38 protein-coding genes and 2 pseudogenes are annotated in these 45,727 nt (G+C 62.9%); 12 read left to right on the forward strand and 28 right to left on the reverse strand.

Translation table 11 applies throughout. From position 1 onward, the window contains the following. Positions 1–435: 435 nt before the first annotated feature. From Mschef_RS15160 to Mschef_RS15175, 5 genes and pseudogenes are all read right to left on the reverse strand, one after another. A pseudogene (locus Mschef_RS15160) lies at positions 436–1,972 on the reverse strand (class I SAM-dependent DNA methyltransferase). 109 nt (positions 1,973–2,081) lie between these two features. Continuing rightward, a complete protein-coding gene (locus tag Mschef_RS15165) occupies positions 2,082–2,873 on the reverse strand; it encodes a hypothetical protein (RefSeq protein ID WP_081130079.1) in 792 nt (263 codons plus the stop codon). A gap of 16 nt (positions 2,874–2,889) precedes the next feature. Then, the gene (locus tag Mschef_RS15170) at positions 2,890–3,522 is read right to left on the reverse strand and encodes a TniQ family protein (protein WP_206780161.1); all 633 of its coding nucleotides are present in this window, start codon (positions 3,520–3,522) and stop codon (positions 2,890–2,892) included. 22 nt (positions 3,523–3,544) lie between these two features. Then, positions 3,545–3,745, reverse strand: a complete 201-nt coding sequence (locus tag Mschef_RS17325) for a hypothetical protein (RefSeq protein WP_136256577.1) — start codon at positions 3,743–3,745, stop codon at positions 3,545–3,547. Positions 3,746–3,901: 156 nt separating this feature from the next. Further along, on the reverse strand, positions 3,902–4,903 hold the full coding sequence (locus Mschef_RS15175; protein ID WP_139789405.1) for a hypothetical protein: 1,002 nt from the start codon (positions 4,901–4,903) through the stop codon (positions 3,902–3,904). A gap of 535 nt (positions 4,904–5,438) precedes the next feature. Here Mschef_RS15175 and Mschef_RS15185 point away from each other — a divergent pair. The 4 genes from Mschef_RS15185 to Mschef_RS15200 all read left to right on the forward strand — a co-directional run bounded on the left by Mschef_RS15185 (position 5,439) and on the right by Mschef_RS15200 (position 11,214). Next, positions 5,439–7,910: a hypothetical protein gene (locus tag Mschef_RS15185; protein ID WP_136256578.1), complete on the forward strand. Its 2,472-nt coding sequence runs from the start codon at positions 5,439–5,441 to the stop codon at positions 7,908–7,910. Next, a complete protein-coding gene (locus tag Mschef_RS15190; RefSeq protein ID WP_081126293.1) occupies positions 7,910–8,911 on the forward strand; it encodes an ATP-binding protein in 1,002 nt (333 codons plus the stop codon). Before Mschef_RS15185 ends, Mschef_RS15190 begins: the two co-directional genes overlap by 1 nt. Further along, a complete protein-coding gene (locus tag Mschef_RS15195; RefSeq protein WP_081126294.1) occupies positions 8,908–10,167 on the forward strand; it encodes a TniQ family protein in 1,260 nt (419 codons plus the stop codon). The genes Mschef_RS15190 and Mschef_RS15195 overlap by 4 nt, the downstream gene beginning before the upstream one ends. 306 nt (positions 10,168–10,473) lie before the next feature. Continuing rightward, on the forward strand, positions 10,474–11,214 hold the full coding sequence (locus Mschef_RS15200; RefSeq protein ID WP_081126295.1) for an SseB family protein: 741 nt from the start codon (positions 10,474–10,476) through the stop codon (positions 11,212–11,214). Positions 11,215–11,567: 353 nt separating this feature from the next. On the opposite strand, the gene Mschef_RS15205 is transcribed toward Mschef_RS15200, so the two are convergent. Beyond that, positions 11,568–12,101, reverse strand: a complete 534-nt coding sequence (locus Mschef_RS15205; RefSeq protein ID WP_081130082.1) for an NADPH-dependent FMN reductase — start codon at positions 12,099–12,101, stop codon at positions 11,568–11,570. Positions 12,102–12,465: 364 nt separating this feature from the next. Between Mschef_RS15205 and Mschef_RS15210 the strand changes: the two genes are divergently transcribed. Next, positions 12,466–14,193, forward strand: a complete 1,728-nt coding sequence (locus tag Mschef_RS15210; RefSeq protein ID WP_081130083.1) for a type I restriction enzyme HsdR N-terminal domain-containing protein — start codon at positions 12,466–12,468, stop codon at positions 14,191–14,193. A 219-nt stretch (positions 14,194–14,412) separates the two neighbouring features. Here Mschef_RS15210 and Mschef_RS17330 read toward each other — a convergent pair whose 3' ends face one another. The 3 genes from Mschef_RS17330 to Mschef_RS15220 all read right to left on the reverse strand — a co-directional run bounded on the left by Mschef_RS17330 (position 14,413) and on the right by Mschef_RS15220 (position 15,635). Then, positions 14,413–14,739, reverse strand: a complete 327-nt coding sequence (locus Mschef_RS17330) for a hypothetical protein (RefSeq protein WP_136256596.1) — start codon at positions 14,737–14,739, stop codon at positions 14,413–14,415. A 247-nt stretch (positions 14,740–14,986) separates the two neighbouring features. Next, on the reverse strand, positions 14,987–15,400 hold the full coding sequence (locus Mschef_RS15215) for a DUF2442 domain-containing protein (protein WP_081130084.1): 414 nt from the start codon (positions 15,398–15,400) through the stop codon (positions 14,987–14,989). Further along, positions 15,387–15,635: a DUF4160 domain-containing protein gene (locus Mschef_RS15220; RefSeq protein WP_081130085.1), complete on the reverse strand. Its 249-nt coding sequence runs from the start codon at positions 15,633–15,635 to the stop codon at positions 15,387–15,389. Before Mschef_RS15220 ends, Mschef_RS15215 begins: the two co-directional genes overlap by 14 nt. A gap of 92 nt (positions 15,636–15,727) precedes the next feature. On the opposite strand from Mschef_RS15220, the gene Mschef_RS18305 reads away from it, so the two are divergent. The 5 genes from Mschef_RS18305 (at position 15,728) to Mschef_RS15240 (ending at position 20,138) form a co-directional block, all read left to right on the forward strand. Beyond that, positions 15,728–15,862 (forward strand): hypothetical protein, encoded by a 135-nt coding sequence (locus tag Mschef_RS18305; protein WP_277921491.1) that lies wholly within the window; start codon positions 15,728–15,730, stop codon positions 15,860–15,862. Positions 15,863–16,003: 141 nt separating this feature from the next. Next, a complete protein-coding gene (locus tag Mschef_RS15225; protein ID WP_081130086.1) occupies positions 16,004–18,421 on the forward strand; it encodes a TOTE conflict system archaeo-eukaryotic primase domain-containing protein in 2,418 nt (805 codons plus the stop codon). 261 nt (positions 18,422–18,682) lie between these two features. Beyond that, positions 18,683–18,985: a hypothetical protein gene (locus Mschef_RS15230; protein ID WP_081130087.1), complete on the forward strand. Its 303-nt coding sequence runs from the start codon at positions 18,683–18,685 to the stop codon at positions 18,983–18,985. An 86-nt stretch (positions 18,986–19,071) separates the two neighbouring features. Then, positions 19,072–19,401, forward strand: coding sequence for a hypothetical protein (locus Mschef_RS15235; RefSeq protein WP_081130088.1), 330 nt, complete (start codon positions 19,072–19,074; stop codon positions 19,399–19,401). A gap of 101 nt (positions 19,402–19,502) precedes the next feature. Beyond that, a complete protein-coding gene (locus tag Mschef_RS15240; RefSeq protein WP_176212473.1) occupies positions 19,503–20,138 on the forward strand; it encodes an HD-GYP domain-containing protein in 636 nt (211 codons plus the stop codon). Between the two features lie 198 nt (positions 20,139–20,336). Here the strand turns inward: Mschef_RS15240 and Mschef_RS15245 are convergent, their stop codons facing one another. From Mschef_RS15245 to Mschef_RS15270, 7 genes are all read right to left on the reverse strand, one after another. Continuing rightward, the gene (locus tag Mschef_RS15245) at positions 20,337–20,738 is read right to left on the reverse strand and encodes a cupin domain-containing protein (RefSeq protein WP_081130090.1); all 402 of its coding nucleotides are present in this window, start codon (positions 20,736–20,738) and stop codon (positions 20,337–20,339) included. 43 nt (positions 20,739–20,781) lie between these two features. Next, positions 20,782–21,480, reverse strand: coding sequence for an aspartate/glutamate racemase family protein (locus Mschef_RS15250; protein WP_081130091.1), 699 nt, complete (start codon positions 21,478–21,480; stop codon positions 20,782–20,784). Between the two features lie 1,103 nt (positions 21,481–22,583). Continuing rightward, positions 22,584–23,078, reverse strand: coding sequence for a hypothetical protein (locus Mschef_RS17335; RefSeq protein WP_139789406.1), 495 nt, complete (start codon positions 23,076–23,078; stop codon positions 22,584–22,586). A gap of 15 nt (positions 23,079–23,093) precedes the next feature. Beyond that, positions 23,094–25,238, reverse strand: a complete 2,145-nt coding sequence (locus tag Mschef_RS15255; RefSeq protein WP_081130092.1) for a nuclease-related domain-containing protein — start codon at positions 25,236–25,238, stop codon at positions 23,094–23,096. 489 nt (positions 25,239–25,727) lie between these two features. After that, on the reverse strand, positions 25,728–26,009 hold the full coding sequence (locus tag Mschef_RS15260; RefSeq protein WP_136256536.1) for a DUF4156 domain-containing protein: 282 nt from the start codon (positions 26,007–26,009) through the stop codon (positions 25,728–25,730). Between the two features lie 100 nt (positions 26,010–26,109). Further along, positions 26,110–26,883 carry a hypothetical protein gene (locus Mschef_RS15265; protein ID WP_136256535.1) on the reverse strand — a complete coding sequence of 258 codons (774 nt, stop codon included), beginning with the start codon at positions 26,881–26,883 and terminating at the stop codon, positions 26,110–26,112. A 26-nt stretch (positions 26,884–26,909) separates the two neighbouring features. Next, positions 26,910–27,326, reverse strand: a complete 417-nt coding sequence (locus Mschef_RS15270) for a VOC family protein (protein ID WP_081130106.1) — start codon at positions 27,324–27,326, stop codon at positions 26,910–26,912. Positions 27,327–27,529: 203 nt separating this feature from the next. Here Mschef_RS15270 and Mschef_RS15275 point away from each other — a divergent pair, with 203 nt between their 5' ends. Beyond that, positions 27,530–31,681, forward strand: a complete 4,152-nt coding sequence (locus tag Mschef_RS15275; RefSeq protein WP_168708953.1) for an EAL domain-containing protein — start codon at positions 27,530–27,532, stop codon at positions 31,679–31,681. A gap of 36 nt (positions 31,682–31,717) precedes the next feature. Here Mschef_RS15275 and Mschef_RS17340 read toward each other — a convergent pair. The 3 genes and pseudogenes from Mschef_RS17340 to Mschef_RS15295 all read right to left on the reverse strand — a co-directional run. After that, positions 31,718–31,927: pseudogene (locus tag Mschef_RS17340) on the reverse strand (phage integrase N-terminal SAM-like domain-containing protein); the annotation flags it as partial. A gap of 251 nt (positions 31,928–32,178) precedes the next feature. Next, positions 32,179–32,913, reverse strand: coding sequence for an SseB family protein (locus tag Mschef_RS15290; RefSeq protein WP_081130098.1), 735 nt, complete (start codon positions 32,911–32,913; stop codon positions 32,179–32,181). A 23-nt stretch (positions 32,914–32,936) separates the two neighbouring features. Next, positions 32,937–33,161, reverse strand: a complete 225-nt coding sequence (locus Mschef_RS15295) for a helix-turn-helix domain-containing protein (RefSeq protein WP_081130099.1) — start codon at positions 33,159–33,161, stop codon at positions 32,937–32,939. 84 nt (positions 33,162–33,245) lie between these two features. On the opposite strand from Mschef_RS15295, the gene Mschef_RS15300 reads away from it, so the two are divergent. Then, the gene (locus Mschef_RS15300) at positions 33,246–34,343 is read left to right on the forward strand and encodes an IS110 family RNA-guided transposase (protein ID WP_081126072.1); all 1,098 of its coding nucleotides are present in this window, start codon (positions 33,246–33,248) and stop codon (positions 34,341–34,343) included. 409 nt (positions 34,344–34,752) lie between these two features. On the opposite strand, the gene Mschef_RS18310 is transcribed toward Mschef_RS15300, so the two are convergent. The 9 genes from Mschef_RS18310 to Mschef_RS18195 all read right to left on the reverse strand — a co-directional run bounded on the left by Mschef_RS18310 (position 34,753) and on the right by Mschef_RS18195 (position 45,542). Beyond that, on the reverse strand, positions 34,753–35,343 hold the full coding sequence (locus Mschef_RS18310; RefSeq protein ID WP_277921492.1) for a helix-turn-helix domain-containing protein: 591 nt from the start codon (positions 35,341–35,343) through the stop codon (positions 34,753–34,755). Positions 35,344–35,679: 336 nt separating this feature from the next. After that, positions 35,680–36,489: a hypothetical protein gene (locus Mschef_RS15310; RefSeq protein ID WP_081130101.1), complete on the reverse strand. Its 810-nt coding sequence runs from the start codon at positions 36,487–36,489 to the stop codon at positions 35,680–35,682. A 104-nt stretch (positions 36,490–36,593) separates the two neighbouring features. Beyond that, on the reverse strand, positions 36,594–36,827 hold the full coding sequence (locus Mschef_RS15315) for a hypothetical protein (RefSeq protein WP_081130102.1): 234 nt from the start codon (positions 36,825–36,827) through the stop codon (positions 36,594–36,596). Positions 36,828–37,027: 200 nt separating this feature from the next. Beyond that, positions 37,028–40,444 (reverse strand): DEAD/DEAH box helicase family protein, encoded by a 3,417-nt coding sequence (locus tag Mschef_RS15320; protein ID WP_081130103.1) that lies wholly within the window; start codon positions 40,442–40,444, stop codon positions 37,028–37,030. Beyond that, on the reverse strand, positions 40,441–41,625 hold the full coding sequence (locus tag Mschef_RS15325) for a Fic family protein (protein WP_136256579.1): 1,185 nt from the start codon (positions 41,623–41,625) through the stop codon (positions 40,441–40,443). The genes Mschef_RS15320 and Mschef_RS15325 overlap by 4 nt, the downstream gene beginning before the upstream one ends. A 280-nt stretch (positions 41,626–41,905) precedes the next feature. Beyond that, a complete protein-coding gene (locus Mschef_RS15330) occupies positions 41,906–43,546 on the reverse strand; it encodes an ATP-binding protein (RefSeq protein WP_081126285.1) in 1,641 nt (546 codons plus the stop codon). A 9-nt stretch (positions 43,547–43,555) separates the two neighbouring features. Next, a complete protein-coding gene (locus Mschef_RS15335; protein WP_081126286.1) occupies positions 43,556–44,386 on the reverse strand; it encodes a hypothetical protein in 831 nt (276 codons plus the stop codon). Positions 44,387–44,388: 2 nt separating this feature from the next. Continuing rightward, a complete protein-coding gene (locus Mschef_RS15340) occupies positions 44,389–44,979 on the reverse strand; it encodes a restriction endonuclease subunit S domain-containing protein (protein WP_176212472.1) in 591 nt (196 codons plus the stop codon). Next, positions 44,868–45,542 carry a restriction endonuclease subunit S gene (locus Mschef_RS18195; RefSeq protein WP_081130105.1) on the reverse strand — a complete coding sequence of 225 codons (675 nt, stop codon included), beginning with the start codon at positions 45,540–45,542 and terminating at the stop codon, positions 44,868–44,870. Before Mschef_RS18195 ends, Mschef_RS15340 begins: the two co-directional genes overlap by 112 nt. Positions 45,543–45,727: the final 185 nt, after the last annotated feature.

Genomic DNA, 45,727 nt, shown 5'->3' on the forward strand with positions numbered 1-45,727 from the left:
CAGTTTCGAGTCAAAGACGATTCGATCACTGACAGCGGATAGCTCGCCCCGGTCGCCAACCTGGCCATATCGCTAACAAAGCGTGGCGAGCGAACCCAGTGGAATAGGTATCCACCATCCAACCTCTCGGGACGCGGCCGTACCACGCAGAATCCAGTGGACGCGGTCGCGCCATCGAGCTTCTGAGGCACACGCGCAACCGCATTTAAGTTGGGTCGAACCGTCGACACGAGAACATCGTCAGTGCGAATGAGCTGCCGCGCCCTGCTTGGGGCGTCTACACAGGCGAGCTGTCGCGCACCTGTAATCGCCTTGGCATCCTGGTCGACTGCGCTTAGGTCGATGTATGTAAAGGCACTATCAGGGTCATCGCGCTCAGGCACCCAGGATGTCACCGCTCCACAAGTTCCCCGATCGTGGCATGCGGCACAGCGCTCATCCGAGCATCCCCTCCAGCTCCTTCATCCCCTGCTGGATCTCCTCCTCCAGCGTCGCCAGCTCGGCGAGGATCTCTTTCGGCGCGCGGTGTTCGATCGCCTCGTGCACCACTTCCTTGTAGCGGTTGAGCGAGAGGTCGTAGCCCTGAGCGGCGATGTCGGCCTTGGCCACGCAGAAGCTCTGCGCGGTGCGCGGGCGTTCGCGCTCGGCGCCGTCGCGTTCGGCCCAGCGTGCCAGCACGTCGGGCAGGTTGTTCTTGGCGTGCTCCTCCGCGCTGAGCGCCAAGCGCGGTGTTGGGCCGAGCTTGTCCTCGGCCAGCAACGGCGCGCGCTTGTCGTCGAGGCTCCAGCCGTCGGCCTCGACCTCGTAGAACCAGACGTGATCGGTGCCACCGGAGTTGGTCTTGGTGAACAGCAGATCGCGGTGGAGACGCCCGCGTAGGGCCGGAAGACACCGCCGGGCAGCTTGACCACGGCATCGAGCTTCTGGTCCTCGACCAGCATCCGGCGCAGCGCCCTGTGCGCGGTGCTGGAGCCGAACAGCACGCCATCGGCACGATCACAGCGGCACGGCCACCGGGCTTGAGCAGGCGCAGGAAGAGCGCGAGGAACAGCAGCTCGGTCTTCTTGGTCTTGACGATCTGCAGCAGATCCTTGGCCGTGTTCTCGTAGTCCAGGCTGCCGGCGAAGGGTGGATTGGCCAGCACCAGCGTGTACTTCTCTTCCTCGCCGGCGTGGTCCTGGGCGAGGGAGTCGCGGTAGCGGATGTCGGGGTTCTCCACGCCGTGCAGCAGCATGTTCATGCTGCCGATGCGCAACATGGTGTTGTCGAAGTCGAAGCCGTGGAACATGCGGTGATGGAAGTGCTCGCGCAGCCTGGCGTCGTGCAGGATGTCCGGGTAGCGCTCGCGCAGGACTTCGCCCGCCTCGACCAGGAATCCCGCCGTGCCGCAGGCCGGATCGCAGATGACATCGGTGGGCTGCGGCGCGGTCAGCTCCACCATCAGCCGGATGATGTGGCGCGGGGTACGGAACTGGCCGTTCTGCCCGGCGCTGGCGATCTTGCCGAGCATGTATTTCGTAGAGGTCGCCCTTGGTGTCGCGATCCTCCATCGGCCACGGCGTCGAGCAGGTCCACCACCTTGGACAGCAGCGCCGGCGTGGGGATGGTGAAGCGCGCGTCCTTCATGTGGTGCGCGTAGGTGGACTCGTCACCGCCCAGCGTGCGCAAAACGGGAAGACATGGTCGCCAACGACGACGTACATGTCGCCCGGGGCAAGTGCTTGAAGCGCGACCAGCGCAGATCCTCGTAGGGGCGGCCCCTGGGATCGATGCCTTCGGGAACACCCGCTGTGCCATCGGCCTGTTTGAGCCGCGCGGACTTGTTCTCCTCCAGCGTCTGCAGGTCGTCCAGCCGTCGCAGGAAGAGCAGGTAGGTGATCTGCTCGATGACTTCCAGCGGATTGGAGATGCCGCCGGACCAGAAGGCGTTCCAGACTTGGTCGATTTGGTTCTTGATGGTGCCGGTGATCATGCGGGCAGGGTTCCGGTTATCAGCGTGGTGCGCGACCGTCTCTCAGCACGCGTCCGGAGAGGCGATCAATGATGATCTAAAGCGTAATACGTTGGGCGCGCGATGCGATTTACGCTGCTTCAGCCGGAATCCTCACTGCAACCAGACCGTGTCCCGGGCGGTGTCTGGCAGAACGGCCAGCGATGCGTCGTGGGCGCGCTTCGCGCGGCGCAGGATCAATGCCAGTTTCGGCGATGCGCCGCGCATCGGTCTTGTCGAGCCTGCTTGCCGTAACAATCTCCGGAACGATCTTGTACAGCATGACACGCTTGATCTGGATGAGGCCAAGCGCATCGAGCGCAGGCTGGATCGCCTGCTCAAACAGCTTGGACTTGTGCTTGCCGTGCTGCACCCTGCGCGCCTGTCGATAGGCAGCAAGCACCTGATTCTGGACGTGCAGGATCTCGGGTTGCTTGCAGCCTGCATGATCCGCAACGAGAGCCAGCGAGGGCAGATAGCAGACCGCCGCGCGCCGCAGCAGATTACGCAGCGCAACTTGAAGGCGGACGGAGCCGCGAAGACGGCTGCGCGGTGTCAGCGGGAGATAGTCGAAGCCTTGCCAGAATCCGAAGAACGGCTCGCGCTGCGCGGTCCTGACCGGATCGAGCAGGATGTCCAGCACGGAGCAGCCATGCATCCCGGCCAGGTTCACGAGCATCTTGAGCGAAATTTTCGTGGCGGGTGCATAGGACCACAGCGATACGACCGAGCGCAGCGCGGACGGCAAATCCGCTCGATCACCGTGCATAACGCTGAAGGCTTCCAGAAATTGGTGGAAGCGATCTGCGGGCAATTTTTCTTGCGCGGGATCCGAGCAGAGCTCGATCACCTGGTCGACTTGCGATTCGACCCAGCGATCCAATGGGGTCAGGTGTGCGCTAACCGGCTCTGCGTCCCATCCGAGAGGTGTTCGGCAAAATCGACAGGCTCGCCGCGCCCCGGTAATGTGTACGGACCGGCTGCGCTTTGCCGCAGGATCGGCAGCGGTCCACGAGTTCACTGCCATGCAGCGAGCAGAGCTTCTTGATCTCGATCGACCAGGTGAGCGGCTCTGCAGATCTGTCCACATCCCACTGCAAGTAACACACAGGGCACCAGCGTCTGGCGCGCGCCGCACTGGAGAAGGCGTGCACGCCCATCACCGCGGAGCAGGCCCATGGCGTGCCATGGCGAAGGAGATCGTTCTGGCCGGTCAGCCGCTCGATGGCCGCGATACGCGCTTCAAGCTCCGTTTCATTGCACAGGAACGGAGACGACGTGCCATGCGGCGGAAAGAGGATCTGTCCTGCCGCAGCGTTGCAGATCTCGAGCATCCTGTCATGCGTGATGCCCACGAGATCCACGAGACGTATCAGGTAGTGATCGAGGCTCTCGACCTGTGCAGTCCCGGTGCCGCGCAGCTGCAGCGGCGGCAGCGCCGTCCACATCCTGGCCTGGGGTGGCGACAATGGCTTGAAGGATTGTTCGGGCGCCATCGTGCTTGACATCGACATTGCAGTTATTTCGTGCATCAATGAGAAGTCGCCATGCTGGTCAAGCGTGAACGCCGCCGGTCATGGCGGGCCGGGCAGTAGAAGCCGCCTGGCCAGTGTGCCGTGGTGAGGCATGGTAGGTCTTGGCTTCGGTGCAGTACCGCTGCATATGCTCGACCAGCGCAGGCCCTGTCGATGCGCTTTTCAACTGCCGCAGGCTGGCCAACAGCACGACATTGATCCGACATGTCTCGGTGCCCATGGAGGAGAGGCCGTTATCGTGACCCGCAGGCGTCGCAATTCATGAGACGGAGGGCTGTAGTTCCGGGCGAGCAACGATTTGCCCGTCTTGACGCATGGTCAACCATAACCCTGCAAGCCGATCCATTGTCGATGCGCGCCAACAGGCACGTCTATCTTAGGTCGTCGGGGGTGACGGTCGATGTGACTTCTTAAGAGTCGCCCTGCGCTGCTCGCGGCGCCGTTGCTGGTCGCGCCAGACTGTGCCGGGGATCCAGTGCGCAGGCAGCACGGGATCCTCGATCTCGACGAATCGATGTGTCAACGGATCGCGCGGCCGATATTCGCGGATCGGCTCGTGGTTCGGATCAGACGCCTGGCGCTTGATGATGTCGAGATCGACATCGAACATGATGAACGTCGAGATCTCCCGATACCTCACCGTTTCGAGCAACTTGAAGAGTTGATCGACGTGTGGAGCCAGCCATGACTCCTTGAGCGCCGCCGGCGCGGCCCGGTAAACATCCATACACGCCGTAAAGTGGTAGTCCAGCTCACCTTGAGCTTCACACATGCGTGCGACCCAGACCGCGGCGATGAATCCCCAGATGTCGCCACGCCTCACGAGACTCGACGTGTCCTTCTCGTGCAGGGTTGGCACCCAGTGACGACGCTCGCGGAGTTCCTCGTCGTTCGGGAATCTCCAAACGATCAGCGGAACACGCGTTTCGCGGTAGGGCGCGAAGAGCTTCCGTAACTCTTGAACGGTGAACGGGCGATCTTCAAGTAGCGGGAACAGTGGAGAATCGAAAACGGCCAGTGTGCCTGACAATAGGCGCTCGATTCGTTGTGCGGACAGGCGCGTCGGCAGGGCTTTTCCCGTTCGCCACTTGTCAGCAAGGCTCGATCTGGCTCGGCCGCGGTACACGCACTCCCTGACGAAATCCCGCCACGCAAGCCCTGATCGTCGTACTGCATACTCAAGCCAGATCTTGGTGTGGAATTCACGAACTGGCTGGGCACCCTTACTTTTGCTGCCGTCCATGTGACGAAGGGTGTCAACGAAACTGGTACGCACGTGAGTCAAATTCTCGCTGGTGCACTCGATCGCAATTGACGCATCGAGCGCTGTTGATACTGAGCAATACTCCGCGAGCGACAGACCCGCCGGAGTGGCCACCGCATGGCAACCAAAAGACTAGCGCAGACCAGCGGCGACCGTGTGCAGCGAGTTGAGGACGGCTTGGTTCTCAGGTACGGCCCCTTGCTGACCATGGCCGATGTTTCAGAGGTTCTGCGCTACCCAAGCGTCCAAGCGGTGCAGAAGGCTCGGCTGCGGGGCAGTCTGCCGATCAAGATGGTTCGAATCCCGCCTCGGCGAGGCTGGTTCGTCAGCAGTCGCAGCCTCGCAGAGTTTCTTGCAACCGTGGAATTGCAGTCGGCAGGCGAGGGCTGCTCGAAAGAGTAAGGCCTCACCGCCATGAGCTGATGGTTGGGAGTGGGTTAGGCACCAGCACAAGTCTCAGGAGCATCCGGTGGACACGAGCTAACTGCAAATCGCTTCAACGAAAGAGCCCACGGGTGGCAACCCATGGGCTCTTGGAGGTGCAGACATTAGACCCGTCAGCACCTCCAGTGTACGCGGCACGAGCCGCGAGTCAAGTGCGCCCTGCGGTTCGGGTAGGGGCGCTTTTCCTCAACACTTGGAGGCAGGTATGAATGATCAAGTATTGACGCCAGCAGGCGGGATTGGCACAGCGCACGAGCGCAGTTGGCGTGGGGAGCGGGAGGCGGTTTACCAGACGCTTGCCCTGACTGCCGCCCAGCAGCGCTCCATAGAGGAATTGGTTCGCTTGAGCCCTGCCCGCGCGGTGGGCAAGGGCGCTTTACGCAACATTCGCGGGAGTCTGCCATCGAAAAAGTGTGAGGCGCTGCGGCTCTTCGAGTCGCACACGGTGGAGCGGATGTTCCTGTATGAACTCGAGTTGGACCCGCAGGTCGTCGGGTATGTCACGCAGGTCCCGCTGACCCGTGTTGAGCGGCGTTTGCCCAACGGGCGCCGGCACATCGCGGCAGCGACCCTGGATGTCCTGGTCTTCTCGCGCAACGCCATCACCCTCGTGGAGTGCAAAGACCTGAGCTGGTTGCGCGCGCATGAGGATCGCAAGGGCTGGTCCTGCAACGACGGAACCTGGAGCTGTGAACCCTATGCACGCTGGGCGGTGGCGCATGGGCTTGCCTTCCGCGTCTGGCATCCGCCTTTTCCCTTTGCCATCTATCTCCGAAACCTGGAGCTTCTCTTCACGCGCTTGGGCGAACCGCTCGACAAGGCAGCCGAGCCTGCAGCAGCCAAGATCCCGAGGCTGCTGAGAAACCACACCTTCACTTGGGCCGATTTACGTGCGCAACTGCCTGGCATCGATGGACGCTCGTTGACAATTCTGTTGGCCCAGCGGCAGCTCTTTGGCACGATCCAGAGTGATCCGATCGGCGCAGATGCATTCCGCATCTTCGGGGACGAAGCACAGGCGCTGGAAGTCGATCAGGCCCTGCTTCACGCGCGCGCGCGGATGCTGGGGACCCCAGGTGAGGAAGTACCGGCCGCCACGCCATCGACGGCAGTAGCGCATTGCGCCATGCGCCGACTGCAGCGTTTGCAGGCCATCGAGAAGGGCGAGGCCAGGCCGACGCGGCGCATGCGCAAACTCGCCAAGCAGGTTGCCGAGGCCGTGCAGAAGGGCGTCACGCCCTATGACGCTTGTCTGCCCTCCTATGCCGTGAGCGGGAATCGCCTGGCGCGCCTGGATGAGACCCAACAATCTTTGTTGCGCAGGGCAGTCAAGGATTTCCAAGGTCGAACGCCACCAATAGCGATCACCAGTGCGTGGACTCTGCTGGAAACGGAATGCAGTGCGGCCGAAGCCGATGCGCCGTCGATCACGACCTTCCGGCGTGCCCTGCGTGCTGAGGATCCAGCACTTAGGGCTTTGAAAACGGGCGGCATGCGTGCCTACCAGGCCACAGCGGCGCGGAGTGATCCGCGCCTGCGTTCCGGCGCGGCGAGCGGTTTCCTGCACACGGTCCACATCGACAGTTCGAAGCGCGATGTGCGCGCCTCGTCCGAGCTGAAACGACTGATCGACCAGCGCCGCGCACTCAAGGACGACGCCGGGCGCGGCTACGACAGCTTCTACATCGCTGTGGACGAATCCTCCGACTCTGTCGTCGGCCACGCATTTGTTGTTGGACCCTCACGCATCGAGGGTGTGGCCTTGCTCATGCGCGAGATCGTGCATCGGCATGGCGCGCTGCCGCGTGCCATCGTGGACGATCGCGGTCCGGACAACCAAAGCCGCTGGCTGAAGCAATTCGCTCTCAGCCGGGGCATTACCTTGCTTGATACGATGTCTGGAGGAAGTCGATCCAACAGCCAGGCTGAGAATCGCATCGGCCAGGTCAACGCGCGTGTCTCCCAGCGGTTGCCGGGGAGCACGCTACCGGATAAGGCCGGACGCTCGGTCGATGGCAAATTCAAAAGCCTGATGACGGCCAAGCTCGAGTTCTTGCAGCTCTGCGGGCTGATCGAAGCATTCCTTTATGAGGACGTTCCGCACATCCCGAATGCACAGGGAGAAACTCCGCAGCAGAGGAAGGAAGCCGCGGTCGAGCGCCTCGGCACGCTGGGTATCCCTTGCCTCTTCGATGATGAGCTGCTGTTTGCAACGTCACCGCGCTGGACGGGTGGCTTCGTTGCAAACGAGAGACGCGGCATCCGGCTGGGCAATCACGATTTCACTTCGCTCGAGGTGCGCAACGCACTGCGGACAGGCACGCCCCAGGAACTGCGATTGGACGCCGCCGATCCCAGCGTGCTGCATGTCATCATCAATGGGCAGCGGCTCAGGGCGTTTCACGGCAAGGTGCAACAACGCGCCGCACTGAGTGCTGCGGAGCGCCTCTGGCTGCGCCTGGTCGAGCCCGCCATCCAGGCCGCCAACCGCGACCAGAAGACTCAAGTCGAGCGCAAGCTGAGCCAGCGCATGGAGCGTGCGCGCGCGGCGGCCGACGCGCATACCCATCTGCATCCGTCGGCGACTGTGGATGCCAGTGAAGTTTCGTCCATGGAAGATCCGGCAACGGCACGCTGGACAGAGCTGTGGGATGACGCCGCTGCGGAGATTCGCTGATGGATCTGCTTGAGCATCCGCATTTTGTCGAGGCGCGCGCACGGCTGCGCGCCGTGCTTGGTAATCCAACAGCGGGGCGCATGATCTTTCTGGTCGGTCCCACCGGGGTCGGCAAGACGACGTTGCGCCACGCCGTGTTCCGCGATCTGGTCGGTAGCCCACAGCAGTGGGGCCAGGGCCGTATTCCCCTCATCGAGGTCTACGCCGAGCTGCCGGCCAACGCGTATTTCACCTCCAAAGCGTTTGCCCAGACGCTGGTGGAGATGGTCACGTTCCCACGGCTCGGCTGGATGAAAGGCGGTGCCCATCGCGAAGCGTGCGAAGTCTTCGAACGCGAGGTGGATCAAGCGCGCGCCCAGCTCGATGGGGTGGATTATTCGCGCGTGCCCGAGACACGGCTCTGGGGCATCTTTGCGCAACTGGCGCGCACACGCGCAGTCAAAACGGTCTCGGTGGAACAGGCGGCGTCCCTGTGCGTGGTCCGCCGCAACAAGCAGCCCGCCGATCACATCCTGCACTTGATGGGGATTGCCGAACAGCTCGAGCTCAACTTCGTGCTGACGGGTGTGACAGCGATGTCCGAGCTGTGGATGACGCGCCCGGAGATCCGCCGACGCGCGCACATCGTCTTGATGCGACCGTATTCCCCCTATCGCGAGGAAGATCGCAAGCATTTCGTGGCACTGCTGCGTGCGATCGAGAACGAGTATGCCGTCGAGCAGGGCGTGCTGCGCGGCATGATCGAGGATCTGTTTGTCGAAACCGCAGGGATCGTCGGCGAGCTTATCCGGCTGGCAGACGACAGCAGGATGCGCGCCCAGCAGTCCGGACGGGAAGCGATCAGCGAGGTGGACCTGCGCGCCTCCTTTCACAATGACGCCGCCGCGAAACAGATGTGGGAAGACGTCCGTCTGTTCGAGGAACTGTGTGCACCCGGTGATCCGCGCGCGCTGAAGAAGCAGGTCCTGCATGAATTGCCACCGAAGGAGCGGCGCGCATGAAGGAATTCCTCTGGACGGCCTTGCCTCCGCAGCCGCTGCGGCACACGGCCACATCGCAAGTGGAGTCGCTTGCACACTACGTGCTGCGGATGAGTGAGATCTTGGGGCTGCCGCTCGCATCGCTGATCAAGCAAGCTGGCATGCAGAAGGCGGCTTGCGCGATTCCATGCTGCGGACTGCTGCCCTGCACCGAGCAGACCCTTCGGGCCATGGAGCATCTCACCGGTCAAAATGACCTTCGATGCGGCACCCTGTGGGCGGTCTCCCGAGCGCTCAGTCTGCATGGCGCCGGCACAAAAAGTCGGCCGCGGCGCTGGTGTCCAAACTGCTATGCGGAGCAAACCCGGGAAGAGTGGAGTGAGCCGCTGGCCTGGTTGATCCGATTGATGCAGACCTGCCCCACGCACGGTTGCGCACTGGTGGATCGATGCCGAATCTGCGGCGACACGCAGCCGCATGGCGACTCGGTGGTTCAACGCCGCCAATGTCGCCAATGCGCAGCATCGCTGGGATGGTGCACCGGTTCGGCGCACCTGGTGCAAAGCGCACTCGAGCGCTGGATCGACGCCCAAGTCCTAGCAATCGTCAACTATGCCGCAAATCCGCAAAGTCCACAGCTTCCGGCCGACGCATTCCACAAGGCATGCCTGCATTTGCAGCGCATCCCGGAACGCTGGGCCCTTGTTCCCGCCGTAGTCCGGTCTCGCTTGCGCCGAGGGACCCGACGTCTCTTGCCGCCGCCGACGCTTGAATTGTTGCTGGAAGTCGCGGCGACCCAGCATTGTGACGTGGTGCCGCTGCTGACGGCGCCTGATGCCACCTTCCAGAGCGCGCTCTGGTCCCCGCTATCGGACAGGCAGGACGCTGGCTTGCGCAGACCGGCAATGCCCCGGCTACGGCTACGGGTCGTGTTGGATCACCTCATGGGTGAAGGGCCAGCCGCCCACCTCCCCCCGGTGGTGTGCATCCTGTCGCGCCTGGGTCTGGAGCTAGACGAGGCGCGACAAGCGGAGCCCGTTCGCGTCGCGCGGTACCAGCAGCGCTACCTCCGTCAGGGTCCGAGTGCCAGGCTGCGCCGGCTCGACATCGCGGTTGCGCGGACCCTGCGGTCCGTCGCATTGACGCAGCATCTGGTGCCGGCGCCGGCGCATTTGATCCGCTGGCGACAACGCCTGACGACTCAGCTGGGGGCCGTCGATGCGAGTCGCGTCTGCGTGACCGCGGTCGAACTCAGCAGCTTGACGGTGGAAGCGTGATGCTGCGATATCGTCATGCCCGCTTTGCAGAGCATTGTGTCAGCGCCATACACACCGTCTGCGCAGAGAGGGCCCGCTTGCGCGACCGCATGGGTCCGTCAGACCGATCGACCAGTCGTCAGCGCGGGCCACCGATTCCATATTGCGCAGGTTTCGGCATTTCCTCACGAGGGGAAGCAAAGGGTCCCGACAGCGTCGGTCATGGGGTGACTGCACAGCAAGCGCCGCACCATGGCCTGCCTGTCGCATTGAATGGTCAAATTCACGCGTGAGCGCGTGGAATCAGAAGCGAGGTCCATTGCACGTATGGCATCTGCATCCAAACTAGAAGCATTGCTCGAGGTCGCTCGCGCTGCCAAGACGTTCGAGGCCATGGCCCAGGCGGAGCATGCATTTTTCGTTGCGCTCCTGGACGCCACGGTCTACGCCCATCGGCCGAGCGGCCCGATGCCGCCCGGACGAATACGGTTCATTCAGATCAGGCGACCCGACAATGGCCAGTTGGTTCTTCCGTTTTTTACGGATCAAGCGCAGGCCGAAGTGCCGCTATCGCCCGAGCGAGCCTTGATCGAGGCGACTGGCCGTCAGTTGTTCGAATGGACGCGGGGCGCGACATTGATCATGAACCCGAATCGGGAACAGGCCGTGCTTTACCCGCCGGAGATTGACGCCTTGCTGGCCGGGCGACCGATCGGCACCTTGTCGAGGGAAACCATCCCGCGCGATACGCTCACCGATGGATGTCCCCCATCGGTCCCCGAGGACGACCTGGTCGAAGTCCTTCGAGCGTGCTTTGCCGCCGAGGGCACGGTCCGGGCGGGCTATCTGATTGAGGTCCGGCGCTCGTGTGGCGAGTCGGAGGAGGTCTCTCTCTTGTTGGTCGTGGTGTCGCATGGACGCCATGCAGAGCGGTTGGCCCACGTGATCTCGCTCGCGCTCGCAACGAGCAAACCGACGACTGCACTCCCCCTGTCGGTGGCATTTCACGATGTCGACCAAGATCTGCCTGCGATCTGCGACCGGGGCATTCAGTTCTATGGAAGCTAGCCCTTCGGGCCGGTCGGCATGCAGCCACGCCCACCCTTCCGATCTTCTGAACAAAGGCACAGGCACGAGAACTCACCCCCAATTGCCGACACGTTTCGCCTGGATCGCATCGGCTTCGAGATCGGATGCGCACGCAACCGTTCGGCTCAATCGCGGATCCGCATGTGGGCTGACGGTGCATGGTGCAGACACGCTGGCAACAAAGCCTGCCGAATCAGCTGGGGGCAGTCGATGCGAGTCGCGTCTGTGTGACTGCGATCGAACTCAGCCATCTGCCCGCACCAGGGCGTCGCCGCTGTTGCACTGGATCCTGCAGGTAGCGCCGAGCTTCGGTGCTTGCGGAAAGCCCGCGCCTACCCGGGCTGAAGCGCTAGCACCGCGCGCTGCAGATCCGCCAGCGCGCCCCTGATCGCGCTGGAGACCGGCGGCGAGTCCACCATGCCGCTTTCCGTCAGGTTCGAACCGAGCAGCGGGATGCTGATCGAAGCCGCCTCGACGATGACGGCCGACATGGTGCGCAGTGTTTCGCGCAATGCAGCGTCAGCGTGCCGTGCGCGCGGCGAAGCGTTGAGCACGGCCTCCGGCTTGTTGATGAAGGTTTCGCTGCCGACCAGCCAGTCCAGCGCGTTCTTGATGCTGCCGCTCACGCCGTGTGCGTATTCCGGGCTGGCGATCAGCAGCGCGTCGGCAGCTGCAACCTCGGCATACAGTGCGGCGACCGGTGGCGGCGTGTGCGGCTCGAAATCGGGATTAAAGAGCGGCAGGTCGCCAATGCGGGCAAACAGTGTGATCGCCATGTCGGGCGGAGCCAGGCGTGCGGCTGCGCGGAGCAGCGCCGAGTTAATGGATGCGGCCCGCAGGCTGCCGGAAATCGCAAGAACTTTCATGAGCTAGCCAAACAGGACTTCGAGCAAGTGATTGTCCAGCGAGCCCCCACTACGGGCTAATCGCTCTGCCCTGCCTTGCCCCGACGTCGGGTTTCGGCCCAGAGCCGCCACTTGCGGTCTCGTTCTGGCCGCCACTTAGCCGCCGTTCCCGGGCGCTGCAGAATGCGCGGCTCCACCATAATGCTGCGCTTCCCAATGATGGCCGCGAGGTGGACGCTTTCGCCGAATGTTGTCGTGAGCCAGGTCCGTGCGGGGAGAAAGGGCACGAACGCTGCCTGTCTTGTGTCAACCGCTCGGCAGGATATCCTTGGGAAACAGACGCGAAGAAGACGAATACAGCAATCCAGTGCGGGGAGATTGAGACATGGCCATGACCGACATTTACGCGGAGCCGCTAACCTTAGAAAGCCTGCAGCAGTTCAAGGCGCTAGCGGCGCTCGGTGCGGATTCGATCGCGGTACTGGCTCGCATTGAGGGTCTAGATGTCGCGGATTTCAATGAAGCGGAAGTGCGGGCCAACATCATCGATCCGATGGTCCGCGTTCTCGGGTACGACAAGGGCACCGACTTCTCAGTCGATCTTGAGCGGTACCTGAAGGTTCTGGAGAAGGACCTAAAGCCCGATTACAAATTCAATTTGTGGCAGGCCGACTTCTGGATCCTTGAGGCCAAGAAGCCGCGCTTCGGGGAAGCCAATTTTGCATACAAGGATCTGTCCCAAGCCCTTGAGTACGCCGCACACCCGCAGATCAACGCCGCGCTCGTTGTATTGTGCGACGGGATCAAGATCGAGGTATTCGATCGCGAGGTCGATCTGACGAGGCCGATACTTCACGTCGACCGCGAACACCTGCGACGCGATTTCGGCAAGCTACGCCATCTTCTCGAGCCATGGCAGCTGTGGTTCTTTCAGAAGCGGCGAATTCTGCGCTCGCTCGACAAGGTTTTCGACCGCGAATTCAACATGCAGCGCGTGGAGGAATTCAAGGCGCTTGTTGAAGCCAGGCTCAACAGCAAGCGCCAAATCATCCTTGAGAACTTTCGGCGCAATATGAAACCTGACACGGCGGAAGTAAGTGAGATGTTGCTCAGGGCACCGATAGAGGACCTGGTTGAGGTGCATCTCTTTCTCAATCACCCGGTCCCGGCGCTAAGAGCGATGACCACTGCCTTGATCAAGCACAGCGAATTCGGCAGCTTCAGGACGCTATTCAGGATACTCCCCGATCAGCCGCGCGATACCAATGATCTATTCTACGGGCAGGCTCTCAGGTATCTGTTCGAGCTCGCTGAGACGCGTGAAACCGTCGAATGGTTTCCAGCCTGGCTGGCGCAAGGCCAGCAGAGCAATGTCAAGGTCGAATTCATTGCGCAGCATCTCCTGCGCTTATGCGTTACGCATTTCGCGGCGGATGAGGCGCGCAAGACCATATTGTTAGCCGCGGCCGCGTTCCGGCGCGTGATCAAGGTTTTGCTGATGTCGAGCGACGTGCAATGGCGACAGGCGCAAGTCCTCCACATCCTCGATCGTTATCAGACGCCCGAACTCGCATGGAGACAAGCCGTGGCATCGCCAGCGGGGCAAATGTTGGGCATGCTGGAAAGCGGCACTCTTGGAGCTACCTATCGGTTCGTCGCCGCTTGTCGCGGCGAGCGCGGCGAATTCAAGACTGAGAGCGCGAAGCTCAAATTGAAGGCCATTTGGCAGTTCGAAAAGGAAATCCTGAGCGCCATCGATAACTACCCGAAGCTGCGGGAGGAACGCGCTCTCGGCGAGATGCACCCGACCGAGAGTGTGAGTGTCAACTATGACTTTCTCGGGCACTTTGCGCTTTGCGTTGTCTCATCCATTCCGAAGTGGAAGGAATACATCCTGCAGACACACCAAGCTGAGCTCCGAACACTGGCTGCGCTCGGATCCTGGAGTGCACGCGAATTGCTAGGCCTTGAGAAGACCGCGCCCTATCCGCCGCTGTCCGACGAAGAGGTAGCAACCCGCTTCTTCTTTGGAGATATCGCCATGATGCGGGCGCTCAGGAGCGGATACGCCGGTCGGGCCGCCGGCGCCGGCGCGGTCGGCGAGCCGACGTAGTCCTCCTCAGACTAGTACCGCCATCCGTGCTCCGAATTTCCGCTACTCCAATGATGTGCTGCTAAGCGGCCATCTGCCACTGACCGCTGCGGGTCGCAACATGCCACTCAGGCGATCAAGACGCCAGCGCTGTGCTACTGGTTCCGCTGAAGCGGATCGGAACCGACCGGCCCGAAGAAGACGTTCAAGGCACGAATTGTTATTTTATTTCGTGAGCATTCAGTGGTGTTCTCTGTTATTGTTGGACTTATGGTTATTGTTACCACAACTTGGGGTCAAATTAATATCCTTGATTTCACTGGTTGAAGTGATAGAACCCGTGTAAATGTCGTAGCACGACGCATTCACCATCATTGTGTCGCCAGGAAGAAAAGAGCCTTGCATATAGTAGTGACCAAAGCCGTTGGTACTTGTGCTTGATTTGTCGACCGTTACGACGGCCGCGGCTACTGGAGTCCCAGTATATTTGTTGCGCACTACACCTTGAACAGTAGAACAACCGACCAGCATCACCACAGTAGCCGCAGCACCCAAAAATTTGTACATGCCAAATACCCCCATTTTGTTAGGCAAACCGGTTAAGTTAAGTTGTCGTGCGCCGTGCAGTGCAATTTAAGCGCACGCGACCCGCGCGGTCAAATTGAACGAGTAAAATGAGACTCCTTCCTTTTTCGGCCTGGAGGCCATGATGGTTTTTACAACTTTCAGCAATGGGTCGCAGCATGTCACTCAGGCCACCATGACACCAGTGCAGCCGATCCTGGAATGGTCCGGAGGCTGGCTTTACCCTGCCTCAGCCGAGCTTGCGAGTGCGTGGCCGCCCGCCTTTGCGTCCATTCTCGCGCGCAGCGGCAGCCTTCGCGGCGCTGCGCGCACGACCGCCCGAGGCGCCGAGTTGCGCTGCCATCCAACCTGGGGAACCGAATACGCCTTGAAGCAGGGCGGGCAGGTAGAGGTCGGCGTCGAGCATGGGCCAGTGCAGACCGAGCCCGGCTGGGCTGACCTCGATCTGATTCAGGTCCGCCGGCGAGGCATCCGCTAGCCCCTCCGCCATGGAAGGCGGGAACGCCAGCTCGAGGCCTGTGTTCAAGCGGACGAGGACGCGATCGGCGCGGCGATCATAGTGGGCGGACACCGCCCGGGCCTCGCCCCGAAGGCTCGCCATGTTCCTTTCCGCCTCGACCAACTCGCGTTCAGTGATGTTCATGGATGCTCCTCCACTCCTCGCACAGCGTCACCAGGACAGCGGACAGTGCGCGCTTCAAACGGCTAACGGCGGCACGGCTGAACCCGTAATTTTCGCGAAGCTCGGGCGGGCCGTCCGGGCAATGCAGGACGAACACCGCCTCGCCGTCGCGCCCGATGACATGAACATGCGCAGGACGATGATCATTGGGATAAACGACCACGCGCAGGTTGCCGATGCGCCAAACGGTAGGCATGGCCCAGCTTAGCAGTAACCCAAGCGTTTGGGAAGATGGATCACCCCAGCTTCTTCGCCAGATCCGTCGCCTGCGGATGGTAGTACCGCATCATGTTGACGCCGATGAAAACTGACCATCATGCCGGTTCGCGGCTGAGCCATTCCTACAAGAATCCGCAAGCCATGGCAAACGAGTGCGGATTCTTAGAAATGCTGGCCGCGGTGCTGGTGATTGTTGACCGCTGACGATGGTATTGAGTCTGCCGCGTTGTTGCCCTCGAAGTAGTTGCCGTGTTGCGGCATGATCATGCGGATATCCGGCAGCACAGAACCTCGGCTGGGACGTGGGCGACGACATGAATGACGCGCGGGCCGAGTACGGGATCGATGGTTGAGCCCGATTCCATGGCGGCGCTGCAGGCCGAAAACGCCCGCCTGATCGCGTTGCTGGAATCGCGCGGCATCGATTGGCGGTTGCCAACGAAGCCCGCGCCGTCCGTGCAAGAGCCCGAGCCGTCGCGTCTCTCGACGCAGGCGAAGGTGGCGCTGTTCCGCCGCCTGTTTCGTGGCCGCACGGATGTCCACGCGCTGCGCTGGGAAAGCACGGCATCGGGCAAGTCGGGTTATTCGCCGGCCTGCGCCAACGACCGATTTACCCGCAAGATCCCCGTGCATGGCGACGCGGCCCGCAGCGCGTGGGCCGGCGATGGTCCGGGTGCATCGCGTGCCGAGGTTTGCCAGAAGCCACGCATCAAATGCGCCGACTGCGCGCATCGCCTGCTGGTGCCGCTGTCGGATGCGGTGATCCACGACCATCTGGCCGGCAGGCACACGATCGGGATCTACCCGCTGCTGGAAGACGACACTTGCTGCTTCCTCGCCGTCGATTTCGACGAGGCCGAATGGCGGGAAGACGCTCGCGCGTTCGTGCAGTCCTGCGATGAGCTCGGCGTGCCGGTCACTCTGGAGATTTCCCGATCCGGCAATGGCGCCCACGCCTGGGTGTTTTTCAGCGGCAGGGTGCCGGCGCGCGATGCACGGCGCCTGGGCACAGCCCTCATCAGTCACACCTGCGCGCGCACGCGACAACTGAAGCTCGACTCCTACGATCGATTGTTCCCCAATCAGGACACGATGCCCAAGGGCGGCTTCGGCAGCCTGATCGCCCTGCCGCTGCAGAAACGGCCGCGTGAGCACGGCGGTAGCGTGTTCGTCGATCGTGACCTGCGCCCGTATCTCGACCAGTGGGCTTACTTGGCCTCCATCCAGCCCATGGCGACGCACGACATCGAGCCGACCATCCTGCGTGCCTCGGGTGGCGCGCATCCGCTGGACGTGACCTTCATTGACGCGGAGGATCTGGCCACGCCTTGGCAGCGAGCCGTTCCGGCACAGCAGAAACTGGCGGGCACGATGCCGGACACGCTGGCGGTGACGCTGGCGAATCAGCTCTACTTCGAGAAGGCACGGCTGCCCCAGTCGCTGGCCAACCGCCTGATCCGCCTGGCCGCGTTTCAGAATCCGGCGTTCTACAGGGCGCAGGCCATGCGGCTGTCGGTGTGGGACAAGCCTCGCGTCATTGGCCGCGCCGAGAACTATCCGCAGCACATCGCGCTGCCGCGTGGGTGTCTCGAGGCCGCACAAACATTGCTGACCAACAACGGCATCCGTTGCGAGCTGCGCGACGAGCGGTACGCGGGTGAGGCGATCGCGGTCGGCTTTGCCGGGACACTGCGCCTCGATCAGGAAACGGCCGCCGTCGCGATGCTGCGCCATGACGCGGGCGTGCTGTGCGCGCCCACCGCCTTCGGCAAGACCGTGATCGCCGCGGCGATGATCGCGCGGCGTGGCGTGAACACGCTGGTGCTGGTGCATCGTACCGAATTGCTCAAGCAATGGCGGGAGCGTCTGCAGGCCTTCCTTGGCGCCGGCAAGGGTGTCATTGGCACCATGGGCGGCGGCAAGGCCCAGCTCACGGGCAGGATCGACATCGCCGTGATGCAGTCGTTGTCGCGGCGCGGCGACGTCCATCCGCTGGTGGAGCGCTACGGCCAGGTCATCGTCGATGAATGCCACCACGTTGGCGCGGTGTCGTTCGACGCCATCCTGAAGCAAACCAAGGCGAGGTATGTGCTCGGCCTGACCGCGACGCCGATCCGCCGCGATGGCCAGCAGCCCATCATCTTCATGCAGTGCGGGCCGATCCGGCACATGGCCTCAAACCCAGCCGGTGCTCCGCGCGATCTTGTGGTTGTGCCACATATGCGCGACGCGCGCATCGATGTTCCAGTCACGGCCGGCATTCAAGATGTGTTTCGACACCTTGCCCACGACGCGGAGCGGACGGATGCCATCGCGACAGAAGTCAAGCGTGCCCACGATGCTGGCCGCAAAGTGCTGGTGCTGACCGAGCGCACCGATCATCTCGACGCCATTCAGGCCGCTTTGGACGGGAAGGTTCCGCCGCCATTCGTCCTGCACGGCCGCCTGTCCAGGAAGCAGCGCGCGGCGCTGATCGCGGAACTCGAAGCACTGCCGTCTGATGCGCCACGCATTCTGCTGGCCACCGGCAAGCTCGTGGGCGAAGGCTTCGACCACCCGCCCCTCGACACCCTGGTGCTGGCGATGCCGGTGTCGTGGAAAGGCACCCTGCAGCAATACGCGGGCCGCTTGCACCGGGAACATGCCCGCAAGAGCGCTGTGCGCATCATTGATTTCGTCGATGCTGGCCACCCGGTGCTGCTGCGCATGTGGGACAAGCGCCAGCGCGGCTACCGGGCGATGGGGTACCGCGTGGCCTCGTAAGCAGATTGACGAGAAACACTCGTCGCCGCGGCGGTCGCTCATGGTCAAGATCTATCAACGCTCATTCGATGTGGGCGTTAACCCTGACGGGCTGCTGCCGGCCCATTTCTGCCGGTCACGACCGTCCGCTCTCGGGAATCTCCTACGGAATTGACAATGTCGTTGACGCTGGCGATTGTGATCGGCATGGTCGGCGCCTTGCCGACACGCCCACGTCGGCGAAGTTGACGCGAGCCAGCGCGCACGCGACATCTGAAGGCGATGGCGGAAGCCGAAGCCCTGGAACCGTTCGGCAAGGGCTTCCCGCCACCGATCTTCTGCGACCAGGCCATCATCGAGCGATGCCAGCCGATGAAGCCGGATAGTCCGCATCTGACCTTGCACGTCACTTTCAAACCCCCGGCATTGGTGCGGGTGGTCTGGTTCAACGGGGCCGCCAGGGCGGCCACCCTGGGTCTGGGCCAGGGCCAGCGTATCGAGCAGATGTACGAGCTGGCTGCCAGCGACTATCCGTTGGGGCCAGGGTACGACCGGCTGGCGCGTGATGTGGCGATCATTGCATGAGCGGGCGCCGGCGAGCGCCGGCGAGGGGCGGTCGGCCGAGCTTTCAGAGGGTTTCGCGCCGTGCGCCTGGCGAGGATGATGCAGGCATGGACCCGATCGAGCATCCGCGTATGGATGTCGTCGAAGTAAAGATTCCGGAGGGCGTCGCGTTTGCCGACCTTCGGGTGGCCCGTGACGCCGACGGGCATGTCAGTTTCACGGTCGATCCACTACAGCGCATTTGCGAGGCATCCGGCATCGACATGGACACCGTGATGGCTTCGGAGGACAGCGCCGTGGCCTTCATCTTAGGGTGGTATCGCGCGCATCTGGCCTGCGGTTACGCGCCTGAACCGACGGTCGAAGACCTTCGTGCGGAGGCGGAGGCCGAAGATCGCTACGGCGGCGGGATCTCCTATCCGCCGGGGTCTGGCTGACCCGGTTTGGCGGGCAGGATGGGGGTACAGGCGAAGCGCCGCCCTCGGATGGCATGGGACGTGCTTCGGGGTGCATGGCGCCGCGCGGGGACAGGCTGGGGATGAATTGTGAACGTCATGACTGGAAACGAGCAATCCGGGAGATTCATGGCTCGGACGCCTGTCGCATCGATGGCGCGACCTTGCGGCTCGTCTGCGTTCTGCTCGCGCGTGAATTGGATTTGGTCGACTACGAAGTCCTCGACCACGGCGCGCGCGTCGCCCATATCGCGGTCCAGCTCGGACGGGCGACGCGGCGGCTGGACGATGCGCAGCTGCATGGCCTTCACCTGGCTGGGCTGTACCACGATCTCGGCAAGCTCAAGCTGCCGAAAGCCACGGTCAACAAGCCGGGACCGCTGGACATTGACGAATGGAAGGTGATCCGGCGGCACCCGGAGATCGGACAGGCGATGGTCGGGCAGATACCGGCGCTAGTGGACGCGCACAGCGTGGCAGAAGCAGTTCGGCATCACCATGAAGCCTGGGACGGGCGCGGCTATCCGGCGGGCCTGGTGGGTCACGGTATTCCGTTGCGCGCGCGCATTCTCGCTGTTGCGGACACCTGGGATGCGCTGCGGACCCGGCGCGCGTACAAGGAACCGCATGCGTCAGAACACGCGATTGAAGTCATGCAAAACGAAGCGGGGCGTCGACTCGATCCGGATCTGGTCGATCTGCTGCTCAGTGCGATTTGACGGGCGATCGCCTCAAAGAATCAGTGCGGCGACGTGGGAGGACGCGGGGATGGAGTTCCCAGGATTTTGTGGGCACTTTTGGCGAAGGTAGTGAAATCGCTGGAGGTGACATGTGGCCAGAACAACGAAACGATGATAGGGCATGGGCAAAGCAAGTCCAGTTTCGTAAAGGTCTGGCCGGGCGCACGGCGAAATCTTTCACGTCTCGGTGGCACCAGCCGCAGTGCTCGGCATGGCCCGCAGTTGCTCGGTAATCGTGCGGGTCTTTTCAGTGACGATGTTGCCGGTATGCAAGGTGGACTTGCGCTCGATCAGCAACACCAGGCACTCGTGCTCGGCCACTGGATTGTGGCGAACCCCCTTCGGTACGATCCACATCTGGCCTTCGCCAAGCTCAACCGCGCCGTTCTCCAATTCGATGCGCAGTGCGCCGCGCAGCACGTAGAACAACTCGTCCTCGTCGTCATGGGTGTGCCATGCCAACACGCCCTTGATCTTGGCGACCTTGACGTAGGCATCGTCCACTTCGCCCACCACACGCGGAGACCATTGCTCCTGCAGTGTGGCGGCGATCGCTTCGGGGGAAATGGCAGCGGGCATCGAGCAGCTCCTTCGGCGAAGTGTTTTGGTCATGCGAGTGGAATCAGGTCGCCAGCACCTGTTCCACCAAGGCCGCGGCGTGGATGGCGGTAGTATCCAGAAAGGGAATGCCGGTCGAGCCGTTGTCGGTGAGTATCAGCGGCAATTCCGTGCCGCCGAGTATGACGCCGTCGATGCACTCGTGCTGCTTGAGCGATTGCACGATGTCGAGCAGTTGCTGTCGCACGTCAGGATCGAACACGCCGTTGACCCATTCGCGCATGTATTTATCGTGGATGTACGCCTGGTCCTGCGGATCGGGCACCACAAGTTCGATGCCCTGCGCCGAGAACACTTCGGCATAAAAGCTGCCCTGCATGGTGAATCGCGTGCCAAACAGGGCGAGTCGCCGCAAGCCTTGTGCCTGCGCGGTCTGGCAGGTGGCCTGGACGATGCTCAGCAAGCGGATCGACGCGCGTCGCTGCAGCTCGTCGAAGACGATATGCGGGGTGTTGGCTGCCAATAGCGCGACATCCGCACCGGCGCGAGCGAGTGCCTCGACCTCGGTGAGCAGGAAGGCGATCAATCCGGCTCTGTCGTCGCGCTCAAGCAACGCTAGCATGGCGCTGAAATCGATGCTGTTGATGATCAGCGACGGATACGCGCCGGACGGCGTTCGCGCGCGATAGCCGGCGACGACATGCCGGTAGTAGGCGATCGTCGATTCCGGCCCGATACCACCGATAATGCCGGCTTGGGTCATACGGTCGTGGTCCGCAGGGAGTTATCCAAGCATGGTGCAGCGGCGATCCTGCAATCGCAAGCGCATCGCCGGCAAGACAAGCCATGCGTGCCGGTAGCTCAGGGTTTGACCACCACCGTTCAGACCATGCCCAGTCCTTCGTGCAGCAGGCAGTGATAGTGGTAAGTACTGGAGACCGTGGAACTTCGCTGGTACATGTCCTTAGCTCTTAAGAAAGCCGAACCGTTGGCGGCGACCACGCGCAAGCCATGCCAGTCCGTTGGATCGATGTGGATGGCGCGGCTGACCCGGCTCCAGCATTGGAGCTGGTGTGGGCAGACAATAAGAAACGCAATTGCGGCAGCGTGGCGGCTCGCACAGTCACTATTCTGCCGCCGCTCCCAAGAAAATGGGTGCCCCCAAAGCAGCCGTTCGCGACCGGCTGAAACGGGTCGCACTGTGCCACTCGGGCCAGCGTGATGCCAGCACTGCACTGCGCGGTATCCGCGGTCATCGCCCCTGCGGCGCGCCACCGGTCGCCGCCGTTCATCTGAAATGAGCGGCGCCCTTTGCGCCCTCAACATGGCCCTCGACGCGAACTTCGCGCACAACCTCCGGCGGTGACGATGCGGCCGAACTTTCGGCCCTGACGGGTTGGATTGGACTATCTGTTGGACGAAGCGCCGGCCGCCTATCTACCGCCGCTGGCGTCTATCGCCGCTGGCGTCCATCCTGCCGCGCCTGGGCATGGAACCGGCACAGGCTCGACAAAGCCGAACCTGGACGGGTCGCGCGCTACCCCAGCAGCGCTACGTCCGGCAGGACACGAGCGCACGGCTGCGCCGGCTGGTGGACATTGCGGTGGCGCAGACCCTACATTCATCCGCTCTGAACAGCACACTGGTGCCGACACCGGCGCAGCGGGTGCAATTGCGCTAGCGCCTTGCGCGGCATCTGGCGGTAGAGGATGTTGGCAGGGTGTGCGCGACAGCGATGGACCCGGGCAGCCTGCCGGTGGTTGGGTGATGCAGACCACAGTTCAGCGTGCTGCGTTGCAATATAAGCACATTGAGATACAAGAAACTTCCTGAACGCGTCGCGCCATTCTCATTTGACAACAGTTCTCATTGAAAATCATGAAGTGTAGTGAAAACAATGGATTGACGCTTCAGCACCGCTCCAAAAGTCAGTGACACCAAAGTTGGTACAGGGCGTTTTGACACCAAAGTCGGTGCATTTGGTACAAACTTTGGTGTTTCGACCACAAGTGGTCGAGAAACCATAGTCGGTACACGAAAGAAACCAAAGTCGGTGTATTTCCCCCGGTTTCTGCACAAACTATGGTTTTCCTGCACTGCAGCACGGCAGTTGCCGCCGCGATTTATCGCTACGCGCCCAGCGGCCGGTAACGGCCCTTTGCGGACATTCAGCGTTCGAGCTAAGCGGGCGATGACGGCAGTACCGTGGCTGAAGCCGGGCCGCTCGACCGGCATTTCCCAGCCCATCTCATACTCGAAGTCGGTGAAAATCAGCTGGCGCTTCTGTCTCTTGATGAGCTTGATCAGGTCACGCAACCGTCTGCGCACCGACACCGCACTGGATGCCATCAAGGCAGCCATAGCGCCGCAGTTACCTCACGTCAGGCAGCATTTTTTGTACTTTTTACCGCTGCCGCATGGACAAGGGTCATTGCGACCCACCTTGACTCGCGCCACGGCTGCCTCTCGCAGGAGAGCGGTCGGTTTGTCTGATTTGTTCATGCTCTTCGTGAGCGTGTCCATGGTGTCATCTTGCTTCCATGGAAAATTGAGATTGACCCCAAAGCGCAGCGTCTGATCCTTCGGGTACACGCAGACCCCGAACCAGCTGTCCGAATGCTGGGTGTACTTCCGCGCGTTGCAATGCCTTTCGAGCGCCGGGCCGGCAACGTCTATCGGATCGCTGTTGAAGTGAATCGTGAGGCCTGTTCCGCCATCTAACCCTACAGTGACATCGTGGTTCTTGCCACCTACAACGCTGCGCTTGGCAAGCATGTCCATACATGCGCTGACCTCAAGCACCGTGTCTTCGCCAAGCGTCAGTAGCATGAACCCAAGATCGATGGTCGCGGGGTGAGGCCGAGCTTCGATTGCCTTGACCAAGCGCCCCAGCGCTGTCGCGCTGAGCCGCGTCAGAATTCCCTCTGGAGTGCGCTTTCCTGGGATGCCTTCGCGCCGAGCCAGCATCGCCACATCCAGATCTGCTGAGATTTCGTCATCCAGAAAAACCTTGTCGTAATTGTCTTCCAGCCAGAGATTCTTCTTCAGATGGTAGGAAAGGATCGTCAGCTCATGTGACGCCATCAGCTTGTCGGTGTACCCAGTCCGACGATCCACATAGCTCAAGAAGTGCAGCGGTGAGCTGAGCATTTCGGTGATCGCGTCGAGAGCGAAAACGTCCATGACAAAGGGCGGGGAAATCGTGTCAGTCGCCGAGAATTTCAAGAATTGGCGGGCCTGAAAGCTCAACGCCGGATAGTGGTCTGAGATCAGACAAATCACGTAGATCCGCTTGAGGCTTGCTGGCAGCGTCACAGGGTCGCCGGCGGCATCTTTGAAGGAGCACTTGCCTTCCTCGATCAGCTTTGCGCAACGATAGGCTTGATCACTGGAATCCTGAATGCTCTTTTTAAAGTCGTCCTTGATCTGCAGGTCATTGCCACGCCGGGCCTCGAGCGTCAGACGCTTAGATTTCGCCTGAAGCACGATAGCGTGATTGCCGAACAGCACCAGCACGTCGATTTCAGCGAGCTTGGTGTCCTTTGATTCGTAGATGTCGATGTTGGCAACAACGTTATCCGCGCCGAAGACCTGTCGCAGGCGTTCAGCGGCGAACTGCTCGGTAAAGACGCCGCGGTTCTGCATGGCTGTGCTGACATAGGCCTTGTCAGCGCCCATCCAGTAAAACGGCGCTTCATACAGCGCTTCCACGAGGCTGTAGATGTGGAAGTGCAAGTAGTTTCCATCCGGCATGCGGATGAGCGGACTGGCGTTGGCGATGTTGAAATCGTCCAGCGCGTTGAATTGCTCGTTGCGCGCGCTTGGTGGAACTGCAAACGCGGACAGAATCCTATCTACGGTTGCGGGGTCGATGTGACCGTAGTCGGCGACTTCCTGAACCGAAAACGAATTTCCGGGCAAGAGCGCCTCCATCTCTTGGGGCGCGACGCACATGTCACGCATGATGCTGTTCGATTTTTCATCCAACACTTGCGAAATGCAGACCACGACCCTGTGAGCATCGCGGATTGAAAATCCCTTGTTGGCGATGAGCCAATGGTCATCGTTTGCGTACTTCATGGGGGAGAAGTCGCGGTACTGAAAGCTGTACGCGGACTCTCCACCATAGAAGATCGGCTCGCGCAATGCAGCGCCGCTCGTGAAAGGATTGAAGCCTTCCTCGGCAATTTTGGCGGGATCGATGTGCTTCCAGAACGAAGGCGACATCGCGTGGTGGATCTCTTCCAGTAAAGCTTCTGTGGATTCGACGTACCTTTCCACGACCGGGGGCGCCGGAAGTGTGTAGTCAATCGGGCTTTTGAGCATGAGTCCGATGAGGGTCGATATCTCGGTGCGGATCAGCCGGCGATTCGAAAAGAGGTGCTGCATGTCCTCGGCCGTCATCTCCCCTGAATAGCTGATGGTGTTGTCACGCCAGCATAAGTAAGCAATGGCATGTACGTAGCCCGGTGACGCACAGAGGCTTGCCAACTCGTCAAATATCTCTTGCTCACTACGCATGGCCACAACCCCTCTTTGCCCAACACGTTGGCACCGATCAGAGCATGACCTCTTTGGGTGTTGGCGCCGACGTGAAAGTGACCACTGAGCGAGGACCAACGAACGAGCCGCGTCTTGCATGAATTTTGCAAATTGGTGCGCTTCACGCGGGTCAACGAAAGCCGGGCGCGTGGCTCAAATTGGCGCTGGCGCCAACATTCGGTCGCCTGGCGGCGGGCGAGTGATGCTACGCACACTTCGACATGCTGCGGCGTCGACGCTCCCCCGCTTTGAGTCGCGTTGCGTGCTAGCCCACGTCGGGGACGTCTGCAATGGGTCGCACTGTGTCACTCAGACCGCCTTGACGCCAGTGTGGCCGATGCCTAGCGACGGGCCCAAGGCCGCGGGCGTACCTCGGCCCTAAGTGGCCACCCGCTGCGCTTGCTCGAACGGCAGCTCTAGAACCAGACGGGTCTGGACAGCTACCGACACAGACGCTCTACATGTCGTTTATTCCTGGCAGAGGTAGGCATTGCCGCTCGCGTTCGGAGTTTCACCATCCTGGATCGTGAGCCAGACGATACGATTGGCGCCCATGTCAGCGGCCTTTCCGCGCGCCGCATTCTCGGCGTTCTGCACAAAAAAACCCTGGCCGGTCACAGTGCCGAGAAACTTGCATCCAGAGACCATCAAAGTGTCTGCGACCTTCACGCGCAGCTCGCTTGCAGTCGGCATTGTCATGCATGAACAGAGGCCTGCACAGAGAATGACCACGATGGCTACACGATTCATGGGTGCACCCTGGCTTCCACGTGATCGGGTTGCAGCATGCCACTCGGGCAACCATCGCGCCAGCGCAAGTGGCTCGGGGTTGATCGGGATCGGCGCGCTGCTAGCGACCCAGCCTCGCCAGTGATTCCGCCACGACCCAAGCGACGCCAATCAGGGCGAGATTCAGCGCATTCTCAGACCCGATCCAATGGCTGGTGGGATCTGCAAGGAGCCACGGCGCCCATACCAGCAGCGCGAAGGACACATACATGGCGGTCAGCAAGATCACGGCGAGGCGGGCCTGCTTGCCCGTCAAGATCGCAATGCCTGCCGCAATCTGGCCAAACCCGGTCGCATAAGCCCAGAATGCTTGCGTGGGCGGGAGCCACTGGGGCACCAACGGGGCGGTCAAGTTCATATAGACAAAGTGCGCCCCGCCGAATAACAGCGCACAAACCCCGAACGTCAGTTGGCCCAGGCGCGCTAGGCGTGCCGCCAAAGTTGCTTCAATCCTGGCGCTCATGGCGTAGATGATCAGCCCGCCCGCTGCAATCGCGAGTTGCTCGGCGATATTGCTGTAAGTGCCAAACTCGGCGTAATGGGCAAGCACCACGCGGCCGTTCATCAGAATCACGACAATGAACGCGTAGTACGCCGTCAGTGCTGCGGCGCCCCAAGCCACGGTTCGTCGCCATTCGATGGCCGCGCCCGCGACGAGCATGAGCAGCGCGGCGGCATAGGCCAGGGCGGTGCGGTCGGGAAAGGCCTTGGGCACCGGCTGCCCCGGATCGAAGGTTCCCCACGCCAGGCAGAGTACAGCTATCGCCATCACACCCAAGCCATAGACGCGGCAACCAAGGGCCATCGTTGTTTTTCCTGCGGCCATGACTTTCACAGCGGTTCTCCGAGTCGGCTGCATCCTTATGCCTGCGGCCCGTGGCCCGCTAGCTCCAGCGAAGATAGCGCACTCACCGTGACGTAGTATCCGTCTGGATCCCGAAGCGAGAACTCCAGTGTTCCAGTGTTCGGATTCACCTGCGGCTCCTCTTTGAGACGCGCGACGAGCGCACGTGCCCGTTTAAGTGTCGTATCGAAATCGTCGACACGGAAGAACAAGAGGAGCCCGTTGCCTGGGGTCGCGTTGTCTCGGCTCATCAACGATGGATGTTCGTGCGCCCCCCACTGGTGGAGGCAGAGCAGGACCGTCCCATCCGCATCGCGGATCTGACCAAAGTCGGCATGGCCTGGGCGCGTCTCCGTCAGGCCGAAAAGCGATTGGTACCACCTGAAACTACTCGGCACATCGCTTACGCCAATGATCGTCCAGGTGCGTTTCATGACAAATGCCTCAAGTATCCATCCCAGGCGCGCAACGAAGCGCTCGAGCATGTGCTCGGGCGAGCGCCGGTGAATTTTTGTACTCTGGACTTGAAGCCGCCTGATGGTGCGATCACTTCTGGGAGTATCCACGGATGCCTCGACCCCCAATCCCTGTTGATGCTGCGCTGCATGGGGGCCTATCGGCGCTGCATCGCCTGCTGGTGGAGCACTTCGACGATCGGGATGCCTTCATGGCCGCATGCCTGGACGTCGGCTGTCGGGTACTCGGGCTTTCGACCGGCATCGTGGGCCGGATCCGGGGCGACGATTACGAGGTGCTCGACCGACACTCGCCGTTGATCGAGATCCAGCCGGGCCATCGTTATCCACTGGGCGATACCTGGTGCGCGGCGGTCGTCACCTTGCGCCAGACGGTGACCCATGCCGGGACCGACGCGATCGAGCCGATGCGCAGCCATCCGGCCTATGGCGGGCTGCAGTTGGAGGCGTACATTGGCACGCCGATCGTGGTGGAGGGTGCCGTCTTCGGCACCCTGAGCTTCAGCGACACCTGGGCACGCGCGACGCCGTTTGCCGCGGACGAGATCGGCATGGCCGAATCGATCGCGGCATTGATTGGCCGTTTCATCGAGCGTCAGCGCGCCGAGACCGGTCGGCAGACGCGCGACCAGTTTTACCGCAGCGTGGCCGAAACGCTGCCGCTGCTCCACGCCGACGCACCGCGTGAGCGATCGGATGTGATGGGGCAGGTCGCCTTGACGCTGGCGGACATCATGGGCCTGCCGCTGGTATGGATCGGCCGGCTCGAACCGGAGGCCATTTGGGTGCAGGCCGTCGGGGTTGCGGGACCGGCGTGCGATTACGTCACGACGCTATCCCTCACCGCCGATCCCGCACGACCCGAAGGGCAAGGGCCGATGGGGCGGGCGCTGCGCACGGGCGAGGCATTGCTCACTGCGTTCAGCGATCCGCTGCTCGCGCCCTGGGCGGATTGGGCGCGGCACTACGGGCTGGGCTCCAGCATCGTCGCCGCGGCGCGAACGCAGGACGGAGGGCAGATGGCGCTGTCGGTCTATGCGTCGGAGACGGAGCACTTCACCCCCGATCTGCTCGATTGGGCCCAGCGTCTCGCGCGGGAGCTGGCCGCTTTCTGGAACCACCAGGATCTGCTCCATCGACAGGATCGGCTGGTGCGCTATCAGGCTGCCCAGCGCGAGATCCAGGCCGCGCTGCTGAAGCAGCCCGACCCGCTGTCGATCTATCGGGTGCTGGCCGAGGCGCTGGTGCGTCATGCCGGCGCCGATGCGGTCGATGTGTTCACCGCTGACGATCCAGGTCCGACACTGCATCGCGTCATGCTGATGGGGCCTTTGGCTGAAGCGGCCCGTCTCTTGCCGCTGCCCCCCAAGCAGCCTGAGGGGACGACCCGTGCCACGGTCACCCTGGCCTTCAGTACGCGGACCCCGGTGATCCGGGTGCATCCCGCGCGTGATCCGTCCATTCCGGCGCAATGGCGCGGCGCGGTGCTCGAGGGGGTCGGCGCGGTGGGCGCATGGCCCGTCTTCGACACGCCGGATGCGGAGCCCGAGGCCGTGTTCGCGGTTGTTGTAAGCGATCCGGATACCTTCACCGCAGAGCTTCGCGTCCTCATCGGCGAAATCGCGGAGGCAGCAGGTCTTGCGCTGCGCCAGTTCCATCAGCAGCAGGCACTGGTGTTCGAGCACGAGCGCCAGGAGCGTCTTGCGCTGCATGACCCGCTGACCGGGCTGCCCAATCGTCGCGCGCTGGAGCACCATCTGGAGGGTGCGCTGGCACGCGCGCGGCGCCATCGCCTGCTGCTCGCGGTCGGCATGCTCGACCTCGACGATTTCAAGCCGATCAACGATCGCTTCGGCCACGAAGCCGGGGATCGGGTGTTGATCGACGTGGCCAAGCGCCTGAAAGGCGCCCTGCGGGACCACGATTATGTCGCCCGTCTGGGCGGCGACGAGTTCGTCGTCGTGCTCGAGGACGTCGCCAGCCTCGACGATCTGACGCCGCTGCTGGAGCGGATGCGGGCGCGCTTGGCCGAGCCCATGGTGATCGGCACCTACTCCACGGGTCTGCACGCCAGCCTGGGCATCGTGGTCTATCCGCTGCACGAAGGCGCCGACACGGGTCACCTGCTGCGCCTGGCCGATCAGGCCATGTATCGGATCAAGTCGCAGAAGCTCCCCCGCGCGCAGTGGTGGAGCTTTCCCGTGTCTGAGCAGCCGCCGGTTGCCTTGTCGCCCGTCGAAGTCGACATCAGCGAATTGCTGCCCTATGGACCGCTGGCACAGCGCCTGCTCGGGCCGATCCAGTCCATCCATCACGAGTGGGCCGAGTCCTTCGTCGATGCGTTCTATGCCCGTCTGGCTGAGCACGCAGGGCCCGCGCAGATCCTGGGCGCGCTCTCCACGCAGGAGTTCGAGCACCTGAAGGCCAAGCAGCGCGAGCATCTGACGCTGCTGCTCGACCCGGCGCTCAGCGAAGATGGTCATCGCCAGGTCGCAACCCGTGCGGGCCGCATCCATGGCATGGCCGGCATCGAAGACGCCTGGGTTGCCGAGAGCGTCGCGCTCTTGCGCGCGCAGCTCGATGAACAACTGGCGCCGCTGACCCGTCGCGACCGACGCACGCTGCTGGTCATGCACCGACGCCTTGCACTCGATTACCAGTGGCAGTTGGAAGGGTCGCGTGCGGTCCAGCTCGCCCGCGATGGCATTCTCGTACGCATCAGCACCATCGCTTGGTCAGCGGATCGCTACCTCGAGCTGATCCAGCGTGTGGCCGATACCCTGCTCACCCTCGACGAAGTCGCCGGGTGCGCGATCGGGCGACCGGATGCAAGTGGCCGGTTTCAGTTTGAGGCGGTGGCCGGCGGCAAAGCCTTCGTCGACTATCTGCGAGCGGTTGAGCGCGGCGTGCCCCCGGATATTCGGGCCGAGGCCGACCGCGTGGAGGGCAGCGTGGCGATGGGCCGTGCCTGGCGCAGTGGCGAGATCCAGCGCACGCTCAACTATGCCACCGATCCGGCCACGATCACGTGGCGCGAGGTGGCGCTGGGTATGGGCATTCGGTCCAATGCAGCCCTCCCGCTGCGCATGCCGCAGGGCACCACCGAAAGTGTGCTGACCCTGTACTCACCGTTCGTGGGCGGCTTCTCCAGCGCGGGTCAGCAGGCGTTCCTGCTGCACGTGCAGAGCCTGCTGGATCTTGCCTTGGCGCGGTTGCTGCCCAAACTCGAGGGCGTCGAGGCGGTCCCCTACCTTCTGCGTGACCGCTGGCGCGCCAAGCTGGCGACCGATGACCTGGTGATGTACTACCAGCCGGTGATCGATCTGCGTCAGGGCCAGCCGGTCGAGGTGGAGGCGCTGGCCCGCATCCGCGAGGACGACGGTCTGATCCTGCCGGCCCGTTTCCTGCCGGCGTTCGGCGAGGACGACCTGCTGATCCTGTATCGCCAGGGGCTGGCGCAGGCGCTCGCGGCGCGCCGGGAGTGGGCCGCCGGTGGGCTGCCGCTGGGCATCGCCGTCAACCTCCCGTCGAACGCACTGCTCGACCGGCGCTATGTGGACAGCACCCGAGAGGCGCTGGAGCGATACCCCTGTCCAGCCGAAACCTTGGTCCTCGAAATCCTCGAGTCGGAGTGGCTGGAGGAGAGTCCGGAGGCCGAGTCCGGCCTGCTGGCGCTCAAGGCGCTGGGCGTCCAGCTTGCCGAGGACGATCTGGGCTCGGGCTACAGCACGTTGAGCCGGCTGCGCCACCTCTCCTTTGATCGCGTCAAGATCGACCAGACGCTGGTGCGCCAGATCGCGCGGCAACCGCTGCGGACGCTGCGCTTCGTGAACCAGCTGACGCGGCTGGGACACGATCTCGGCGTCAAGGTCGTCGTGGAGGGGATGGAGACGCCGGGCCTGGTGGAAGCGGCGATGATCCTCGGCGCGGATCTGGGTCAGGGGTATGCTCTCGCGCGCCCGATGCCGCGCGCTGAAGTCACGGACTGGTGCAGAAGCTTCCACTGGGCGTGCGATCCCATGGTGCCTCGCACCGCACTCGGGGCACTGGCGGACTTCATACTCCGGGACGAGCGGCTGCGGATGTTCATGGGCGATCCTGCGATGGTCGAACGAATCGTTCACACGCCATGTTGGGTGCGGTCCTACCTCGATGCGATCGGTGTCGAGGGAACCCGGCTGGATCAGATCCTTCGGGTTCTGCATCAGGCCGCGCTCCAACACGGGCCTGCCAGCTCGGACTATGCCGCAGCGCGCGATGCGTTCGTGCAGTGCCTGGTCGAGGAGCGGATCCGTGTCGAGGAAAGCGGTTGATCGATGCGCATTGCCTTCCTCACGATCAAGCCCCGACTTGGCGCGCACCACGTTATCCAGCTGCAGCGGATCGACTGCCAACACCTCGCGATACAGAAACAGCAGCGCCGACAGCGCCTGGTTCTGCGTGCCCGCTGCAACATGGCCGCGTACCGCAAGATCAGACAGGAACCGTTCGACCTTCGCCGCGCCCATCGAACGTGGATGGCGCTTGCCTTGGCTCAAGATGAACCGGCGGATCACGCCACATAGGCCTGCTCAGCTCAAGCACGTCCTCCGCAGTATTGCCCGGTAGTGCGATTCCTCCAGACGATCTGTCATCGACACGGCGTCCGAATTGCGCGAACCGTCTGCGATGCTCAACATGGTCATGATCATGTAGGCCACGAACGGAACGCGCTGTTTCGGCCAGCGGCGGTCGCCATTGCCGCCACGGGCACCTTCCATCGTTCGCAGCACAGCCTCATTGAAGAGCTCCTTGGCATCCTGGTATGCCGTCAGGTTCCGTAGAACTGGATGCCGTGATGGAAGAGCTCGGGGAGTTCTTCTTCCGGGGTCATCAACGTCATCATGAGCGGCATCGGCAAGGTATCCAGCACGGGTTTGATCCACAGCGTCGTGAGCTGCAGCAGCCGTTGCTGGTGGGCTGCCGCCGCGACGATGCCGAGCAGCAGCGAAACGTCGGCCATCTCGGGTCCGCGATGCAGCTCGACCAGATAGGCGGCGCGCGCGGAAGGCTCGGTCGCGAAGCGCTCGCGCAGCAGCAGGGTCAGGGCGTCGGTCGGGAACGCGGGCGGGCACGTTCCCACCTCCTCCGACTCCCGGATGTCTTCGCGCGAGAACTTGCCGATCGGCCGTCCCGCCAGGATGGCGTCCACCTCGGCCGGATGGAGCACGATCTGGTCCACGTTGGGGTTGAGCATGAGGGTTGCACCGCGGGTCAACTCCAACAGCTCGCGGCCCGTCATGGCGACGATCGCGCGGTTGCCTCGGACCGCCTCGGCTTGTTCGCGGTCGCTGAACAAGGGCAGGACGGTCTGGCCGTTGTCCGGCCGCACGAACTGTACAAAGCGGATGCGGTCGGGGGGTGAGGGTTCGGGCGGCAAATGGGCGTAAAGCGTCGCATCGAGCAGGGCGCTGAAGAACGCATCCTGCGCACGGGCGGCCTCGTCGACCCGCGTACACGCTTGGGCGGCCTGCAGGAGTTCCTTGAGCTGTTGCGCAGACGTCATGGCTGGGGAATTGGCTCGGGTGATCAGTCGACATCGGCAAAGAGCGCACCAAGGGTCACGCCCAACCCCTTGGCCACCCGCTGCAACGTCGCCAGGGTGATGTTCTTTTCGCCCCGCTCGATGGCGGAGTAGTAGGCACGATGCATATGGATGCGGTCCGCGAAATCGTCCTGGCTGAGCGCGATGGCGAGGCGCCGCGCGCGGATCGCCTGTCCGAGCTTCAAAACGAGGGGATTCTTCTTGGCCATGCCGAGTAAAAAGAGACTTCCCGCTTCCAACGGCCTCGAGGGCCATGATGGTTTTTACAACCGTCAGCAGAAGGGGAAGTCTCGATGAGCACTATAACCATGGGCGTGGATTTGGCGAAGAACCTGTTTTCCGTATGTGCGGTGGATGGCGCCGGACACGTGCAGCGGCGGCAGGATCTCGGGCGTGAAGCGTTTGCGCTGTGGCTGGCGCAGGTGCCGGCCGGCACCGTGGTGGCGATGGAGGCATGCAGTGGCGCGCACCATTGGGCGCGGCGCTGTTTGGAGGTCGGTCTGCAGCCGCGCTTGATGGCGGCGCAGTTCGTGACGCCGTTCCGCAAGAGCCGCACACTGAAGAACGACCGCAACGACGCCGAGGCGATTGCCACGGCGGCACGCCAGGGCAACATGCGCTTTGTGCCGGTCAAGTCGGTCGAGCAGCAGGCGCGGCTGGCATGGCATCGCGTGCGCGAGGGCTACAAGACCGAAGGGCTGGAGATCAGCAACCGCCTGCGCGGTCTGCTGGCCGAGTTTGGCATCGTGATGGCGCAGGGTGACCGGGCGTTGCGCATCGCCTTGGCGGATCTCGACGCAGCGGCATCGTTGCCTGCGGAGCTGAAGGAACTGCTGCGCGATCTCAGCGCGCACTGGGCGCAGGTGCGCGACCGCATCGCCGCGTGCGATGCGCGCATCGAAGCGCACGCCAAGGCGGATGAGCGCTGCGTGCGGCTGCGCGCGCTGATCGGCATTGGCCCGCTCACCGCCGATGCGATGGTGGCGAGCGTCGGCTCGGCCAAGGAGTTCAAGAACGGCCGGCAACTGGCCGCATGGCTCGGCCTGGTGCCGACCCAGCACTCCAGCGGCGGGCACACCCGCCTGGGCACGATCAGTTGCCGCGGCGATGCCTACCTGCGCACGCTGCTGATCCAGGGCGCGCGCAGCAGCCTGCAGCGCGCCAAGGTGACTGCACAGGATCGGGCCACGCCCGAGCAGATCTGGATCCGCCAACTGGCGTGTCGGATGCCGTTCGGCAAGCTGCTGGTGGCGATTGCGAACAAACACGCGCGGCAACTGTGGGCGATGCTGGCGCGCGAGGAAGCCTACGACGCCGAGGCGTGGCTGAAGCACCCGATGGTGCAGCGCCCGGCCGGCAAGCGCGCGGTGAGGATCGCCGGCATGGCATGACACGAACGCACATCCTTTCACGTCAGCGCGAAGTGGTCGACAACGGTCAGACCGACCCGGAGAGAACCTGACTAACCTGCCGGACGTCACCCCGTGTTTCGGCTGATCCCCGAACACCGACGATACCGAAAGACGAACGAGGTCTCCGGGTGCGGTTTATACCCTGGTCCGCGCCAGCATCAGCGGCGCAACAAGACCGTTTATGGAAATGCAGTCTGACATTCGTTGCATCACCACGCAGCACTGACACGCACGACGCAGCAAAGAGGACAACACGATGACCAGCCATGGCCCGAAAGCTCAAGGCAAGAACCTCAAGCGCGCGGCGTTGACGGGAAGTCTCTTATGGGCAGGCTAGGCCGGCGCTACTTTCCCCTCTACTACTGTATAGATAGACTACCTATAGGTTTCATATCGCGCAAGCAGCGCCCCTTCCGGCGACGTCGTTCTGCAGCGCGCTGCGGTTCATCTCGTCTTGAACGTCGAGCCGTATCGGTGCGGGAGATCGCACGCCGGGCAGGCCAGCGCGCCTGAGTTGCTCGGCCATGTACTGCTTGTCCAGCGACTGGACCGTGTGCCCGTCGAGCTTGAATTCCTTGGCCACATCGCGGACTGACGATTGCCGGCAGCGACGCCCGACGTGCCAGGCAAACCGCTTCGTGTAGAACGGATTGTCGGCCAGAAAGTCGAGTCGCTCGGTCTTCACCTGGCCGCAGGCGCGGCAGTGGATCCGGCGCACCGCGAATGCCAGCCAAACCCGGGTGTCACCGCAGGAGAGGTCGCGGATACGCCGGGGCTTGCGGTCGTACCAGCCCGATTGCGTTCGGCCACAACACCCGCAGACTGTTTTTTTCCCCGCCGAACCAGCGTGACCACCCGTGCCTTGGGATCGCCGAACACACCCTTGACCGTCGCCTGTGGGCGGAAGCCGGGGAACCGATAGGCATCGAGCAGACGCCGCGGACGCTTCGCTGCAGTAGGCATCGGCAAAGCGTGCCAGATTTCAGCTCAACGCTGAAGCCCGCAATGCCTTGCTCTGCTTGGGCTACGCCGCGATCAGACGTATGGAATCACCCACACGTTTCCACGAAGAGCCCTTTTTGTAATGAGGAGGCCATCGCAGCGGCTCCATCTCCGCGCTTCGCGCGGGACTTGGGTTCAGAGTGGGTCCGGCCGGTTCGGCTGCTCATCAGGCTTCGCCGGTGCAACGCAGCCGACCGGGAACGCTACGGGCGGCGGGCACAGCGCGGCCCAGTCGTTCTCGGCCTGCCATAGCGTTACCTGCGCGGACGACGCGTCGCCCAACCACGGACCGGGGTTCCACAGGTCGATCGGGTCACGAGGCATGTTGATACCCCTTGCATTTCTCTGCGAGCTTCTCGACTTCGGCGGTATCCAATGATGGCCGGTCCTTGTGAATTTCCTGTAACACCTGGATGATACCGTCGTCGACGAACTTGATGCCCCCGCCGTTAATCACGGCGACGTCCGTCACCTTGCCCACGCCGGGGGCGACCTCCGAGGCGAGCTTCGCCTCGTAGACGTTATGCAGCGCCTGCGCGAGGCTGCTGGTGCTCTTGTGCCGTGCGAGCGACATGCGGATGGACGCGTGCATCCCACCTGACCCGATGCTGACGGTGCCGACAGTATCCATCGACATGACGGTCCCTGGATGTGAAACGACGTGCAGATGCGCACCGTCGGCGTCCACGCCGGCAATCATTATGTCAAGTCCGAGGTTGTGCTGACTGAGCAACCCGAGCACCTGGGCCATCACCTGAGACGACGCCGATTGAGCGGCAAGCGTCTGGAACCCCGCAAAGTCTATGCCAAGGAACGGCCTCAGGATCGCCTCCTCGGCTCGTCGCTTCTTGTGCGCTATGTACACCCCGCCGGCGGTCGTGGCGATCGTCTTGATATCTGGGTGCGGGGTGGCAATTACGCCGGCCTTGGTGCGGCTGAAAACCTCTTCGCCGTCGGGTACGGACCCCGAGAACAGCATCACGCACTGTGGCGTAAGTTGAAAAATCTTCCGGACCGCTCCTTCCGCCTGGAGGTTCATCGGCGGCCCGTAGGTCATCATGCGATCGGCAGAGACGACCACCACCTTGCCACCCTCGCAGATGGCTCCTACGCAGACAGTCATTGGTTCCCCGTCGAGTCCGCCGTTGTTATGGGCCGGCAGTTTAGCGCGTTACACCGCGAGGCAAAAGCCCGAGCAGACGGTGAGTTGCGCATGCGCAACGGCAGTCACCGAGTTGTCAGCGTCCGGTAGATCGGCACCCCGTCGGCGTCGACGACGTAGACCGTCACCGGGGAGCAGTCCTCGTCCTGTTCGGCCTGGAGGCGATCCACTTCCCGCCGAGCGTTCGCGATCACGGCGAAGGCCGCCGGCAGATCTTCGATAGAGATCTCGCCGCCGCGGCGGTGCGCGACGACCCGGAGCTTGTCCGGCGTGTTGGCGCCGACGTTGATTTGAGCCATACGCCGGGCTTTCGGTGACCCGCCTGAAACGCACCGATTTGCAGGATTCATGCAAGACGCGGCTCGTTTGCCTTGGCTCAATCGCGGACTGGCATGTGGGTCACTTCCACGTCGGCGCCAACACTTTGGCGTCGACTTGGCAAAGCAGGTGTTTGAACCACCCCGGCTTTCGTGGAGACTGGTTGGTCTGAGTCTGACATTCAAGCCGCAATGGCCGACTGACGCACTTGCTCGATCACCGCCAGCAGTTCATCGACCTGCGCGGACGTGAAAAGCTCCTCAGGCCCGCGCGGTGTCAGGTCCGTGAAGGGAGATTCGTACAGCATCGCCGCCTCCATCACGCCGTGCTCGGTGAGGTGGTTCACGATCAGGTTCACGAACTCGATCTGGTTGGCCCCCAGCATCTTGCCATTGAGAAACCCGGCCAAGGCTTCCTTCGCCGCCTGCCGGTCGAGTCCGACCAGCGAGCGAACGAAGAGTCCGAGCCCGTGCGATTCCTCGGCGGCGCGTCGGATGTCGTCCGCGGCGCCGACCCCGTTGTCCGCGAGCATGCGCTGAAGCTCAGCGAGATCGGCGGCGGTCAACGCCTTGTTCATCCGCAACTTGCGAATGGCCACGTGGTCCTGATGCGCGCGCAAGGACGCCTGGGCCTTGGCACGGAATTTCGTGTAGTCGGTGCCCTGACTGAAGCCGGGCAGTTCGACCGGCATCTCCCCGCCCATCTCATCCTCGAAGTCGGTGTAGATCGGCTTGCGCTTCTGTCTCTCGATGAGCTTGATCAGGTCACGCAGCCGTCTGCGCATGCCTTCGAGCATGGGGACGGTCACGTCTTGCCACCAGGCGTCGGTCTGGACGTCCTGGATCAGAGCCATCTGATCGCGCACCGTCGGAATCGCGGATTTCTCCTCCAGCAGTCCGGCGAGCTCTTTGACTTGATCCCGCAACCGGGCGAACCCCGGTTCCGAGCGCAGCATCGCGAGCTGGAGATTCAGCACCAGCAGGTCGAAGCGCTTGGCCTCCTCGCCTTCCGGGTCGAGTTCCGTCGGCAGGCCCGCCACCTCGTGCGACAGCTCCACGAGCGCCTCCGGTGACAAGTTCGTCCATGCCTCGGGATGAGCGTACTTTTCGACGCTGCGCCGTCGCGGCCGCACGATGAAGTTGCCGAGGTTCATGGCAGCCACCTCGCGATGCAGCAACGCGGCGATTTGTGCGCGCACCTCGTCGGCGGAATCGGGATGCCCGTGCGGTGGCGCCCGTTGCTCGCGCAGCGCATCGCGCTGACTTTCCGCCAGCGCCTTGTCCAGTTCGCCGATCAACTCCAGCCGGGCATTGAACAGTCGTTTGCCCAGCGGTGCACCCAACGCGCCCTCGATGGCCGGGATGTTCTGGCTGAAGTACTCCAGGTTCTGGCAGTAGTCGAAGACATAGAAAAACTTCTTGTCTTTTCCGGGCTCGAACAGGTCCGGGCAGAGCCGTGTGCCGCGGCCGAGCATCTGCCAGAACTTGGTCTTCGAGCGCACCAGCTTGAAGAAGACCAGGTTCACCACCTCCGGGATGTCGATGCCCGTGTCCAGCATGTCCACCGAGAGGGCGATGTGCGGTGCTTTGTCCTTGACCGAGAAGTTGTCGATCAGGCTCTGCGCATACTCGGTCTTGAAGGTGATGACGCGCGCGAACTCGCCCCTGAAGTGCGGGTAGTTGGCGTTGAAGCGCTCGGCGATGAATTCCGCGTGCGCCTGGTTTTTCGCGAACACGATGGTCTTGCCGAGCCGATCGCCGCCGGCCACCGCCAGGCCACGCGTCATCAGGTGCTCCAGCACCTTGTCGACCGTGTCCTTGTTGAACAGCCACTTGTTGACCGCCTCGGCCTCGACGCGGTTCGGGACGTTGCCGTCCTCATCCCACTCCAGCGCATCCCACTGGTCCTTGTCGTCTTCCGGGAGATCGTCGTAGCGGATGCCTTCGCGCTGGAACTTGAGCGGCACCGAGACGGCCCTGGGCGGTACGAGGAAGCCGTCGCGCACGGCTTCGTCGAGTCCGTAGGCGTCGGTCGGCACGCCGTCCTCGAGATCGAACAGGCTGTAGGTGTTGCGGTCCACCTCGTCCTTGGGCGTCGCCGTCAGGCCCACGAGCAGCGAGTCGAAGTAGTCGAAGATGGCGCGGTACTTCTGGAACACCGAGCGGTGCGCCTCGTCGATGACGACGAGGTCGAAATGCCCGACGCCGAAGCGGCGCTGGCCATCGCGCGTCTCGTCGATCAACCCCATCATCGTCGGATAGGTGGAGACGAAGACGCGCCCCTCGGCGTCCTTCTCGGTCACCAGGTTCACCGGCGAGGCGTCGGGCAGGAAGTGCTTGAAGGCATTCACCGCCTGGTTCACCAACGCCACGCGGTCGGCGAGAAACAGAATGCGCTTGGCCCAGTTGCAGCGCATGAGCAGGTCGGCCAGCGCGATCACCGTGCGCGTCTTGCCGGCGCCCGTCGCCATCACGACCAGCGCCTTGCGGTCGTGGTCGCGCTCGAACGCCTCGGCGATGCGCCGGATGGCGCGCGTCTGGTAATAGCGCTCGACGATGGCGCGATTGATCGCGCCCGTGGCCAGCGGCTTGCGCGTGGTGCGGCGCTGGATCGCAAGCTCCAGTTCTGACTTCTTGTAGAAACCTTGCACCGCACGCGGGGGGTAGCGGGCGTCGTCCCACAGCCAGTGTTCGTAGCCGTTGGAGTAGAAGATCACCGGGCGCTGGCCGAACTGGCGCTCCAGACAATCGGCGTAGAGCTTGGCCTGCTGCTGGCCGACGCGCGGATCGCGGCGCGTGCGCTTGGCCTCGACCAGTCCGAGCGGCTTGCCGTCGTCGCCCCACAGCACATAGTCGACGAAGCCCTTGTCCTCCATGTTGGGCATGCCGGCGACTTCGAACTCGCGGTCCTGCGGCTGATCGAGCGGCCAGCCGGCCTCCTTGAGCAGGAGGTCGATGAAGTAGTCGCGGGTTTCGGCCTCGGAGTAGTCGTGCGTATCCGGCTGCGCCGCTGCCGCCTGCTTCGCCGTCGCCACCTCGGCGCGCAGGCGCTTCAATTCCTCGTCGAGCGTGGTCTTGTCGGCCAGCAAGGCGGCGAGTTTCTCGTCGCGTTCGCGCAATCCCGCTTCGAGCTGCTGCAGCTGCTCAGCCGTCTGGCTGGATGCCGATAGGGGCCTGGGCAACGCGGCTGCGTCGAAGACAAGCCCGGGCGCCGGTCGTGCTGCGCGGCCGTAGGTGCGGGCCAGCCAGTACGTCACATGGAACAGTTCCCGGACCGCAACGAGGGCATCGTCGGACGGGATCGCGCGGTGGCTGTGGACCGCGCGGTTGCCCAGCGTGATGATGACCTTCGCCTTGTTGAACACCGCCTCGCCGGCGGTGATCTTGAAACTGGGCTCGTGGATCAGCGCCGACAGGTTGTCCTGATAGGGAAGGTTGAGCGCGGCGTCGTGCTTGTAGGTCCAGGCAACGGCCAGTTCGAGTGCTCTGCGCGCATAGAAGCAGGCCGTGCGTGGGTCGGCGTGCACGGCGGCCGCGGCCTTGCCGGCGGCCTCATGCACGGTGGGCCATTCGCGTTCAAGGAAATCGAATGGGCTCACGCTTCCGGCTCCACTGGATCGTCAGTGAACAGCCGCACGTACGATTCGTAACGAAATCGGCGATGACGCGCGTGGCCGGTCACCTCGACCAGGATCTTCAGCTGCTCCAGGCGAGAGACGAGGTTGTTGGCCGCAGGATAGGTCGTGCCGATGAGGGCCGCGACATCGTTGACCGCAACGATCGGTCTGTCGAACAGCGATTCCAGCACCTTGTGTCCATTGCCGGCCGCACGCCCAAGGCTGTGCGTGATTTCAGCCCGATGCGTCTCGCGCAACGCGAGCACCCGGCGCGCGGTCTCCGTGGCCTCGGCGCTGACTTCCGCCACGCCGCGCAGGAAAAAGCGCAGCCAGCCCTCCCAGTCGCCCGTATCGCGAACCGCCTGCAGGCGTTCGTAGTAGTCCTGCCGATAACGCTTGAAATAGTGCGACAGGTAGAGGACGGGCCGCTGCAGAATGTTGCGCTCCGTCAGCAGGAAGGTGATCAGCAGGCGGCCGACGCGCCCGTTGCCGTCAAGGAAGGGATGGATGGTCTCAAACTGCGCATGGGCCAGACCAATCCGGATCAGCGCTGGCAGATCGTCCTCGCGATGCAGGAACTGCTCCAATTCACCGAGTGCCTGCGGCACCAGCTCAGGTGGCGGTGGTATGAAGCTCGCCGTCGCCAACGTGCAGCCACCGGGGCCGATCCAGTTCTGGGTGCGGCGCAGCTCCCCCGGGGTCAGCCGGCCACCGCGGACGCCGCGCATCAGTCGCTCATGGATTTCGCGGATCAGTCGCACCGATACAGGCAGCTCGGCCAGTCGCTGCAAGCCGTGGTTCATGGCCGCGACGTAATTGACCACTTCCGCGACATCGCGTGGGCGGGTGTCGGCGCCAAACAGATTGGCTTCGGCGGCCAGCAGATCCTGCAGCGAGCTTTGCGTCCCTTCGATCTGGCTGGACAGCACCGCCTCCTTGCGCACGTACATCAGCACGAAAAGGTCGGGATTGGGCAGCGTGTGCACCGAGCCGTCGAGGCGACCCAGGGCGCGATCGGCCTCCGAAAGCAAACGCTGCATATCGCCCTGGATCATCACGGGCGGTATGGGCGGCAGCAGTGCTGGGATGAATGCGCGGTAGCCGGAGGGCTGGCGCTGATAGCTGCCGGCGCGCAAGGAATGACCCGTCGAGACCTCGACCATATGCAAGCCTACCCTTCCTATGCTGGCGCGCCCCTGCTGTATTAAAGGCTCTCTTTAGCATGGAGGCAAGCAGCCGCCATGCTAAAGGTTCGACGCCATCCAGTCTGAATCTACAAGAGCAGGCATATCGGCGCGGCGCATTCTCATGCATGGCCTAAGCCGTGCGCTAAAGATTTTTTAGGCGGCGCATTTTTTTGATGCGTTTTATAAAGCACTGTTTTCGGCACACAAATTTTGCGCGCGTCTTTTTTAAGCGTCGAACGGCACTACGCAAAAATCTTTAGGCATCGCCCGCACCCTGACCCGATGAGGCCAGCTTCCAGCGTGCCCAGCGGCGCTGATTCGACAAGGCGACCCTGCCTTCCCGGCGCAGCTCCGCAAGCAGCTGTTGAACCGCCGATGCCGGCAAGGCCGGGAGCACTTGTCGCAACTCGCTCAGCGGCGAGCCCACCTGCCCCACGGTACCCAGATGCTTCAGCAACAGCGCTTTGTTGGTCTCGTGGTCCAAGCCCTTCTTGCGCGTGTGCACCCCGCGTGCCCCCAAGGCGGCATACATAGCCTGCGACAGCATGTAACCGCGGCCACGCCCCACCCGCTCGATCACACCAGCGTCGATCAGTGCCGGCAGACGTTGCTTCAGCGCCTCGCTCAGCGGCTGTTCGCGGCGCAGGTGATCCAGCACCAGAAAGTCGGAGGTCGAAAAGCTGCGCAGACGTTCCTCGCCAACGCGCTCAAGAAAGCGCACGAAGGCAGGGCTTTCGATCGCGCCCTCCAGCGTCAGCCGCACCTCGTGCGCCGAGGTACCGGCGAAGCTCGGCAAGGGCTTGCCCTGTCGAATCGCGCTCTCGAACATCAAATTCATGCCCTGTCCCGAGCGCTCGATCAGGCCGCACTTCGCCAGCGCCTCGGCCAAGCGGCGGTTGCGCGGATTCTGCTGGTCGAGAATGTTCTCGGGTGTGATGCCGGCCGGCAGCCCGCCCGGGCTGACGACCTCGAGCCGCCGCGCCCACTGCCGCACGAACACCGAGCGGCCATCGCGATAGTCGCGGTGCGCCACAGCGTTGAGCAGGGCCTCGCGCACGGTGACTTCATCAAAGCTGGGCACATCCATGCGGAACAGGCCGTCCTGATAGCTCTGGCGTTCGTTGCGCAGGTTGATCTTGGCCCAGATCGCGTCTTGCCAGAGGAAGAAGCCTTCGCGATATTCCTCGCGGTCCGCCGCCGGACCCGATGCTTCCGAGGATCGGTATTCGAACACCAGTTCGGCCTGGGCCAGCCGGCGCCCCAACGCCGCGCGGGTGCCGAACAGGATCAGCGCTGCGTAGGTGACACCGCCATTGATCAGCAACTCGGCATCGAAGAGCGTTTGTTCGTCGGTCCATTGCAGCTTGCGCTCGTCTCGCGTTTTCTTGCCCCATCGCTCGCGAAACAAGGCGATGGCTTGCGCTGCAAGATCGTCGAGCGTAGCGCCGGGACAGCATTCGGCGGAGAAGTCAGGCCCGGTCTCGGCGAACATGGCCCGCAATTCCGTATCACTTAGCGCCGCCAGTTTGTCACCCGCCCGCTTGAGGTAACGCCCGTCGATCTGCCAGGCCGTGCCGGGAAGTCGCGGCGGCACATGGACGACCAGCACTCGACCGTCGGCGGTTCGCACCTCCTCCACGGGAATGCGATGCGACAGCCGGTCGTGCAGACCGGCTTCAGCGCGCCCAGGCTCCGCGAACGCTGCCGTGCCGACGATGTGGCGCGGGCGCCGGTCGGTCACGCCGAGAATGATCTTGCCGCCACCTTCGTTGGCCAAGGCCACGCAGTACTCCACCAGCTTGTCGAAGTGATAGCTCTGCTTCGCTTCCTTGAACTCGAGGCGAACCCCTTCGGGCTCGGCCAACCAGTGCTGGAGTTGTTCGGCGGTGGTCTGCATGACGCCCCCTCAGCCGCCGCGGTACACGACGTCAGCGTCGAGCGCGTTGCTCAGGTACGGCGTGAACCCGGCAAGCAGGATCGACATGGCTACCATGTCGCGCATGTCGACAGCGCGCAGCGCACCTGCGGGATTTCCGCCGTGCCGAATCCCCGGATAGTCGCTGGCGAACCCGTAGAGGTTCTTCAATGACGCCTTGATCGCACCATGCGGCCAAGTCGTAACCTGGTTGCATATACCGCTCAACTCGGCCTCGGTGACGCCGGGCGTCGTTCGTCCGATAGCCTCCAGCAGGTTCACCTGCTTCTGGATGCAGGTCTTGATCTGCCCGTCGGAGCAATCGTGGCGCAGGTTGCGCATGGCCTCCTCGAACTCCTTCATCAGCGTGTCGAGGTGCGCGTCCAGACACGTCATCCCTCGCAGATCCCGCACGAGGCTGGCGAACATACCGGGCAGCGTCGGGCACAAGGTACAGGGGCGACGCAGGTCATAGCGGAGGCTGAATTTTTCGATGAACGCGGTGAGCAGGTTGAAGTAGCGATTCGACAGCTCATCGCCACGAAATTCTTCTAAGGCGTCGTACGCCGACTCGAAGAAGTCGACGAGCACGCGCTCACCGGCGAAGTCGTTCGCGGTAATCGCTTCGAACGCCATGCGACTCTGTACGGGGTTTTCGATGAGATCGGCGAGGTTTCCAACCGAGGGCGGCGCCTTTAGCGCCTTTGCGAGTTCGCGGTACAAGTCGCAGAAGATGTCCTCCCGCACATCCTCGTGGTCTGTCAGTGGCAGCCAGATCTCGCGCCATGTTTCGGACCATGCGCCGATGAACTCGCCATGCATGGTTACAGCTCTCCCCGGAAGGCGCGGTGCTGGAGGGAGGCGAAAAGCGAGTCCATTTCGCCGAGCCAAGTACGCATATGGCGGTGGATGCTTTCGCTCGCGGCCACTCGGGCAGCGAACAGGTTCTGCATTTCGCGCGGCGGACGGATGACCCTGAACTGTTCAATCGCTGACTTGGTGATGGCCTCGCGGGTTGCCCCGGCGCGAGCGATTTTGAGAAGTCGTTCCTTCACCGCCGGGGACAGGAGGCACTGCTCAAGGAAACACGGATTGAAAGCCGACGTCGGGCGGATGATCGCCACATGTTGATTCACCCTCGCAGGAAGCACGTCTGCCGGCGCACGGCATACCCGTGCAACGCTCGCGCCCGTGATGTTCAGCAGTACATCGTCAGCTTTAACGACGACACCCTCAAGCTGTGCGGCTTGTTCGTTATCGATGAATGCAAGGCCGTCTCTCAGGAACGCACCGTCTCGGACATTCATGCTCCTGATGAGCTTGATACCAGCAGCCTTGTAGGCCTCTTCCCCACCCGAGGCGTCGCTCCGCTCCCGATTTTGATCGCATGGTCGCCGATAGGAACCTGCGGCCACCGCTTCGCATTCGTGGCGGGGTCGCCGAACATGTCGAGGAAGATGGATTGGGTGAGGGTGTCGAGTTGGGTGAGAGCGGCGCGGCGCTTGGCCCGCAGCGCGTCCGCTTTGTCCAGGATCTCCGCAATCCGCCGCTGCTCGGGGAGGGGCGGTAGGGGCAGTTTCGAGTCAAAGACGATTCGATCACTGACAGCGGGATAGCTCGCCCCGGTCGCCAACCTGGCCATATCGCTAACAAAGCGTGGCGAGCGAACCCAGTGGAATAGGTATCCACCATCCAACCTCTCGGGACGCGGCCGTACCACGCAGAATCCAGTGGACGCGGTCGCGCCATCGAGCTTCTGAGGCACACGCGCAACCGCATTTAAGTTGGGTCGAACCGTCGACACGAGAACATCGTCAGTGCGAATGAGCTGCCGCGCCCTGCTTGGGGCGTCTACACAGGCGAGCTGTCGCGCACCTGTAATCGCCTTGGCATCCTGGTCGACTGCGCTTAGGTCGATGTATGTAAAGGCACTATCAGGGTCATCGCGCTCAGGCACCCAGGATGTCACCGGCTCCACAAGTTCCCGATCGTGGCATGCGGCACAGCGCTCATCCGAGCATCCCCTCCAGCTCCTTCATCCCCTGCTGGATCTCCTCCTCCAGCGTCGCCAGCTCGGCGAGGATCTCTTTCGGCGCGCGGTGTTCGATCGCCTCGTGCACCACTTCCTTGTAGCGGTTGAGCGAGAGGTCGTAGCCCTGAGCG

Origin of the sequence: Metallibacterium scheffleri (assembly GCF_002077135.1) — a bacterium.
GTDB lineage: Bacteria > Pseudomonadota > Gammaproteobacteria > Xanthomonadales > Rhodanobacteraceae > Metallibacterium > Metallibacterium scheffleri.

Coding starts and splice junctions, on each gene's coding strand:
- Mschef_RS15210 (WP_081130083.1), top strand. CDS start 12,466: ATGGCCATGACCGACATTTACGCGGAGCCGCTAACCTTAGAAAGCCTG.
- Mschef_RS15315 (WP_081130102.1), bottom strand. CDS start 36,827: ATGGCTCAAATCAACGTCGGCGCCAACACGCCGGACAAGCTCCGGGTC.
- Mschef_RS15215 (WP_081130084.1), bottom strand. CDS start 15,400: ATGAACATCACTGAACGCGAGTTGGTCGAGGCGGAAAGGAACATGGCG.
- Mschef_RS15255 (WP_081130092.1), bottom strand. CDS start 25,238: ATGCGTAGTGAGCAAGAGATATTTGACGAGTTGGCAAGCCTCTGTGCG.
- Mschef_RS15310 (WP_081130101.1), bottom strand. CDS start 36,489: ATGACTGTCTGCGTAGGAGCCATCTGCGAGGGTGGCAAGGTGGTGGTC.
- Mschef_RS15330 (WP_081126285.1), bottom strand. CDS start 43,546: ATGCAGACCACCGCCGAACAACTCCAGCACTGGTTGGCCGAGCCCGAA.
- Mschef_RS15185 (WP_136256578.1), top strand. CDS start 5,439: ATGAATGATCAAGTATTGACGCCAGCAGGCGGGATTGGCACAGCGCAC.
- Mschef_RS15300 (WP_081126072.1), top strand. CDS start 33,246: ATGAGCACTATAACCATGGGCGTGGATTTGGCGAAGAACCTGTTTTCC.
- Mschef_RS15270 (WP_081130106.1), bottom strand. CDS start 27,326: ATGAAACGCACCTGGACGATCATTGGCGTAAGCGATGTGCCGAGTAGT.
- Mschef_RS15195 (WP_081126294.1), top strand. CDS start 8,908: ATGAAGGAATTCCTCTGGACGGCCTTGCCTCCGCAGCCGCTGCGGCAC.
- Mschef_RS15220 (WP_081130085.1), bottom strand. CDS start 15,635: ATGCCTACCGTTTGGCGCATCGGCAACCTGCGCGTGGTCGTTTATCCC.
- Mschef_RS15190 (WP_081126293.1), top strand. CDS start 7,910: ATGGATCTGCTTGAGCATCCGCATTTTGTCGAGGCGCGCGCACGGCTG.
- Mschef_RS15205 (WP_081130082.1), bottom strand. CDS start 12,101: ATGAAAGTTCTTGCGATTTCCGGCAGCCTGCGGGCCGCATCCATTAAC.
- Mschef_RS15200 (WP_081126295.1), top strand. CDS start 10,474: ATGGCATCTGCATCCAAACTAGAAGCATTGCTCGAGGTCGCTCGCGCT.
- Mschef_RS17325 (WP_136256577.1), bottom strand. CDS start 3,745: ATGGGCACCGAGACATGTCGGATCAATGTCGTGCTGTTGGCCAGCCTG.
- Mschef_RS15225 (WP_081130086.1), top strand. CDS start 16,004: ATGGTTGAGCCCGATTCCATGGCGGCGCTGCAGGCCGAAAACGCCCGC.
- Mschef_RS15295 (WP_081130099.1), bottom strand. CDS start 33,161: ATGGCCAAGAAGAATCCCCTCGTTTTGAAGCTCGGACAGGCGATCCGC.
- Mschef_RS15335 (WP_081126286.1), bottom strand. CDS start 44,386: ATGCATGGCGAGTTCATCGGCGCATGGTCCGAAACATGGCGCGAGATC.
- Mschef_RS15240 (WP_176212473.1), top strand. CDS start 19,503: ATGAATTGTGAACGTCATGACTGGAAACGAGCAATCCGGGAGATTCAT.
- Mschef_RS15235 (WP_081130088.1), top strand. CDS start 19,072: ATGGACCCGATCGAGCATCCGCGTATGGATGTCGTCGAAGTAAAGATT.
- Mschef_RS15260 (WP_136256536.1), bottom strand. CDS start 26,009: ATGAATCGTGTAGCCATCGTGGTCATTCTCTGTGCAGGCCTCTGTTCA.
- Mschef_RS18305 (WP_277921491.1), top strand. CDS start 15,728: ATGTTGACGCCGATGAAAACTGACCATCATGCCGGTTCGCGGCTGAGC.
- Mschef_RS17330 (WP_136256596.1), bottom strand. CDS start 14,739: ATGTACAAATTTTTGGGTGCTGCGGCTACTGTGGTGATGCTGGTCGGT.
- Mschef_RS15245 (WP_081130090.1), bottom strand. CDS start 20,738: ATGCCCGCTGCCATTTCCCCCGAAGCGATCGCCGCCACACTGCAGGAG.
- Mschef_RS15250 (WP_081130091.1), bottom strand. CDS start 21,480: ATGACCCAAGCCGGCATTATCGGTGGTATCGGGCCGGAATCGACGATC.
- Mschef_RS17335 (WP_139789406.1), bottom strand. CDS start 23,078: ATGGCTGCCTTGATGGCATCCAGTGCGGTGTCGGTGCGCAGACGGTTG.
- Mschef_RS15325 (WP_136256579.1), bottom strand. CDS start 41,625: ATGGTCGAGGTCTCGACGGGTCATTCCTTGCGCGCCGGCAGCTATCAG.
- Mschef_RS15230 (WP_081130087.1), top strand. CDS start 18,683: ATGGCGGAAGCCGAAGCCCTGGAACCGTTCGGCAAGGGCTTCCCGCCA.
- Mschef_RS15290 (WP_081130098.1), bottom strand. CDS start 32,913: ATGACGTCTGCGCAACAGCTCAAGGAACTCCTGCAGGCCGCCCAAGCG.
- Mschef_RS15170 (WP_206780161.1), bottom strand. CDS start 3,522: ATGCACGAAATAACTGCAATGTCGATGTCAAGCACGATGGCGCCCGAA.